A 55,021-nucleotide genomic window follows, 5' to 3' on the forward strand; every position below is an offset into this window, starting at 1 on the left:
CGAAGGGTCCTACCTCTCGCGGCTGAGCCTGGGCGGAAACGGCATTCGGACTTGGGTAAACGTCCAGGTGGGTCCAGCGGCCTCCGCCGCCCCGGCCGGGTCTCCGCCCCTGGCCCTCACCCAGGCGCTGCCGTCAACCTGATAATCACAGTGCACCAGGCTTAGGGTCCCGGACGGCAAAACCGTCCGGGACCCTTGTCCTTTCCGCTGCCGGTCCGCACGCTTAGGTGGCGGTGCCGCCGCCCAAAAGGGGTGCCATGGTGTTCCAGCGCGAAATCTCACAGCCGTCTGTCCGGCTGAATACGGCTTCGACACGGCGCCCGTGGAAAGTTCCGCTGACCACGGCCACCTGCGGCCCGCCATACTGCTGGGTGCAGAGCCTCGGCGGTGCCGGCGTGGGAAAGAAGATCCGTTCGCCGAACCTCTCCACCACAGCGAGGGCAGCGGCCGGGTCCGGCACCGTTGAGTCCGCAGACGGCGTTCCGTCAGTGGCTTTCAGCCGGAATTCGTATTCGACGGCGGCGGGGTCCTCCCGCAGCCTGATAATCAGATCGATCATTGAACGCCCGCCGATACGGCCGCCAGCGCCAGGGCAAGCCGCTCCCGCAGTACTGCCGCCTCCGCCGCAAAGGACCGCTGGTACTCAACGTAGGCGGCCTTGCCCTGCGGCGTCTCGATCGGGATGGCGGGGTATCCCCATTCGGCCAGGTCGTAGGGGGAGGCCTGCATGTCCATGGCGCGGATCCGCCAGGACAACTCGAAACAGTCCATCACCAGTTCGCTGGGAAGCACGGGCAGCAGCTTGTACGCCCACTTGTACAGGTCCATGTTGGCGTGCAGGCAGCCCGGCTGCTCCAGTTGCCGCTGGGTTTCGCGGGTGGGTGCAAACTCGTTCAGGGGAGTGGCATCAGGGGTATAGAAGCGGAACGCGTCAAAGTGCGTGCAGCGGATCCGGTTGTCCTCCACCACCTTGTCCGTGCCCGCCGGTCCAAGACGCAACTGGAGGTACTCGTGGCGCAGGTCGAACCTGTCCTGGTGGTACACCATGGCCCATTCGTGCAGGCCGAAACAGCCGAACTGTGCCGGCCGTGCCGCTGTGCCCCGCAGGATGATGCTGGCAAAAGCCACCGCGTCCCTTCGGTCGGCAAGGAAGGCGCTCCGGTCAACGGTGACCGCGGTGCTTCCCGCCGGCAGCCCCAGGGAGGCAAGCTCGCCGTCGTCGAGCATCCGGTAGTGTTTCCAGCCGCTGCGGACGGCCGCTTCCGCTCCCGGAAGGACAGCCCCTGCCCCGGGGTGCCAGCGGCGCAACTGGCCGGGTTTTTGAGTGTAATAGGTGAAGAGGAAGTCCTCGACCGGATGTTTCTGCCCGGCGGACCTGCGCGCCAGGTAGGGATCAGCGTAACGGCCGACGCGCTGCTGGTGGGCTTCTTCCCGCGCCCTCCACTCGTCCGCCGCCAGGAGGCTAAGCTGCTCCACCGGCGGCACCAAGAATATCCTTTGCGCCATCCCAGGCGCTGATTTCGCAGCCGTTGGTACGGGCGAACTCCGTGTCCACGGGCACCCCGTCCACCACTCCGGTGACCGTCGCTTTTTGCGGCCCGCCGTACTGTTCCGTGCAGGCCTGGGCGGTGCCGGGAGTTGCCGGATTCAACAGGGCGGCGTTTTCCTTCAAGGCTGCGCAGGCCGCCGCGGCGTCGGGGTGGCTGCTTTCGGCGGAAGGGACACCTGCCTCGCACACCAGCGTATGGCTTACCTCGGGCTCGCCTTCGGCAGGGATGACCGTGATGGCCAGTTCGGCATTGCCCTGGCCCGGGCCCGCAGCGGGCGGCAGTGAAGGGGCCGGAGCCGGCGCCGGAACCGAGGTTTCAGCGTCCGGTGAGGGTGAAGGTGCGGAAGTCCCGGAGGCCGTTGCCGATGGGGAGGAAGGCGTCGCCGAGGGCGACGGTGATCCGCCGTCCGGGGTAGGGGTGCAAGCCGGCATCAGAAGCGCGGCAATTGCCAGGGCTGCCAGGCGCAACCGCATTTTATGCATGGCCCGATGCCTCTTTCATCCTTCGATTCTAGCTGCTGTGCTGGGCCTGTTCCGGGCCGCGCCGGAGCCCCTGCGCCCCTGCCTGCCCCCGCGCCCCTAGGGACGGCCTTCGGCCGTGGCGGCGATGAGGCCCATCATGGACGCATGCAATTCGGCGACCTGCTCCCGCGTGAGCCCGAGCCGTTCCATCATGGTCCCGGGAACCTGCAGGGCCTGCTGCCGCAGGGCTGCTCCTTGTGGGGTCAGTTCGACGGCGAGCGCCCGCTCGTTCCCGTCTGCCCGGCCGCGGGTAATGAGGCCGGCCGCCTCGAGCCGGCGGAGCAGCGGTGAAATGGTGGCCGGTTCCTGCGCCAGGGCTTCGCTGATGTTCCGCACGGTCCGGGGGCTGGTTTCCCAAAGGGAGAGCATCACGAGGTACTGCGGGTGCGTCAGGTTGAGTTTCTCCAGCACGGGCTTGTATGCCCCGACAACGCTCCGTGCCGCGACCGTGAGGGCGAAGCACAGTTGATGCTCCAGGAGCAGGTCGTCGTCCTGTCCGGCGTCTGCCGTTGCCGCGGTCTTCAAGGCGTCCTCCAATTGTTAGTGCACTAATTATTAGCGTACACTCTTGGTAGGAAATATAGGAAAGGGGCCGGACATGGGCAAGGGCAACTCGGAGTATCAAGGCAACGCCTCACAGAGGTTCATGCGGGCCACCGGCAAGCTGCGGGCCATCTTCGGTCCAGCCAACCGGTCCTCCCTGGTTCACGACATGACCGAGGAGAACCGGCGGCTGCTCGCACAGCGGGAAGCCGAAAGCCAGCAGTGGGAGACCATCACGCGGCCGGACGGCAGCACCTACGTTGTTCCCAGGAACCCCGACGACAAGTCCCTGCGCTGACCGGGTGCCTGCGGATTGCCTGCACCCCGCCCGTCGGAGCCTTTTCCCGGGCTGCGGCGTAAAATAAGGGCACTGGCACCCGAAAATGCCAGAAAACTCTTTGCCCCGGCATACCGGGAAGGGGGTGGAAAACAATGCCACATGTACTCAGCGGGTTCATGAGCGCGACAGACAGGCTCCGCTTCTTCTTTGGGCCTGCCACCCGGCTGGACACCGATACGCCCGTAGTGCACAAGCATGACGAATTCGAGCAGGCCTCGGAGGAGGATCTCTCGCACTTCGTGGTGGAAACCGACTCGACCGGACACCACTACGCCGTACGCCGCGAAGACCTGGACCGGGAGGCCTGAGCCGCCCGTTGCAGGATCCACCAGCCCACAAAAAGCCGGGCCGCCTTCCGAAAGTCTGGAAGGCGGCCCGGCTTTTGCGTGGGCAACGGTTGGTTGCCGCTTAGCGGCCCGTGCCGCCGTAAACGGTTGCTTCGTTGTCGCTGTCCAGCTCAAACGCCTTGTGGATCACGCGGACTGCCTCGTCGAGGAGGTCAGCATGGGTGACCACGGAGATGCGGATCTCGGAGGTGGAGATCATGTTGATGTTGATGCCGGCGCCGGACAGGGCCTTGAAGAATGTCGCCGAAACACCGGGGTGGGAACGCATGCCGGCGCCGATCAGGGAAAGCTTGCCGATCTGCTCGTTGTATTCGATGCTCTCGAAACCGATCTGGTCCTGCGCTGCGTGCAGGGCGGTGAGGGCGTCGGCGCCCTCGACGATCGGCAGCGTGAACGAAATGTCCGTCCGTCCGGTGCCGTGCGTGGACACGTTCTGCACGATCATGTCGATGTTGGAGTGGGCGTCGGCGATGACCTGGAAGATTGCGGCTGCCTTGCCGGGGATGTCCGGAACGCCCACAACTGTGACCTTGGCTTCGGAACGGTCGTGTGCAACGCCGGAGATGATTGGCTGCTCCAAGGCAACTCCCTCTTGAGTGGTGATCTTGTCTTCGGCGCTGGGAATGACCCAGGTGCCTTCATGCTGGCTGAATGATGAACGGACGTGCAGCGGCACGCCGAACCTGCGGGCATACTCGACGCACCGGAGGTGCAGGATCTTGGCGCCGGAGGCTGCGAGTTCGAGCATTTCCTCGCTGGAGATGGTGTCAATCTTCTGTGCCGAGGGGACAACGCGCGGGTCTGCCGTGTAGATGCCGTCCACGTCGGTGTAGATCTCGCAGACGTCGGCTTCCAGTGCGGCGGCAAGCGCCACGGCGGTGGTATCTGAACCGCCGCGCCCCAGGGTGGTGATTTCGTTGGTGGCCCGGCTCATGCCCTGGAACCCGGCAACGATGGCGATGTTTCCCTTGTCGAGGGCGGTGCGGATCCGGTGCGGATCGACGTCGATAATGCGGGCCTTGCCGTGGATGCCGTCAGTGATCATTCCGGCCTGCGAACCGGTGAAGGACTGGGCGGAAGCGCCGAGCTTGTTGATGGCCATGGCCAGCAGCGCCATGGAGATGCGCTCGCCCGCGGACAGCAGCATGTCCATTTCACGGGCGGGGGCGGAATCGGTCACCTGCGCGGCGAGATCCAGGAGTTCGTCCGTGGTGTCACCCATGGCGGACACCACAACCACTACCTCGTTGCCGGCTTCCTGGGCGTCCACCACGCGCTTGGCAACGCGTTTAATGCCGTCGGCGTCCGCCACGGAGGATCCGCCGAACTTCTGCACGATGAGCTGTTTCGTCACCGCACGGCCGGTGGGCAGCACCTGGGGCTGCGTTGTGTTGTGCACTTCGGTAGTGGGCGTACTCATGCGCGTACCTTCACTGGATCAATTGGAGTTCTGGAGGTCAGGCAGCCTGACGCCAGGACGGCGCGACTTCCTCCGACAGTTTATCGCCGCCCGCAACGCGGCGTTGAATTGTGACCGAATCTCCGCCCGCAGGAGGAGGGCCGGGGAAGGACGGCGGGCGTACGCTCAAGTGATCGGATGCATAAAACTGTGGGGGGACAGGTGCGTGGAACATGGCAATGATGTCGGAAACATCGGAAGGACCGGACGGGCCGGCGCCCGACGGCGGTATTACGGCCAGGGCGGTCAGCCGCAGCTTCGGCGCGGTGCACGCCGTCGAGCATATGGACTTCCATGCCCCGGCCGGCAAAGTCACGGCCCTGATAGGGCCGAACGGCGCAGGCAAGACAACACTCCTGCTGATGCTGGCATCGCTGCTGGCACCGGATGAGGGAAGCATCAGCGTCGGCGGGCTTGACCCCAGCCGGAACCGGGCCGAGGTCCGCAGCAGGCTCGGCTGGATGCCTGACACCCTGGGCGTCTGGGAGTCACTGACCGCGCGCGAGATCCTCACCCAGATGGCCCGCTTCTACCGGCTTCCCGCGGCCGGCATAGGGCAAAGGGTTGCTGAGATGCTGCAACGCGTCCGGCTGGCCGACCTCGCCGACCAGCCCGCCCGCGTCCTCTCCCGGGGACAGCAGCAACGGCTCAGCCTGGCACGTGCATTGATCCATGATCCCTCCGTCCTGCTCCTTGACGAGCCGGCATCGGGGCTGGACCCGGGCTCGCGGGTGGAGCTTCGGATCATGCTGCGGCAGCTTGCGGCTGAGGGCAAAGCAGTGGTGGTGTCCTCCCACGTCCTGAGCGAACTTGATGAAATCGCTGACGGCGCCGTGTTTGTGAACAAGGGGCGTACCGTCCGGCAGCAGACCACCGAGGAGGCCGCCGCCGGTGGCCGGCGGTACGCCATTACGGCATCGGACACCTCCGCGCTTGCCGCCACACTCACGGAGCTTGGCCTGGTGTTCCGCGCTGAGGACGGGCGCCGCCCGGGCGTGAGCCTCACCCTTCCCAGCGAAGGGGACGCGGAGAGGCTCCTGCGCGATCTGGTGCTCGCCGGCGTCGGCATCACTTCCTTCGCTCCAGCGGCCGGAGCCCTGGAAGAGACGTACATGAACCTCGAGGGGGAGCGGCAATGAGCCAGCTGACAGGCAACCGGGAGGACACCTCCCGCTCAGGCGTGGCAGCGGCCTACCTGGCCGGCATCGGCCATGTGGTGGCGTTGGAACTGAAACAGCGGCTGCGGTCGCGCGGCTGGTACATCATGCTGGCCATCTGGTTCCTGCTGACGGGGCTGGTCACGTGGCTGACGTGGGCAAGCTGGAATGCCTCGCAGGCCGCCCAGCGGGCATTCGGCATGCCCCCGGAGTCCAGCGGCCCGGGCTCCATGATTTTCGAGGTGGTCCTGGCGTTCGTCCTGTTGTTCGCCCTGCTGGTGGCGCCTGCCTTGTCAGCCAATGCGGTGAACGGCGACCGGGCCGGCGGAACACTTGCCATCCTTCAGGTAACCCTGCTGGAACCCGGCCAGATCCTGTGGGGAAAGTTCTTTGCCGCCTGGCTCGCGGCGTTGGGCTTCCTCGTTGCCAGTACGCCGTTCCTGGTCATCGGCGTGGCGCTCGGCGGGCTGACCCCTGGCCACGTGCTGGTGTCACTGCTGATGCTTGCCGTGGAAGTGGGCGTCGTGTGCGCCCTGGGCGTCGGCATCTCGGCGCTCGCCGGCCGGCCGCTGTTTTCGATCGTGGTGACCTACCTTGCGGTGGCCGGCCTGGTTTTCGGAACATTGATCTCCTTCGGCCTCGGCACGGGGCTGACACAGGGAACGGTAATGGCCAACAACGCCCAGTACCGGGAATATGCGCCGCTGCAGTCGGGCCCTTTTGAACCGACGTACACCTGTTCCGGCCCGCTCCGCGAGCAGCCGGCACTCCACACCGAGCGCGTGGCGTGGACGCTGGGAATGAATCCCTTCGTGGTGGTGGCGGACGCGATTCCGTACCGGGACCGCACCAACCAGCAGGGTTTCCCGTCCGTGGGGGCGATTGAAGGCATCAGCCAGGCAGCGCGTCAGGCAATGGCAGGGCCGGAGGGTACCGTGCCGTGTGCGAACGGGATTGTGCAGCCGGCCTACCTGGGGCAAAAGACACCGCTGTGGCCCCTCGGCCTTGGCCTTCAGCTGGTGCTGGCAGGGCTTTTGATGTGGCTGGGCTGGCGTGCCCTCCGGACGCCTGCCCGCCGCCTTGCCCGGGGTACCCGCATCGCCTGAGCATGCAAGCTCTGGACAGGCCCGCGGCGTGGGACCACGATGGGACGTGATGGAGTTCGTGCGGCCGGCGTGCCTGCCGGTTTCAGCCGGGGCTGGGGCCTGACCAGGGAAAGGTGGGTCCCCCGTGGCCGACGACCCGCAGACATCTGTTGATTCGATGGCCGATCCCTATTTCGAGCCGATCGGGCCAGGCGCTTTTCCGCCGCTGCCGAACGACAAAGACATCGACAACGACGGCGACGACGGGCGGCCGGGCCGCGATGCCCGGCGTTTTGTGGCGGCTGGCTTTGTGGCGGCCGGGCGGGCGGCCGTGGCCGACGTGCTGGGAACCGTCCGGACACTTCGGTTCTGGGCAGTTGCCGTGGCTGGCCTCTGCGCCACATGGGCCGTTGTTGCCGCCCTGGTGCTCCTGCCGGGAACGGCCGGAGATTCCACGGAATGGGTGCCCACCCCGGTCGTTGCGTACGTGATGGCTTCTTCGCTGTTGCCGGCTACGGCCGCCTTGGTGGCAATGCACTGGGGTATGCGGTACTGGGCGCCGGCGGCCGCCGGCGGGGATCCGGAGCGCAGGATCTTTGCTGCCGTGCTCGCTGCAGCGTTGCGTGGCCTGGTCTTCGTGGTGCTCATCCTCACCACCCTGCTGCTGCAAGCGGCGGCCGCCGGTGAACCCGGGACTGCGGCGGCCATTTCGGCCGGCGTCGCAGTGGTTGAAGGCGCGCTCTTCGGAGGCATGGGGGTGGCTGTTGCCGCGCTGGGGTGGCGTGCTGGCCGGACGCGTGTTGCCGGCTGGGCTCTGGCATTGTTCCTGGTGGCAGGAAGTGTTGCAGCTGCTGCTTTCCTGGTGCCCGCCGTCCGGACAGAGGAACCGGTCACAGTTGCCCTGAACATCGAGCGGGCGCCGGATGGATCCACCGTCGCCTACGAGTGCTCAGCCGTTTCGGTGGGGGTAGCGGAGGTGTACCGGACGGAGCGGGTTATGTGGCTCCCCGCTGCCAGTCCCAGCGTTCTGTTTGTGATGTTGGCCGGAGACGCCGGCACCGGCGCGGGACTCATCAGGTCCCTGTCAGCGGCATTCCAGGAAGCGGCAGACGGAACCCAGGTGTTGTGCGTCAATGGTGAACCGCGGAGCAGGGATGCACAGCGCATGCCGATGGCCGCGGTAGGGCTTCTCCTGCAGGCAGCGGTGGCAGGTGCGCTGCTGGTAGGTGCACACGCGGCAGCGGACCGCCGTCGCCGGTCCGCCTAGCGGGCGCATGCTGCGCGGCTGGCAGAACTCCGCGGCAAGTACGCCCCTGCGCGCAGCCGGGTTACCTCCCGGTGCCCGCAGGGGCGGGCGGTCAGGTCAGTGCGTTCCGCCGGCCTTCGAAGGCGCGTCCCAGGGTGACTTCGTCCGCGTACTCCAGGTCTCCGCCTACGGGGAGGCCGGACGCGAGCCGGGTGACCGCGATGCCAATGGTCTTGAGCATGCGTGCCAGGTACGTTGCCGTCGCCTCGCCCTCAAGGTTGGGATCCGTGGCGATGATGACTTCCTGGATGGCACCGTCATTGAGCCGTGTCAACAATTCCCGGATCCGCAGCTGCTCGGGACCAATGCCAGCGATCGGATTGATGGCTCCACCCAAAACGTGGTACCGGCCGCGGAACGAGCGCGTGCGCTCTACGGCCAGGACATCCTTGGATTCCTCCACCACGCAGATGACCGCGGGGTCGCGGCGGGGGTCACGGCAGATGTTGCAGAGCTCCTGCTCGGTAACGTTGCCGCAGACCGTGCAGAATTTGACCCGGTCCTTGACCGTGGTGATTGCGTCCACCAGCCGTTTCATATCCTGCGGGTCTGCTTCAAGGATGTGGAACGCCAGCCGCTGTGCGGATTTGGGTCCCACGCCCGGAAGGCGTCCGAGCTCGTCTATCAGCTCCTGGACAGCACCTTCGTACACGATTTCCTCTTTAGCTTGGTGTGGACAGCGGGTAAAGCAAAGGCATCCGGAGCAACGCCGGCCGGTTCAATGACCGGCCTGTAACCGTCAGTATCTGGGCGGGAGGGGGCTTCCGTCGGCGGAGCGCTCCTCAATCAGCTTTCCGCCCAGAATACGCTCCACCGCCGCGCGCCCGAACACACCGGACTCCTCGATGGTCTCATCGTCAGCGCTGGGGATGTCCTGGACATAGCTGGCGGCAGCCGCAACCGCCCGGGCAGGTGCCTTGGCGCGGCCAGCCTCGGCTTCAGGACTGTTGGACAGCCGCTGGTAAAGGCTTTGCCGGGTTTCTCCGCTGCCGGCCCCAGGGGTTGCGACCGGAGAAGGCGCGCTTGCCCTGGAGGCCGCGGGGACTGGCGAACCGGCAGGGGTTGGCCGGGGCGGAGCGGCCGTGACGGGAGCGGCAGCGGGCGCAGCCGACGCCATGGCGTACTCCGGGGCCCGAACGCGCTCAGGTTCGGGCGCGGCCGGGACCGGGAAAGACGGCGCTGGGGAGGCCGAGCCTGGCGATGCAGAACCAAGGGACGCCTGTACTGGGGTTGCCTGCCCCGGGAAAGATTGTCCGGGTGCCACCGGCTGTGCCCGGTCCTCAAGGGAAGAGGCAGGGGCTGAGGCAAGGCCCCAGTCCGGTTCCGCGGGCACCCCGGGCGTGGTGACCGGGATGGACGGTGGCACCTGGGCCGTGGCGGGTTCGTAGCGGGGCGCTGCTTCCTGCCCGGCCCCCGTGCCGGAAGTGGCGGGGGAAGGCGTCCTGCCCACGTTGCTCTCGTTCCCGACAACCCACACCCCGGGTGCCTGTTCGACGGCCCGGGCCCAAGGATCGTGGGCAACATCGGCAGCGGCGGGACGGTGCGCCGCCGCAGCTCCGGGCGCGGCGGTTTGGTCCTGCCTGTCCTGGCTTCCGGAGCTGCGGGGAGCCGGTGCCGTCACAGCTGGAGCGGGGCGGCTTACCCCTCGGTTGGAAGACGGCTCCCAATCCAAAGGGGGTTCCTCATCCAGCGGTGGAGCGTCTTCGTCGCGGGGCGCGCCCCAGTCGTCGTCCGAGTATGAGTAGTCCCCCGCCAGTGGGGGGTAAGAATTGGTTCCGGCTGATGCGGGGGCCAGCGCCTGGGGCTGGGAGGGCACACCTGCGGCCGGACGCCCACTTGCTTCCCGGGACGGGCGGGCAGGGTTCGCGTCCTCGGGGTGGGCAGGCGCGGGGCCGGTGGCTGGTGCTGCCCCTCCAATGCCTGCCACCGCGCTGCTGCCGGATGCACCCCCTTGGCGGATGCCGTCAGGGCGGGGCCCTTCGCTGCGCCTTTCGAGGCTGGCAGTGTGCCCGGACCCGGAAGGTGTTGGCGCCGGTGTGGCCGCGCCTGCGGGGGAACTGGAAGTTCTCGGCGCCGGCACGGATGTGGCTGGCGCGGGCACCAAGCCCCAGGCGACGTCAGCTGACGTGGCCGGGGCTGTATGGCTGACTGGCGCTTTTGGGTTTGGCTCAGAGCTCGCTTGCACGCCGCCGCCGGCCACCGCGTTGATCTGGCAGTCGATGCCCACCGTCTTGTGGATCGCCTGGCGCAGGTTGTCCGAATGGTCGGCACGGCCGAAGGCCCCCGCCAGTCCGGACGTCGTGAACGAAAGGGTGAGAACCGCTCCGTCGAAGGCGCTCACCTGCGCGTTGGGTTCCACGAGGGCCCACGTGCTGCGCTTGATCTTGGACAGGGTCTGCAGGACATCCGGCCAGGCGCGGCGCAGGACTTCGACGTCGCCCATTGCTGCGGGGGCAGCCGCCGGGGCGGGGCTGGTGGCAGGGGCATTGCCGGGGCCGTTGGCTGGACCGCCGGCGACGGCAGCCGCGGCAGGGCGGGCGCCGACGGGACCGTTGGCGGCACGTTCCACTCCGGCGGCAGGTACCGGGGGAGCGACCGGCGCAGGAACGGAACGTTCGGGGGCCGGACGTGCAGGTGACGGGCCATCAGGTGACCGGCGGACAGCCGAGGTTTCGTCCACGGGCCAGTCATTGGTGCTCACCCCGGGAGCCGTCAGGGGTGTCCGGCCGGAAGCGTCCGACGATGCACTGCCGCCAGGGGCGGGAACGCCCCGGCCGGCTTCAGCGGCTGCTGGCTCCGGCGTCACAGGCTGGCGTGATTCCTCCCGTGGCGAGGCCGCAGGCACCCCTGCGGGTTCCGGATGAACCGGGCGCACTCCGGCAGGAGAAGCGGGCTCGGCCTGAGCAGCCTGAACATCGGGTGCCGTCACGTGCGGAGCGCCCGCGGGGGAGGCTCCAGTTCCGCGTGCCGCCTGGGGAGCGGGGGCAGCGGTAGCTGGAGCAGCAGCTCCGGCGCCGGCCGCACCCATGCCGGCGGGAGCACCGACGTCGTTCCCGGCGTAGTTGAGGCGCCGTTCCACCCGGTCAATCCTTGCGGCCATGCCGCGCTCGTTCTGCTCCGAGCTGGGCAGCAGGATGCGGGCGCACAGCAGCTCGAGGTGCAGCCGCGGGGATGTGGCACCGGTCATCTCGGTCAGCGCCGTGTTGGTGACATCAGCCGCCCGCGACAACTCGGCGGCGCCCAGATTATGGGCCTGGTTCTGAAGCCTTGCGATCTGGTCCGCGGGCATTCCCCGAAGGATGGTCTGGGCGCTTTCCGGCATCGCCTGGACGATGATCAGGTCGCGGAAGCGCTCCAGCAGGTCCTCGACAAAGCGGCGGGGATCATGGCCGGTTTGAATGACCCGGTCCACCGCCCGGAAAACGGTGGCGGCATCAGAAGCAGCCACCGCCTCAACGACGTCATCGAGGAGCGAAGCGTGGGTGTAGCCGAGCAGTGCGACGGCGAGCTCGTAGTCCAGGCCGTTGGGACCGGCGCCGGCCATGAGCTGGTCCAGCACGGAGAGCGAGTCGCGGACGGACCCTCCGCCGGCGCGGATGACCAGCGACAGCACGCCGGGAGCCACCGGGACGTTTTCCTGGTTGCAAAGCAGTTCCAGGTAGGCCATCAGGGGCTCGGGCGGCACCAGGCGGAAGGGGTAATGGTGGGTGCGGGAGCGGATGGTCCCGATGACCTTGTCCGGCTCGGTGGTGGCGAAGATGAACTTGATGTGTTCCGGGGGTTCTTCAACGATCTTCAGCAGGGCATTGAACCCGGCGGACGTCACCATGTGGGCTTCATCGATGATGAAGATCTTGTAGCGGTCCCGGACGGGGGCGTACGTGGCCCGTTCACGGAGATCACGGGCATCGTCCACGCCACCGTGGCTGGCGGCATCGATCTCGATGACGTCCAGCGATCCTGACCCGCCACGGGCAAGTTCGACGCAGCTTGGGCACGTGCCGCAAGGGGTGTCGGTAGGGCCTTCGGCGCAGTTCAGGCAGCGTGCCAGGATGCGGGCCGACGTGGTTTTACCGCAGCCCCTGGGACCGGAAAAGAGGTAGGCGTGGTTGACGCGGTTTTTCCGCAAAGCCGTCATCAGCGGCCCGGTGACGTGCTCCTGCCCGATGACGTCTGCGAACGAGTCGGGACGGTATCTGCGGTAGAGGGCGGTAGTAACTGTCACAGAGAAAACCCTACCAATCCGGGCTGACATCCTGCCGCCCTGTGGGGGAATAGTAAAGACCCCCCATGCACCCGCCAGAGCCCGCCTACCCTTGCTACCTTCCGGTCCTGGGGGAGTTCAACAGGATGACGCCACATGAGGGGCCGTCAAATACTTTACCCGAACATCCGGTCCGACTCGAATCGGCTGTCCGTCAGCGCCAGCCCTGCACCTGCCAGCTCATAAAAGCCGGCTCTTCATAAGGATGGGCGGCGCGCAAGGCGGCAACGACGGCGGCCAGAAGGGGCTCCTCGACCACGCACTCAATCCGGTCCTCCGCCACCTTTTCGCTCCTGCCCACCTGCCCAACGAACGGCTCGGCGCCATCCCGCGGAGTGAAGGAGCCGGTGCCGGGTGAGACGAAGGAACAGTGGGAGTAGTTGCCAATCCTGCCTGCCCCTGCGTCACCGATGGCCTTCAGGACCAGGTCCGTGTGGGTAGCAGGCGTGTAGGCCACCAGGGCGTGCAGCTCCGTCATGCTTTCTATCGTGCCCGAAGCTTTAGTGGATTCCCCTGATTTCCATTGCCAATCCCTTCGCCACGCACGATCATGGGTATGTACACCGATTGGGGCAATCTCCTGATTGTGAGCTGTGTGGCCTGGCTGAACGGGGCCGGACCCGGCAGCTCAACGGGGTACCAATGGAATGGGCGCGTTGGGGGCGTCCATTTCGGCGTTAAGCCGCAGGAAGGTCCGGCTGAAACCGGGCGCCGCGGATTCGAAAAGGGCGTGTAATCGGCCGATTGGGCGATGCGCGAAACATCAGGTACTCTAGTATCTGCTTTTGATTCAGAAGCAGCTGGAGAATTCGCCTAGCGGCCTATGGCGCACGCCTGGAACGCGTGTTGGGTTAACGCCCTCGGGGGTTCAAATCCCCCATTCTCCGCCGGTTAAGAACCCGGTCCCACATAGTGGGGCCGGGTTCTTGCATTTGCAGCCGCTGCCGGATCCTGGCTATGTCCACACCGTTCCTGGGGCAAGGGTTATCCCTCGTCTGCCACTGGAGCGCCCAGGCGCCGCAGCCGGGCCCGGGCGGCCAGTTCGCTGGGTCCCCGTGGGCCGAGGGCAAGGCGGACGACGCCGAGAACGGCTTTTGTGGCCAACTTCACCGGCAGCGGGAACGGGCCCAGCCGTGGAACATCCAGCCCGAGCATCTGCCGGTACCTTGGCTCAAGGCTGTACACGGCTCCCGCGAACAGGATCCGGTAGCCGGGGCGCAGCAAGGGATGCAGTGGCGCGTTGCGGATGAACTCCACGGTTTCTGCCACCCGCCCGTCCACGCGCAAGTCGCCGTTTTCATACCAGCGGTCCAGCTGGCGGCGCATCTCCGCCTCGGTGAGCGGCGGTTGGGGCACGCCCATCAGCCTGCCCGCCTGCGCCCACTCCCTGACGTAAGCGTCCGGTCCGCCGGGAATGGCGCCGCCCCAAATTTTGTGGGCCGTGAGAAAAGCGTCCGTAAAGGCAATGTGGATCCAGCTGGCAAGTTCGGGGTCATTGGCGCTGTAGCTGCGCACCGCTCCCTGATTGTCGCTGTAATTTCCTTGGACCGGCTCGTGCAGCCGGCGGACCATGCGTGAGGCCTCCTCAGCCGCCCCTTTCGAGCCGTACGTGACGGTGAAGATCCAGCGGATGGTGTTGGCCAGCCGGCCCAACGGGTCTTCGCGGAAATTCGAGTGTTCATGGACCCCGGCCAGGGCGCCTGGATGGAGTGACTGCATCAGCAGCGTCCGGATTCCCGCCACGATGGGGGACATTGAACCGTGGACGGCCCAGACCGCAGAGCCGGGCAGGTGGTAGCCAGGGTCATCCCCTTCTTCCAGCCGCAACGCCCAGTCCGGCGGCGCATCGGCCTTGCCCGTAAAGGTCTTCTTGAGTTCGTCCTGCCATTTCCGGAGGAAACTGCGCATAGCCCATTGTCGCCCATACCCCTGTCCCATGGGCCGGTGCGCAGGCAGTTGCGTCCCCCAAATATCCACAAGCTTTGGCCCAAGGGTTTTCCCATGGTTACGCCCATATGTTCAGATAGAACTTACCCGTCAAGACAGAGTGCGGGTGGCCAAATTTTTGGGGTCAAATTGGGCAAGCATTCAGGAATGGCCAAGAACAGGCGCGCCAGGCGTCGCGGTGTTGCCGCGGCGCGGGCGCTGGCAGTTACCGGCGCGCTGGCGGTATCCATCGGCGCACTGAATGTGTCCGGCGGTCCCCTGGAATCCCAGGTGCTCGAGCCGTCCAGCACCCAGGCCGGCGGTGTCTCGGGCAACGCGGTGGCCTCCGGCACCGGACCAAACTGGCCCTCCTATGATGTCGGGCTTTCATCTCCGTTCAACCCGAAGCCCGGGGGACTGGCTCCCGCCGTACTCACGGACTCCCACATTGCTGTGTCGTTCCCGCGGACGCTCGTCAGCAGTTCCCGTCCGGAATGGGCACTTACAGCGTCAGTCGGGCTCAACGGAATTGGCAGGCCGCCGGCGGGTTACCTGATGGCACCCCTGGAGCTGCTGAACGCCAGCTCGCCCTACGGTTTCCGTGTGAGCCCGCTGACGGGTGAACCGGGAGAATTCCACCTGGGCCAGGACTATGCCGCTCCCTGCGGAACGCGGGTTTACGCTGCTGACTCCGGCGTGGTCCGTGCCGCCGGGTGGCATCCCTGGGGCGGCGGCAACCGCGTGGAGATTGACCATGGCAACGGCCTGATCACCACGTACAACCACCTCGAGTCCGTCGCGGTCCGCAGCGGGGACACGGTGCACGTGGGACAGGTCATCGCCCGCGTGGGCAGCACCGGCTGGTCTACCGGGTGCCATCTGCACTTTGAGACCATCCTGGACGGCACGCACACCAGCCCCCTCAACTGGGGCCTGATTCCGCTCCGTGCCCTCGTGGGATCCGGACCTGCGCAAACGTCGTACGCGCCAGGTGCAGGCTCGCCGTCTGACACCCCAACCAGTTGGACCATCCCGGACAAGCACGGCGTTGTGCCGCTGCTGCGAGGTGTCGGGGCAAAGACGTCGGCGACGACGGCTCCCGCGTCGTCGCCGACGGCACCGCCAGCACCGCCTCCCTCGATTGCCGCACCGGCACCGGCGCCTTCGCCGTCACCTTCGCCCACCGGGCCGTCACCTACTCCGACCGGGCCGTCACCGTCGCCGACCCCGACTGAGCCGTCTCCGACCGGGCCGTCACCGTCGCCGACCCCGACTGAGCCGTCTCCGACCGGGCCGTCACCTACGCCGACTGGGCCGTCACCTACGCCGACTGGGCCGTCACCTACGCCGACTGGGCCGTCACCGACCCCGACTGAGCCGTCCCCGTCACCGACCGGGCCGTCACCTACGCCGACTGAGCCGACGCCTACGCCTACGCCGACAGAGCAGTCGCCAACACCTACCCCGACTCAATCGACGCCTACTCCTACGCCGACTGAGCCGACGCCGACACCTTCGACGACCCAGCCGACGCCGTCGCCCTCGCCGGAACCTACGGCCACACAGCCATCGGCCACGCCCGCTGCACCAGGGGAACCGGCGGTGCCGGAAACCTGCCCGGCGGCCGGGACAGTAGCCGATGCCGGGACGACGGGGGGCCAAGCCCCGGTGCCGGACGCCGAAGCCAGAAGAATTGCCCAGGAAACTCTCAGTCCGGAACAGTACCTTGAGTGGTTGGCAACGAATTACCCGTGTGGACAACTACCTGAGGACGCAACCATTGGCACAGCTGTACCGGGTCCCGCTGACCCTCAATGACGGAACCGAAACCGACTTCGGCAGATTCAGGGGCAAAGTGGTGATGGTGGTCAACGTGGCCTCCAACTGCGGCTTCACACCGCAGTACACCGGCTTGGAGACGCTCTACGGAAAATTCCGCGACCGCGGCTTCGAGATCCTGGGTGTGCCCTGCAACCAGTTCGCGGGGCAGGAGCCCGGAAGCGACAGCGAGATCGCTGAGTTCTGCCAGCGCAACTTCGGCGTAAGCTTCCCGCTGACGGTGAAGTCGGATGTGCGGGGCAAGGGCCAGCATCCGCTCTACGCCGAGCTCACCAAGTTCAAGAGCGGGCTGCTGCCGGGGCTGGTGAAATGGAACTTCGAAAAGTTCCTGGTCAGCCGCGACGGGCAGGTGGTGGACCGGTTCGCGCCCACTGTGGAGCCGGACTCGGCTGAGGTCATCGACGCCATCGAAAGGGCTCTCGGCTGAAAAACCGGCGCTTTCCCGAATCCGGCCCTCAAAAGCGCAGTTCTTTCATTTTTTTCCACATCGGCTACGGCGATTTGCCCAAAGTTTGCCAAATGTCTGATTGGATAAATATTACTGAAGGGTACCAGGGAAGCGCCGTTTCCCACCGACCACAGAGGTAGCAATGGAGCACATCGAGGCCGAGCATCCCCGGCCACGCCACTTCCTACTCCACCTGAGCGATCCCCACCTGTTGGGAGGTCCGGACCCCCTGTACGGCGTCGTTGACAGCGAAGCGCGCCTCATCCAGCTCTTCGAAGAAGTCAAAGCGTCCGGGGCGAAGCCGGAGGCCGTGATCTTCACCGGCGATCTCGCGGACAAGGGCCACCCCGAGGCCTATGTGAAACTGCGCGCCATCGTGGAACCCGCCTGTGAGGACCTGGGGGCGGAGGTGATCTGGGCGATGGGCAACCATGACAACCGGGCCAACTTCCGCGCGGGTTTGCTGGACCAGCCGGGCAATGATGCCCCAGTGGACAACAGCTACTTCATCAACGGGCTCCGGGTTATTACCCTGGACACCTCCGTGCCCGGCTACCACCACGGCGAGCTCAGCGACGCGCAGCTGGAGTGGTTGGGCCGGGAGCTGGACACACCTGCGCCGGACGGAACCATCCTGGCCCTTCACCATCCACCCGTCCCGTCCGTCCTGGACCTCTCGGTGCTGGTCGAACTGCGGGATCAGTCGTCCCTTGCGGGAGTGGTCCGGAATTCCGACGTCCGCACCATCCTGGCAGGCCACCTGCACTACTCCACCACGGCAACGTTTGCCGGGATTCCCGTCTCGGTGGCCTCGGCTACCTGCTACACGCAGGACCTGAACGTGCCGGTTGGAGGAACCCGCGGGCAGGACAGCGGACAGGCCTTCAACCTGGTGCACGTCTACGAGCACACGATCGTCCACTCGGTGGTCCCGCTGGGCAGTTCGACGACGGTGGGCGAGTACGTTGCCCCGGAGGAGACAGAGCGGCGCCTGGCCGCCGCCGGGATCCGGATCCCCGAGACAGCGAAGCAGCCAAGCAGCGCCCGGGTGGGTGCGTCCTCCGGCCGCTAGGAACGCCTAACGCTGAAGGCCTGTCCCCGCGGGGACAGGCCTTCAGCGTTAGGCGCACTGTGTGAGGCTCTGCCTTACGCCGCTCTACTTTTCCCAGGGAGCCTTGATGGGGAAGTACTTTTCCAGGAAGTCGGTGACCAGCGCGGCCCGCTCGTCCGCGCTCACTTCAGGAAAGCTGCCGTCGTTGAGGCAGAAGAAGTCCACGTTCCGCTTGGACAGGAGCTTCGGAAGATAGTTGAGCCCGGTCCGCATGGTGGTGTCCACGTAACGTACTTTCGCGGCGGTCTGCGTGACCGCGCGTCCGGTGAGCAGCGCGTAGTAGTGGTAGAACGAGTTGGTGACCGAAATGTTGTCCGCGGCACGGAAGCGGCTGGCAGCCGTTTTGCGGAACTCCTCCGGAAATTCCTGCTCCATTTTGCGCACCAGGCTCCGGCGCAGCGGTGCAGCGCAGTGCTCCAGGTGGCGTGTGGTGATCCGGCCGAACCGGTTCCACAGCAGCTTGCGGTTCACCCGGGCGGCGTTCTCGAACCCGCTGCGCTCGGCCGCGTTCTCCCCAAGGCCGATCCTGGTCTCCGCCTCAATGAATTTCGTGATCCCGCCCGGCGTGAAGAACAGGTCCGGGCTGACCGGGCGGCCGAAGAACATATCGTCGTTGGAGTACAGGAAGTGCTCCGAGAGGCCTTCAATGTGGTGCAGCTGGCACTCCACGGCCTGCGAGTTGTGCGTGGGCAGCACGGAGGGATCGGCAAAGAACTCCTCGCTGCGCACGATGGTCACCGAAGGATGGTCTGCCAGCCAGGCGGGGGCGGGGGAGTCCGTGGCGATGAAGATGCGGCGGATCCACGGCGCGAACATGTAGACGGACCTCAGCGCGTACTTCAGTTCGTTGATCTGCCGGAAGCGGGCTTCGTGGTCGTCGCCCTCACCCAGCACCACGTCCTTCTGCTGGGCGCGGCGGGCGGCGATGTACTCGGGGGAGCTTCCGTCTACCCAGGAGAAGACCAGGTCGATGTCGAAGCTGATGTCGCTTGCATGGTCGGCGAACATGTTCTCGATGGTCGGCCAGGTGTGGCCGTAGCGTTCCACCGTGCCGCGGACGGCGTCCTGCCGCAGCAGGGTCCTTCGGGTCAGGGAGTTCTCGATGGGAAGGATCAGTTCCTCCCCTTCGAAGGACCACAGTTCGATCTGCACACCGGCTGAGGCGCCGAATTCGAAGCCGCCCACGGGCTCCACCCGCGGCCGGTACAGGCGGAAGATCCGCGCCTGCCGGTTGGACGAGAGTTCGCCGTCCGCGACGAGTACCGAGGTTTTTTTCTTCGCGTCCACGGTCATGGAGTAGAAGGGCTCGTCCCGGCACGCCTCCACCAGGGCCGCCCGGAGCTTCTTGCGGTTCTTCCAGTCCAGGGCGATCACAGGGCGGTCATTGTTGCCCCGGACCAGGAGGTAGGCCAGGCCCGCATTCGCCAGCACGTTGCGCAGGAACAGCAGGTCCTCCACCATGGCCTGGTAGGGGGTCCTGTTGTCATTGATGACGGCATAGCGGCCCTTGTGCCGGATGACGTCCGGGCGGAGCCTGAAGCGCTGTACAGCAGCTGCTGACGTTACCTCTGAATGAAATTGTTCTTCTACGGACGCCTGGCCGCCGTAGTAAACCTCGTCCTGAACCGGTGCTTCTGTAATGGTTGTCTCCGTGCTGGTCAAAGTAAGCCTTCCTACCTGCATGATAGCCGCGCGTGGGAAACGGCATGTTTCGGCCGGTGCATCCGGCCCGGTGCCGGCAGGGCTTAGGCGCCCAGCGCCTCCCGCCAGCTGCGCAGGAAGGCGCCGCCGGCGTCGTCGTGGATGATCGTTGCCTCGAGTCCCAGATCCGCTGCAGTGAGGACATCATACGGCTTGTCCGGGACGCCGTCCGCAGGGCGGACATCCACATGCTTCACGGCATGGTCGTTGTGGTGCAGCCAGTCTGCCATGGCGTAGTCCGTGCGGGAGTCGCCCACCGTCCGCCAGGCCTCCGGCGTAATGCCCTGCGCCGCGAGGAGCTCCACCGCCCGGCTGGCTCCAAGGTCCTTGCCAAGCCGCACCGATTCAATGTCGGTGGAGATGATGGTGGGGTCCACGCGGTAGTCCACCTCGTCGTCGGAGTCCGGGGCATGGTGGTCCAGCCGGACCACCCCCAGCCCGTGGCGGCCCATCAGCTCCATGGCATCGGCGTCGAAAAGTTTTTGTTCGGCCAGGTAATCAGAACTCGGCACATCGATGTGCTGCTCCACCGACACCATGGCCCGTTTGGTTTCGTCAAAGAACATGTGTGAGGCGTAGTCCTCGGCCACCAGGCGGCGGATGTCGTCCCCGTACGCTGCGGGCACGGCCAGGTCCCGGTCCACATGGATGGGCCCCGGCCCGGCCGAGGTGTAGCTGAACCACACGGCACCCTTTTCACAGACCGCGTGGATGATGGTGCCGGTGGGGATGCCGGCTTCGATCATGGGCTCCATGACCTGTTCCCGGATGAAGGCATCGGAGCGGCCGGTGTTGAAGATCACCGGAATTCCTGCTGCCGCCAGGGCTACCAGGTCCGCGATGATTTCCGGTTTGACGTCCCGGGTCAGCGGGCTCGCCACCGGCCCGTCAACGTCGAGCAGGAGCGCCAGCGGCGGGCAGGACGGCAGGCGGACGCCGGGCAGGGAAATGGCGGGGGACTCGGATGCTGTCATGCCTCCATTCTGTCAGCAGGGCCAGAAACTCCCGGAGCGGACAGCCGAAAGCCGCCCCCGTGTGGCGGATGGTCACCGTTTGGCTACAACCTGCCGCCGGCAGGGCTGGGCACTTTCGCTGGGCCGGCGGGATGCCTAGGGTGGCATGGTGATATTCAAAGCTGTGGGCGAGGGCCGCCCTTACCCCGACCATGGTTACAGCACGCCCAAGGAGTGGGCTTCGCTGCCGCCGCGGCCGGTCCGGCTGGACGAACTGGTGACCACCAAACGCACCCTGGACCTGGAAGCGCTGCTGGCCGAGGACTCCACCTTTTTCGGCGACCTTTTCCCGCACGTGGTGCAGTACCAGGGAACCCTTTACCTGGAGGACGGCCTGCACCGCGCAGTCCGGACCGCCCTGCACCAGCGCACCGCGATCCACGCCCGGGTCCTGGTGCTCGATGGCTAGGAAACGGCCGAAGGACCCGAGCGTCCTGCACGGCCACCACGTTGTAAGCGGCCCCGAGCTGCGCGCCACTTTTCAAGAGGCCGCCCAGGACGCGGACGATGCCGCCCGGGTGCGCCGCCGGGTCCTGCACGGCGTGGTCCTGGTGCTCCTCATCGGCCTGATCGCCGCGGGCATCATCGCCGCCCTGGCCATCATCAACGGGAAACTGGCCATCCCCACCGCCGAATCTGCCCAGGAAACGGTGTCCACCTGCCCTGCGGGAACGTTCGACTACACCCCGCCTGAACAGATCAACCTCAATGTGTACAACTCCACCAGCCGGCCCGGGCTGGCCCGCTCGGTGGCGGACGAGTTTCTGGCCCGGAAATTCGTGGTGGGCGCCGTGTCCAATACAGAGGCCGGCTACCGGGGTGTGGCGGCGGTGATCTCCGGGGCTGCGGGACAGTCTGCGGCCTTCAGCGTCCAGCGGAACCTGCCCGGTTCCGACTACTTCCAGGACGGCAGGACGGACGGCAGCGTGGACGTGATCCTCTCCCAGGACTATGCCGCCCTCGCCCCGCCGGACCTGGTGGACCAGACCCCTGGCCAGCTCAGCTGCCCCCGGGAAAGCCGCCGCGTTGCCGACGACGACAAGCGTCCTGTCAACCCGTCCGCCGCGCCCACCCGCTAGAAATCGCTAGCCGGCCACGGCGGGAAGCGGGGCGAGGCGGACGGGGCGGCCGGCGTCGTCGAACCTGGCTCCGGCACCCAGCTGGATGAACCGCACCGTCCTGGCGACGCGCGCCTCCAGCTCCTCCGGCTCATCGCTGCCCCTGGCCGCGCTGGAGGACAGCGTCCCAAGGATCAGCTGCGCCTGCTGGCCGATGTCCGCTGCCGGCAGGTAGCCCTGCTCCATGCCGGCGCGCAGGATGCCCTGCAGCAGCACGCTCAGCTCGCCCACGTGGTCCGCGAGTTTGGCAAAGGACGACGGCGACAGCACGGCCCCCATGGCAGGGCCCGGCGGCAGGTGGCGGCGGCTGAGGTCCACCACCTGGGCCCGCACGTACAGGGCCAGCTGTTCCACCGGGTTGTCCAGGCGGTTGAGGGAGTCGCGCAGTTCCGTCAGGAACTTCTCAGTCTCCTCCAGGGCATACGCGATCAGCAGCTCTTCGATGTCCGCGTAGTAGTTGTACACCGCGGTACGGCCCACTCCGGCGTGCCGCGCCACGTCCGTCATGGTCAGGCCGGGCAGGCCGTGGGAGAAAAGGAGTTCGCCGAAGGCCGTCAGGATGCGGCGCTGGGTGTCCGCGCGCTGCTCGGCATTGCTGGCCGCTGAGATCCGGGGCATACAGACACTTTACCGCGATGTGTCAGTAAACGGCTGCTAGACGGAGCAGCCGTCCGGGCCGCAGGCGTCACCCTCGCCGGAGTTGACCAGCACCAGGGGGTTGGCGTCCTGCCAGGCCTGGTTCAGTGCCGCAGTGAACGTCTCCGTTGGCTGGGCGCCGGACAGGCCGAACTTCCGGTCGATGACAAAGAACGGGACGCCGCTGATACCCAGGGACCGGCCCTCCTCGAAATCGAAGCGGACGTCGTCGGCGTACTTGTCCGTAGTGAACAACTGGTCCACCTCCTCGGCATCGATGCCGAGGCCGCGGCCAAGCGACGCCAGGTACTCCCGGCTGCCGATGTCCTTGCCGTGCTCGAAGTGGTCGCTGAGCAGGCGCTCCTTGGCAGCATCCTGCTTGCCGTGTGCGGCCGCAAGGTGGATCAGGCGGTGTGCGGTGAAGCTGTTGGCCACCACCACCGAATCGAATCGGTAGTTCAGGCCCTCGCCCCTGGCCTGCTGTGCAACATGGTCGAACATCTGCGAAACCTGCTGCGGAGCCATCCCCTTGCGGGTGCTCAGGTACTCCAGCTCGGTGCCGTCGTAGTGCTCGGGAAGGGTTGGGTCCAGCTGGTAGCTGCGCCACACCACCTCAACCGCATCCTTGTGCGGGAAGGCGGACAGGGCGGCCTCAAAGCGGCGTTTGCCGATGTAGCACCACGGGCACGCGACGTCTGACCAGATCTCAATCTTCATGCTGGGAACAACCTCGCAAGCCCGGCAGCCATTCCGGCCACCACATGTTAGATACCCCACAGTAGGGCTTGTGGCGCGGTGGTTCGTGGGCAATAGTCAGAGTTAGGTTAAGCAGACGACATACGAAGCGGATATACCGCGGGCCGGAACAGGTCCGCGATTAAATATGCCCGGCCAGCTGGGGAGCCCGGCCTGTCACCACCTGGAGGCCAGGAATGCGGATAGGACTGGTTGCAGGACCATGGATACCTGTGCCCCCGTCAACGTACGGCGGAACTGAAAGGGTGGTGGACACCCTGGCCAGGGGCTTCGCCGCCGCGGGGCATGAGGTTTTACTGGCAGCGCCCTCGGACAGCAGCTGCCCTGTGCCCCTGGTGCCCGGCATGCAGCCCTCGGCCGGGGAAGAGATGGGGCTTACCATTTCGGAGTTCAGCCATGTGATCCGGGCGCACGAGGCGCTGCAGGACGTTGACATCATCCACGACCACACGCTTGCCGGACCGCTGTACCTGCACCGGCCGGAGGAAACTCCTTTGGTGACCACCATCCACGGTCCACTGAATTCGAACGCGGTGGACATCTACCGGGCCATCGCGCGGCGGTCCGCCATCATCGCCATTTCCCGTGACCAGGCGTCGCACGCTCCGGGGGTGCCTGTTACCAGGGTCATCCATCACGGCATGGACCTGAAGTCAGTGCCCGTGGGGACCGGCCGGGGCGGCTATCTGTGCTTTGTGGGCCGGGCCTGCCCGGACAAGGGATTGCTTGAAGCCATCATGATTGCCCGCCAGGCAGGCATGCCGCTGCGCATCGCGGTGAAGATGCGGGAGCCGGAGGAGATTCGCTATTTCCACGACGTCATTGAGCCCCTGTTGGGGCCAAACGAGGACTTCGTGGGGGAAGTAGATAATGTTGCCAAGTACCGGCTGATGGGTGAAGCGCTGGCCTTCCTGAACCCCATCCAGTGGTCCGAGCCGTTCGGGCTCGTCATGATCGAGGCGCTGGCCACGGGAACTCCCGTGGTGGGCACACTGATCGGTTCCGCGCCTGAAATCGTGGACCATGGCCGCACCGGCTACCTGGGCGATGTCGGGGAACTGGCGGACTTCGTCCAGGCCGCGGAGGCCCTGGACCGGGCGGCGTGCAGGGGAGCGGTAGAGGAGCGGTTCAGCGCCGGGCGCATGGTGTCCGACCACCTGCAGCTCTTCACCGAACTTATTGAAGGGAGTATGCCCACGGGGCTTCCGGATGCGGCGCGCGTGCACCAGAATCTTTAAGGGCCGCACATGTTGCCGGATGGCCGGCAGCATCCCGTCGTTTGAGAAGGGAGCCCTTCCGTGACCGCATGGAATGCCAATACCGAGGCTGGCGCATCCGAGTCAGGGTCCGTGACAGTGGTGGAAGGATCCTCGTTCTGCATCTCGGCCGGGAACGGGGACATCAGTTCCGAAGGCGGCACGAACGGGGCCTTTTTCCAGGACACCCGCATCATTTCCCACTGGGTCCTTCGGATCAACGGCTCCCTGCGTGAGCCGTTGGCGGCCCAGCGGTCGCGGCCCTTCGCGGCCACGTTCGTCGGGCGGGCCAAGTGGCCGGACGGGCGCTTCGACAGCCCGCTGGTGGTCCGCCAGACACGGCACATCGGTCCGGGGCTCCAGGATGACATCACCTTGGAAAATTATGCAGCGGAGCCGGTGGAGTGTGACATCGAACTGCTGGTGGACGCGGACCAGGCGGACCTCTTCGACGTCAAGGGCGGCCGCACCACCGGCCCGGCCGATACCACCCGCGAAGTGGTTGACGGCCGGCTGGTCATCCAGGCCGTCCGGCACGGGCAGCAGCGCGGCACCGCCGTCGGCGCACGCGAAGGGGTGGCCAGCCTGGACGGCCTGCGCTTCCACGTCACCATCCCGGCCCGTGGCAAGTGGACCACCAGCGTCATCGTGGTTCCGCTGGTGAACGGTAAGGCGCCGGCGGACCCCTTCACTGAAGGACGCCTTCCGCACCACCGCGAAGGCGTCCGCCGCCACCTGGACTGGGAAGAAGGCGTTCCCCGGATCAATGTGGCGGACACCGGGCTGCAGGACCTGCTGAACCGGAGCCAGATCGACCTGGGCTCGCTCCGGATTTTCGATGCACACCACCCCGAACGTGCTGCCGTGGCCGCCGGGGCGCCCTGGTTCATGGCGTTGTTTGGCCGCGATTCCCTCCTGGCGTCCTACATGAGCCTGATGGTGGACCCGAACCTCGCGGCCGGCACGCTGCAGACGCTGGCGGGGCTCCAGGGGAAGAAAGTGGATCCGGACTCGGAGGAAGAGCCGGGGCGCATCCCCCATGAGGTACGGCTCGGTGTCACCGCCGGGCTTTCGCTGGGCGGCACGGCCTATTACGGCACCGCCGACGCCACGCCGCTTTTTGTGGCCCTCCTGGGTGAGCTCAGCCGCTGGGGCCTGTCCCGGGATGTGGTCCAGCCGCTGATAGCGCATGCCGACCGGGCCTTGGAATGGATCCAGAAGTACGGCGACCGTGACGGCGACGGCTTCGTGGAATACCTTCGCCCCAACGACCACGGCCTGGTGAACCAGGGCTGGAAGGACTCCTGGGACGGCATCAACTTTGCGGACGGGACCATGGCCGAGGCACCGATTGCGCTGTGCGAGGTGCAGGGCTACGTGTACGGCGCCTACATCGGCAGGTCCTTGCTGGCACGGTGGAGCGGCGACGCGCACCTGGAGCAGCACTGGGCTGATCGTGCCGCAGAACTGAAGACCGCATTCAACGAGAAGTTCTGGCTGCCGGACAAAGGATATTTTGCCGTCGCCCTGGACAAGGACAAGCGTCCCGTGGACGCCCTGACGTCCAACATCGGCCATTGCCTGTGGACGGGCATCGTGGACGAGGACAAGGCGCCGTCAGTGGTGGAGCACCTCATGTCGCCGCAGATGTTCACCGGCTGGGGGATCCGCACGCTCGCGTCCGACATGGGCGCGTACAACCCCGTGAGCTACCACAACGGTTCGGTCTGGCCCCATGACACGGCGCTCGTGGCCACAGGCCTGATGCGCTACGGATTCGTGGACGAGGCCAGGCGCGTGGCCCTGGGGATCTTCGACGCGGCCGAGCATTTCGACAACCGGCTGCCCGAGCTCTTCTGCGGCTTTGACCGCGGCGAGTTCCCCGGCCCTGTGCCATATCCCACGGCCTGCTCCCCGCAGGCGTGGGCGGCGGCGGCCCCGGTGCAGCTGGCGCGGATCCTGCTTCGGTTCGATCCCGTCTTCACCCGCGGGGTGGTCCATCTTGCACCCATCCTGCCGGAGGCCGTCGGCACGTTCAGGGCGGAAAACGTCCTCCTGGATTCGGCCAGGGTGACCATCAACGCCTCCGGAACCGAAGGCAGCATCGAAGGGCTTCCGCCGGGCCTCAAGCTGGTGGCCGAACCACGCCCGCCGTTGGCCTACCCACCTGAAGGCGTCGTGGCAGGAGGAGTGGCCGGAAGGTGAGCCGGGGCGTCGCTCAGGCGCCGGCGCAGGCAGGTTCAGGGTACGGCGCGCTCCAGGACGAAGTCGTGCTCCACGGTGCTGCCCAGGGTGAAGGACTTGGAGCCCACCTTGCGGAATCCGGACTTTTCGTAGAAGCGGATGGCCCGGGCGTTCTGGCTGTTGACGCCCAGCCACGCTGCCGCCCCGCCTGCCGCCGCCGCGGCCTGCAAGCTGGCGTGCATGAGCTCGGCGGCAGCGCCGAGGCCGTGGTGTTCGGGGTGGACGTAGCATTTGCTGAGTTCCACGGACGGAACAATCGTGAGGGCAGCCGCAACGTCAGGGTCCGCAGCCGGACGGTTGACCAGCAGGCTGTACCCGTTCAGCCGTTTGCCGGAGTCGAGGACCAGGATGGTGATGTCCGGGTCCGCGAGGTAGCGCTCGAAGTGCTGTTCGCTGAGCGTGCTGGCCAGGTGCGCCGCAATGTCCTCGGGTGACGACGACGGCGGGCAGGCCAGCGGGAAGGTGACGGCCGCCAGCGCGGCCAGCGCCCCGGCGTCGTCCGCTGTTGCTGTGCGGATGGTGTGGTTCACGTGTTTCCCGGTGTCAGGCGGTGATGGTGCGGATGGGTGAGCCGGCGAGCCAGGCCGTCACGTCCTCGAATGCGCCGCCGTAGAACTGCCGGTAGCTCTCCTGGGTGACGTAACCAAGGTGCGGTGAGAGCACGGTGTTGGGGGCGGCGAGCAGGGGATGCGAGGCAGGCAGGGGCTCCTGGTCGAAGACGTCCAGGGCTGCACCGCGGATCCAGCCCTGGGTGAGTGCCCGGATCAGTGCGTCCTGGTTAACCAAAGGACCCCTGGCGGTGTTCACCAGGATGCCCTCGGGGCCCAGCAGCCGCAGCTCCTCCTCTCCCACGGTGTTCTCGGAGCGCTCAGAAAGCCGAAGATGGAGCGTGGCGACGTCCGATACCCGGAACAGTTCCTTCTTCGACACCAGCCGCGCCCCGGCGTCGGCGGCGGCTTCGGCCGTCAGGTTCTGGCTCCAGGCCACCACGTCCATGCCGAACGCCTGCCCGTAGCCGGCGATCCGGCGGCCGATTTTGCCCAGTCCCACGATGCCCAGTGTCTTGCCTGCCAGCTCGAATCCCACCGTGGACTGCCAGGTTCCGGCCCGCAGGGAGTTCTCCTCGGCCGGCAGGTGCCGGGCGGCTGCCAGCAGCAGGGCCCAGGTCAGCTCCGGGGCGGCGGCAGGGGAACCGGGAGTTCCGCAGACCGTCACGCCGTGCTCCGCCGCAGCGGCCACGTCAATGGAGGCATTGGCCATCCCCGTGGTCACCAGCAGCTGGAGGCCGGGAAGTTTTTCGAATACTTCCCGGGGAAACGCAGTGCGCTCCCGCATGGCAATGACAATACCGACGCCGGCAAGCGCCGAGACCAAGGCGTCCTGGGACGCGAAGGGCTCCCGGAACGTGGTGACGGTGACGCCCTCCGCTTCCAGCGCCGCCCAGTCCGCAAAGCCGTGGGCTACGTCCTGGTAATCGTCGAGGATGGCGAGGCGGTGCTGCATGGCGGTGTCCTTCGTCCCGGAGTTCCTGGCGTGAAGTTCATCGTAAGCCAGGGTGCCATCCGGGCGCCCCAACAACCGTCCGTCCCGGCGCGTGATAGCAATGGGAGTGATGAAACTGCTTACTCCCTCCGCCGCCGCATGAGCGGCCGGATTTCTGCCCGGATACCCAAGAGCTGGATCCTGCTTGCCTGCATCGGCCTGCTCGCGCTTAACTTGCGGGGACCGTTTGTGGCGGTCGCCCCGGTGGTTGGCCCGATGCAGGCGGAGCTGGCCTTTTCGCCGGTCATGCTTGGCCTGCTGACCAGCATCCCTGTCCTCTGCTTCTCCCTGGCCGCGCCGCTGGCTTCCCTGGCGGCCCGGAAGTTCGGTGCCGAGTTCGCGGTGACGCTGACCATCCTCGGCGTGTTGGTCGGCGTGCTGGTCCGTTCGGCGGGCGGGCCGGTCCTGGTGGTTGCCGGCACGGTGCTGATTGGCCTGGCCATCACGGTGGGCAATATCGCCGCGCCGCTCATCATCCGCCGTGACTTCGCCCCCCGCCGGCAGGGGACCGCGATGGGAATCTACACCGCCGCGCTGAACATCGGGTCATTCCTGACGTCCGTGGTGACCGCACCGCTGGCCGACTTGGCGGGGTGGAGGTTTGCGCTGGGCTCGGTGGCTGTCCTGGCCGTTGCGGCCATCATTGTCTGGACCCTGGCCGTTGGTCCGCGGAGCGCATTCCTGGCTTCCGCGGAGGACGGCGGGGACACGACGCTGCCGCCGGTGACCGGTACGGGCTGGACGACGGCCGGCCTGACGGCGGGCTTCGCCGGGCAGGCCTTCTCCTACTACGGGGTGACGGCGTGGCTGCCCAGTTACCTGCACGACGAACTGGGCATGTCCGTCACCGGGGCCGGTGCCGCTTCCTCCATCTTCCAGATCCTGGCTATCGTGGGCGGCCTGGGAGTGCCCTTTGCCGCCAAATTCATGAGTACGACGGCGGTGGCGGTCACCGTGGGAGCGTTGTGGACGGCCGTGCCGGCCGGGCTGCTGCTGGCGCCGCAGCTCTGGTGGCTGTGGTCGATCTGTGGCGGCATCGCCCAGGGCGGCGGCATCACGGTCATCTTCATCGCGATCATCCGCTTGGCCCGTGACCAGGCCTCGGCGGGCCGGATGTCTGCCACCGTGCAAGGCCTGGGCTACTGCTTTGCCGCCGTGGCACCGCCCCTGATGGGCTTCGTGCACGACGCATCCGGGTCCTGGACGCCGGCGCTGCTGCTCGTCCTGGTGTCCGTGCTGACCTTCTTCGTCAGCACCACCCTCGCCGTGCGGCGGGTGCCGAAGGGCCGCTGAGCCTCGTATCGCCGTCGTACTTCCTTAACCCCCACCCGCGAGATGGCAATTAACGGTGATGTTTACCCACAACACTGCCGTTAACTGCCATCTCGCGGGGAGGTGGTTCCGTCGCCGGGCCGGCCCTCCGGATTTCGGAGGTGCCTGTTGCGGAGGGCGTGCCGGCCCGGCGGACGGAAGCTGGTTACGCCGCGGCGAGTTCCTCGACGGTTGCCTTTTCGCGGGCCTCCGTCAGGTAGCGCGCGTAGGCGGGGAGGGTCAGGAAGGACGGGAAGTCGCGGGCGAGGGTGACTTCTTCGAAGATGTCGCGGGCGTCTTCGAAGCGGTCGCCGTCGAACCGTTCCAGCCGTGCGAACTCCTGGTCCAGGAGTTCTTCGATCCACTCGTGTGTGATGATCTCGCCGTGGTCCGTGATGGCCCGGGCGTAGATCCACTGCCAGAGCTGGGAGCGGGAGATTTCGGCGGTGGCGGCGTCTTCCATGAGGTTGTGGATGGCGACGGCGCCGTTGCCGCGGAGCCAGGATTCGATGTAGCGGATCCCCACTTCGATGTTGTTCCGGATGCCCTGTTCGGTGATGGTGCCGGTGGTGGCGGCCACGTTGATCAGGGCCCGGTCGTCCAGGGTGACGTCCTCGCGGGTGCGGTCCAGCTGGTTGGGCTTCCCGCCCAGGATGGAGTCAAACACCTCGCGGCAAACCGGCACCAGGTCCGGGTGGGCCACCCAGGAGCCGTCGAAGCCGTCGTTGGCCTCACGGGTCTTGTCGGCGCGGACCTTTTCGAAGGCGTTGGCGTTCGCTTCGGGGTCCTTGCGGTTAGGGACTGCTGCTGCCATGCCGCCGATGGCCATGGCGCCGCGCTTGTGGCAGGCCCGGACGAGCTGCTCGGTGTAGGCGCGCATGAAGGGCTGGGTCATGGTGACCTGGCCGCGGTCCGGGAGGACGAAGCGGGGGCCGCGGGTGCGGAAGTTCTTGATGAGGGAGAAGATGTAGTCCCACCGGCCGGCGTTCAGGCCGGCGGCGTGGTCGCGCAGTTCGTAGAGGATTTCCTCCATTTCGAAGGCTGCGGTGATGGTTTCGATCAGCACGGTGGCGCGGATGGTGCCCTGCGGAATACCGAGCATGTCCTGGGCGAGGATGAAGATGTCGTTCCAGAGCCGGGCTTCGAGGTGGTTCTCGATTTTGGGCAGGTAGAAGTACGGGCCCTTGCCTTGGGCGAGGAGGCGGCGGGCGTTGTGGAAGAAGAACAGGCCGAAGTCCACGATGCCGCCGGCGATGGGCTGGCCGTCGATGAGCATGTGCTTTTCGGGCAGGTGCCAGCCGCGGGGGCGGACCACGATGGTGGGCAGTTCGCCGGCGGGGCGGAGCTTGTATTCCTTGCCTTCTTCGGTGGTGAAGTCGATCCGGCGTTCCAGGGCGTCGGTGAGGTTCAGCTGGCCCTTGACCACGTTGCGCCAGGTGGGGGTGGAGGAGTCCTCCATGTCCGCGAGCCAGACCTTGGCGCCGGAGTTCAGGGCGTTGATGGTCATCTTCTTGTCCACCGGGCCGGTGATTTCCACGCGGCGGTCCTCCAGGCCGGGGGCCGGGGGAGCGACCCGCCAGGACGGGTCGTTGCGGATGTGTTCGGTCTCCCGCAGGAAGCGGGGGTCGGCGCCGGCGGCAATGTCAGCACGCCGGGTCCGGCGGGCCTGCAGCAGTTCCTGCCGCCGCTCAGCAGTAGCCCGGTGCAGTTTCGCAACGAACTCCAGGGCATCCGGAGTAAGAACCTCGTTCTGCCGGCACACGGGTTGAGCGGTCAAGGTGATGCCATTAATCGTGAAGCTATCGGTGAAGCTGTTCATCTCAGTCTCCTTAAAGACGAAAAGGGAAAGTTCGACGGCGGCTGGCGGCACGTTGGCGACTCAGGCACAAGGCCGAAGGAGCCGGTGTCGCGGCAGCCTGCGTAAAAGGGGCCCTGTGCCCGCCCCCGACCGAGTTCTACGAGGTCATGGGGCGGGCATGGGGAATAGCAGGCAGAGCGATGCCGGTCCGAAGGCGAGGGTGACCGCCGCCGTCGGGAGTTTTAGTGGAACTGGCCCTCTTCGGTCGATCCGACCAGGGCGAGGGTGGATGCGTTCGGGTTGAGCGCGGTGGAGATGGTGTCGAAGTAGCCGGTGCCGACTTCGCGCTGGTGCTTGGTCGCGGTGTAGCCGCGGGATTCGGAGGCGAATTCCTTTTCCTGGAGCTCGACGTAGGCGCTCATGCCTTCACGGGCGTAGCCGTGGGCGAGATCGAACATCGAGTAGTTCAGGGCGTGGAAGCCGGCCAGGGTGATGAACTGGAACGTGAAGCCCATGGCACCGAGCTCACGCTGGAACTTTGCGATGGTGGCGTCGTCCAGGTGCTTGCGCCAGTTGAACGACGGCGAGCAGTTGTAGGAGAGCATCTGGTCGGGGAACTCGGCCTTGACGGCTTCGGCGAACTTGCGGGCCAGTTCCAGGTCCGGGGTGCCGGTTTCCATCCAGATCAGGTCCGAGTAGGGGGCGTAGGCCTTGGCGCGGGCGATGCAGGGTTCGATGCCGTTGCGGACCTTGTAGAAGCCCTCGGCGGTGCGCTCGCCGGTGATGAATTCCTGGTCGCGTTCGTCCACGTCCGAGGTGATCAGGGTTGCTGCTTCGGCGTCGGTGCGTGCGATAACGACGGTGGGGGTGCCGGCGACGTCGGCTGCGAGACGGGCGGCGTTCAGGGTGCGGACGTGCTGCTGGGTGGGGATCAGGACCTTGCCGCCGAGGTGGCCGCACTTCTTTTCAGAGGCGAGCTGGTCCTCCCAGTGAACACCTGAGGCGCCAGCCTGGATCATGGATTTCATGAGTTCGTAGGCGTTCAGCGGGCCGCCGAAGCCGGCCTCGGCGTCGGCGACGATCGGAACCAGCCAGTCCTCGACGGTCTGGACACCCTCGGAGAATTCGATCTGGTCCGCCCGGAGCAGGGCGTTGTTGATGCGGCGGACAACCGTGGGAACCGAGTTGGCCGGGTAGAGGGACTGGTCCGGATAGGTGTGGCCCGAGTTGTTCGCGTCAGCGGCAACCTGCCAGCCGGAAAGATAGATGGCCCGAAGACCGGCCTTGACCTGCTGCACGGCCTGGTTGCCGGTCAGCGCGCCCAGGGCGTTGGTGTACTTGCCTTCCTTGTGCTCTTCGGTGAGCTGCTTCCACAGCTTCTCCGAGCCGCGGCGGGCCAGGGTGTGTTCTTCGGAGACGCGGCCGCGGAGGCGGACGACGTCGGAGGCTGAGTAGTCCCGGGTCACACCTTCCCAGCGGGGGTTGGCGGCCCACTCGAGCTCCAGGGCGGCGGCCTGCTGTTCGGGCGTCTGCTGGGTGGGCTCAAATGCTGCAGTCATCGTTGATCTCCTTGATTGAGCTCCGGATGGAGTAGGTGGGAACCGCGTCGTTGAGGTTCCCACCGGCTTTCCGGTGCGGTGTTTCTTTCCGTGGTCACTACTTTTCAGCACTTTCAACACCCTTTCTAGATAAAAATGCTGGAAAGAAATGCACTTCTTCACGTATTCTTCAGAAATGTCGCCTTCAAGCTGGAACAGGGAAGTTTCCCCGCCGCCGTCGTCCGGCTCCGCCGCGGAACTGGACGTCATCTCGCTGGGCCGCCGCGTGCGCCATCTCCGCAAGCAGGCCGGACTTACCCTAGATGACCTGAGTGCCGCCGTCGGGACTGCGCCCAGCCAGCTGAGCCTGATCGAAAACGGCAAGCGCGAACCCAAACTCACCCTCCTCCAGCACCTGGCCGGGGCACTCAATGTCAGCATCGACCAGCTGCTCGGAGCAGAGCCTCCCAGCCGCCGGGCCGCCCTGGAAATCGAGCTGGAGCGCTACCAGCGCGGACCGCTGTACGAGTCCTTGGACCTGCCCAAAATCCGCATCAGTTCGCGGCTTCCGCTGGATGTCCTGGAGGCCCAGGTGGGGCTCCTCCATGAGCTCGAACGCAAGATGAACGAGCAGGTGGCAACGCCGGAGGAAGCCCGCCGCGCGAACGGCGAACTGCGCGCCATGATGCGGGAGCGGGGGAACTATTTTCCGGAGTACGAATCCGAGGCGCAGAAGGTCCTCAAGGAGGTGGGGTACACCACCGGCCCGCTGAGCCAGCACGTCATCGCGGACATTGCCGCGCACCTCGGCTTCACCCTGCACCATGTGGGTGACCTGCCGCATTCCACCCGTTCCGTGACGGATTTGAAGAACCGCAGAATTTACCTGACGCAGAGCCAGCGGCAGGACCACGACCCCCGGTCTGTGCTGCTGCAGGCCCTGGGACACTACGTGCTGGGGCATGAAACGCCCCGCAGCTACGGCGATTTCCTGGCCCAACGCGTTGCCACGAACTATTTCGCCGCAGCACTTCTCCTGCCGGAGCAGGCCACCGTGGAATTTCTGCAAAAAGCCAAAGCGGCGAAGGAAATCGCCGTGGAGGACATCCGCGACGCGTTCGCCGTGTCCTACGAGACAGCCGCCCACCGCTTCACGAACCTGGCCACGAAGCACCTGGGTATCACGACGCATTTCCAGAAGACGCACCAGAGCGGCATCATCTACAAGGCCTACGAGAACGACGGCGTGAACTTTCCGCAGGACCACACCGGAGCCATCGAGGGCCAGCCGTCGTGCAAGGCCTGGACATCCCGGGCCGTGTTCGATGTGCCGGACAAATTCAGTGCCTACAGCCAGTACACGGATACGCCGTCCGGGACGTACTGGTGCACGGCCCGCACGGAACGGTCTGCAACCGGGGAGTTTTCGTTGAGTATCGGCGTGCCGTACCAGCACGTGAAGTGGTTCCGCGGGCGGGAGACGACAGCCCGTGCCACCTCCAACTGCCCGGATCCCACCTGCTGCAAGCGTCCGCCGGAAGCGCTCACTTCCGAATGGGCCGGGAACGCCTGGCCCTCCGCGCGTGCGCACTCGCACCTGCTGGCCGCCATGCCGCCGGGCGCCTTCCCCGGAGTGGACGAGACCGAGGTGTACAGCTTCCTGCAGGCCCACTCCGGAAACTGAGGGACGCTCTCTCACGTTTTGCGGCTTTTCCCGCAACGCTCTCTCAGTCTGTGAAGGAGGGTTTCGGCTCATCCCGCGACAGGTGAGAGGGTTCCCGATATCGCTGCAGGATGTGAGAGAGCGTGCCGGGTCAGCCGTGCAGTGCCCGGTATGCGTTCGCGGCCGCCGGATGGAGCGGGATGCCGGCCGTGTTGATCAGGGTCTCAGGGCTGAGGAACTGCACGCCAAGGCTCGATTGCGGGATCAGCTCGCCGGCGTGATGCACCAGCAGTTGGACGGTCCGCTCCACGGTGGCGGCATCCAGGTCCGTCCGGCACAACAGCAGGTTGGCAGCGCCCACCGTCCACACCGCCGGCACACCGGGATAACTGCCCTCCGGAATAAGCACCCTGTCGTACACCGCCCCATGCCGCTTGCGCAGCTCAGGCAGCAGCGCCGAGAGGTCCAGCAGTGCCAGCGGAACCTCCTGCTGCGCGGCGGCAACCGCGGCTGTGGGCACGCCGCCGGACCAGAACAGGGCATCCACCGTGCCCGCCTTCAGGGCGGCCAGGCCGTCGTTCAGTCCAAGGCTTACGACGGCGACCGTCCCGTCCGCATCGGTGCCACCGACCGTCCGGGTATCCAGGCCTGCTGCCGCAAGGATCCGCGGTGTGGTGAGGGACGTGCCGGATCCCGGCTGGCCGATGGCCACCCTGCGGCCGGCGAGCTGGCCGAGCCCGGTGATTCCGCTGTCCCTGCGTACCACGCAGTGAACATAGTTTTCATAAACCTTCCCGAGCGCCGCCACCTGCACCGGTGCCGCGCCGGGCTCCGGCGACTGTTCGCCCGCCGCGTCGGCCAGCGCGACGGCGAAGGTGGCCCTTCCCGCGCGCAGTTCCGCCAGGTTGTCCAGGCTTCCGCCCGTGGACACCGCCGTGGCCCGGCCCGCCACCCCGTGCCGCTCCAGCGCCGCGGCCAGCAGCGTGGAGAACTCCAGGTAAAAACCGCCAGGTTCGCCGCCCGCCACCGTCAGCAGGTCCGGCCGCTTGCTGGTGCAACCAGACAGGGCGAACGGCAGGAACGCGGCCAGGGCCGCGGAAAAACCGGCTTTCAGCAGTGTCCGCCTCGAAAGCGGACCCGCAAGCCCTTCAACCACGCACCTCACCTCCTCCGGATTCCGGATGGTGGCCAGTCGGGGGAGCAGGGAATTCCAGCCTGGCGGACAGGCCCTGCGGTGTTGCCGGAGCAAGCACCAGCCGGCCGCCGTTCGCCGCCGCCAACTCACCCACGATGGTGATGCCCAGCCCAGTCCCGCGGACCGAGGAATGCCGGGGTGAGCGCCAAAACCGTGTGGCTGCGTCGGCGCGCTCCTGCTCGGAAAGCCCGGGGCCGTCGTCGGTTATTTCCACTGTTGCCGTGCCCGCGCGAACCCGCACCGCAGCTGTCACCGTGGCGCCGGGGGCGTACTTGACCGCGTTGGTGAGGAGCTCGCCGGCCATCTGGGCAAGCTCCGCCGGATGGCAGGCAACCAGTGCCGGCGGGGAGGGAGGCGGCAGCAGGACAAGGCGGCACCCTGCACGCTCCGCAGCCGGAGCTGCCCGCTCCACCTCGCCCTGTAGAACGGGGTACGGATCCACCGGGTCGGCGGGCGGCCGGACGCCCGGACTGCTGAAGGCACGGGCGGAGTCCTCGGACGCCCGGTGCTCGGCAGCGGCAAGTTTCAGGACTCCGTCCAGAATCTCCTCCACCCGCTCCAGCTCCGCCACCGCGCTGGCGGCGGTGTCGTGCTCCCGGGCATTTTGCAGCTCAAGCTGGAGTACGTCCAGCCGCAGCCTGAGGGCACCGATGGGGTTCCGCAGCTGGTGCGAGGTATCCGCGATCAGCTGGCGCTGCGACTCGATGCTGGCGCTCACCGTGCGGGCCATCGCGGTGAAGGACCGGCTCAACTCGCGGAGTTCCGGCGGCCCGTCCTCCGGCAGGCGCCCCGCCCGTCCTGTCTTCGCCAGCTCGGTGACCGCCGAATTCAGGCGAAGGACAGGACGGAGCACCCACCCGGTCACCCGGGCCGCGGCCAGCAGGAGTACCGCGGCAAGGGCGACGGCGGCAACCGCCACCCCGAGCCAACGCCCGCGGAGCTTGTTGCGGGCAGTGTCGAGGTCCACGTCCAGGACGACGCCGCCCAGGACCTGGCTGGCGCTGCCAAAGGAACGGAAAATGAGTTCCGAGCCGGACCCGAAAGGCTCCAACGGGGCCAGGTCCGTGTCACTGACATTGAGCCCGGCGAGGGACAGGGCCTCCTGCACGTCGGTCCGCTCCTCACTCAGGCCCCCGGAGCGCAGGATGCCCTGCTGCAGCCGCACCACAATGCCTTCGCCGTAGAGGCTGGAATAGGTGTCCATTTCCCGCTGCAGCCGCACGGTGTCACCGTCGTTCGCAGCGTCGAAGGCTACCTGGGCCAGCCGGTTCAGGGACGCTGCCCGGTTGATCTGGACTTCCTGTGTCAGTTCGCGGGCGGCAGAGCCCAGGATGGTGCCGGAGACCAGGAAGACCACCAGCAGGCAGAGCACACTGAGGACCCCGAGGACGCGCAGCCTCACGCGGTATCCGCTTCCACCCGGTAGCCCACGCCCCGGACGTTGATGATGAACCCCGGCTTCTGCAGCTTGGCCCTGAGCCCGGTGAGATGGACGTCCAGCGAACGGGAGGAGGCGAGGAAGGCGTCACCCCACAGCGCGTCAAGGATTTGCTCCCGCGTCACCACGGAGCCGGCGTTCCGGGCGAGCAGGGCCAGCAGCTCGAATTCGGTGGCGGTCAGCGGAAGCACTTCGGCGCCCTTTGCCGCTGTGCGCCGGTCCAGGTCGATCTCGAGGTCGTCCAGGACAATGGTGCCCGGCGTCGCTGCGCTGCCGCGCCCCACCCGCCTGGTGACCGCTTCGATCCGGGCCAGCAGTTCCACCAGCTTGACCGGTTTGACCAGGTAGTCATCCGCGCCGGAACGGAGGCCAAGCACCACGCTGCGTTCGTCGTCGCGCGCGGTAAGGATGAGGATGGGGCAGTCCGTAACCTGGCGGAGTTTCCGCAGCACCTCCAGCCCGTCCATGTCCGGAAGCCCCAGGTCAAGGAGGATCACCTGGAAACGGCGGTGCGCCAGCAGGGCATCGGCGCCACGGGAAACCCTGGTTGCCTTCAGTCCCGCCGTCCCGACACCGGCCGCCAGGGCACCGGCCATGGCGTCGTCGTCCTCGACGATGAGCACTTCCATTGCCATGTTCCTGTCCTTCGCTGCGGGGCTGCGCCATCCCCCGTTTGTGGAGACTACCGCCTGGCGGACGTTTTTGCCCGGCCGGGCGGATGCCGGGCGGGACGGGCACGGGTTTTCGGACCGAAACCTAAGGAAGTGTTAGGAAAGCCGCTGCCACGTTGGTTGTGCCCTGCATCACCCATATTTTGGTGGGGGTCCTCCGCGCTTTCGGGAGACTGTTCACGCCAAGGAAGGTTCATTGATGAGCACCCAACAAGCAGCGCCTCTTAGCGAGGCAGCCCCGACGGAGGCAGCACAGACCCGCAGGGCCGTGGGAAATATCCTCAAAGGTTCCGCCGGCAACCTCGTAGAGTGGTACGACCTCTACGTCTATACCGTCTTCGCGGCCTACTTCCAGGCCCACTTCTTCAGCTCCACTGACGACCTGCAGGCTGGACTTGAGGCAATGGCCGTCTTCTCGACGTCGTTCCTCATGCGCCCCATCGGCGCCTGGTTCTTTGGCAGGTACGCGGACCGCAACGGCCGCAAGGCCGCCCTGACCCTCAGCGTGACGCTGATGTCCGCCGGCTCCTTTGCCATCGCGGTGCTGCCCACCCAGGACGTCATCGGCATCTGGGCCATGGTCCTGCTGGTGCTGGTCCGCCTGCTGCAGGGCTTCTCCGTGGGCGGCGAGTACGGCACCAGCGCCACCTACATGTCCGAAGCGGCAACGTCCAGGCGGCGCGGTTTCTTCTCCAGTTTCCAGTACGTGACCCTGGTGGGCGGGCAGATGCTGGCCCTGCTGGTCCTGGTGATCCTGCAGAACAGCATCGGCAATGATGCCCTCACCGAGTGGGGCTGGCGTATTCCGTTCGCGCTGGGCGGCGTCGCGGCCCTGGTGGTGCTCTGGCTGCGCCGCTCCATGGAGGAGACGGTCTCCGCGGACCAGATCCGCGCCGCACACGTTCCGGCTGCCGGCGAGGCGCAGCCCGGAACCCTCAAGCTGCTCTTCACCAGCCACTGGCGTCCGCTGCTGATCTGCATCGGCGTCACCCTGGGCGGAACCGTTGCCTTCTACACCTACACCAACTTCATCCTGAAGTTCATGAACGATACGTCCGGCATCGCCAAGACCGATACCTCCGTCATCAACTTCTGGGCATTGTTCATCTTCATGCTGCTGCAGCCCGTCTACGGCATCATCTCGGACAAGGTGGGCCGCAAGCCGTTGCTCCTCTGGTTCGGCATCACCGGCGTGCTGTTTACCTGGCCGCTGCTCTCCACGCTGTCCGGCACCAAGGATCCGTTTACGGCGTTCCTGCTCATGATGGGCGGCCTGCTGGTGGTGGGCGGCTACACCTCCATCAATGCGCTGGTGAAGGCCGAGCTCTTCCCGGCCTCGATCCGGGCTCTTGGGGTCGGGCTGGGCTATGCGATCGCCAACTCGCTGTTCGGCGGCACGGTTCCGCTGATCGGCGCGGCGCTGCAGAAGGCCGGCCAGGTGGACCTGTTCTTCACCTACGTCACCGTGGCCATCGCCGTTTCGCTGGTGGTCTACATCTTCGCGCTCAAGAACAAGAAGGCCACGCACCTGGACAAGGAACAGGGCGATGCCTGGGCTGCGGCCAAGACGGACGACGCCGACACGGTGGTGGGTGCCAGGCGCTGACTTAGCCCGACGGCGGCGCCCCCTGGCCGGCAAGGCCGGGCGGGCGCCGCTTTTCGCCGTCGTGCCGTCCCGTCGTCGTGCGGTCCCGGGGCCAGGGGCTCCGCATCCTGTTCGGCCCTGGCCGGGCGTGACCGAAACGACGGCAAACCGTGACCCGGCCGGCATCGCTACCTTCCGGTCCGGCTGCTTCACTGGACTCATGCAGCGGCTGGAAGTCCTGGGAAACTTTGCTCACGCAAAACACGCAAAGGTGCCGCGGCGGGCCGGCTTCGCGGCGCTCGGCGTTGTGGTTGCGCTCACCGCGTGTTCAGCATCCCCGCCCGGGCTTGAGACCGCCCCGGGCGTCGAGCGGGCCTCCGTGGACACTGCCGCCTACCCGCGGGAGCTTGCTTCCCTGCGCTCCTCGGCCTACGCGCTGGGGGAGGCCCTCCTGTCCGACGGCGGGGACTCCACCGCCGGGAACGTCGTCGCCTCACCCGGCAGCCTGCTCACCGCCCTGGTAATGCTCCGGGCCGGCGCAGCCGGTGAGACCGCCGCGGAACTGGACCGCGTCCTGGCCCTGCCGGTCAGCAACCGGGACGAAGCCGCCAATGCCATGCTGGCCGCCGTCGAACGCTACGAGGGTGATCCCGGTGCCGTTGATGAGGACAACCCGCCGCGGAAGCCCGTCATCCACTCGGCGAACGGACTCTTCCTGGACATCAACACCCCCACGGGAGCGGACTACCTGGACACCCTGGCCCGTCATTACGGCACGGGCGTCCACAAAGTGGATTTCCGCGACCGGGACACCACGGAACCCGCCATCGACGCCTGGGTGGACCGGAACACCGGTGGCCGCATCAAGAAGGCGCCTGCTGCTTTTGATCCGAAGAACACCTTCAGCATCCTCAACGCCATCTACTTCGCCGCCGCCTGGAACACCCCCTTCGACCCCTCCCGGACGCTTGACCGGCCCTTCACGACGGGAACCGGGGAAGTGGTCAACGTTCCCACCATGGGGCAGGCCGTTGACATGAAATACGCCGCGGGGGAGGGGTGGCAGGCGGTTGACCTTCCCTATGCGGAAGGGGCCGTGATGCGCCTTGTCCTGCCAGCGGACACTGCCGCCGGTCCCCCCGCCGGCAGTGCGGTGACGGCGGAACAGCTCTCCCGGCTGTCGGCCGCGCTGGATGCGGCGGCCGTCCAGCCCGTGCACATCACCCTGCCCCGCTGGGACCACAAAACCAGCTTCGACCTGCGGGAAGTCCTGGGAGCCATGGGCCTGCACAACACCCTCAACACCGCCGAAGACTTTGACGGGATCCAGTCCGGGATGAAGATCACGCAGGCCGCCCAGGCAGCCAACATCACGGTAGCCGAGAAGGGGACCGTGGCCGCTGCCGTCACCCAGATCAATGCGCAGGCCGTCAGCGGCACGCTTCAGCCGGACGTGTCGATCGTCTTTGACCGGCCCTTCCACTACCAGATCATCCACACAGAGACGGGGCTGCCGCTCTTTATGGGCAAGGTGGCGGACCCGCGCTCCTGATGCCGGCCGCTTGCTCTGCTGCGGGCGGCCGATGCGCCTAGCGGGCCCCGCCCTGCCACAGGGCATCGAAGGGCGCGCCTGACGCTACCCGGTTGCGGATCCCCGCGGTGACGAATTCTTTGGCCGTCCGGGCTGCTTCCAGCGGGGAGCCACCCTTGGCCAGCTCGGCAGTGACGGCGGCGGCCAGCGAGCAACCTGCTCCGGACACGGCCACCTCGCCCACCTTCGGGGCGCTCAGGACCTCCAGCGTCTGGCCGTCGTAGAAGACGTCGACGGCGTCCGGGCCTTCCAGCCGGACCCCGCCCTTCGCCAGGACTGCTGCGCCGCTGAGTTCGTGGATGCGGACGGCGGCTGCCTTGAGGGATTCGACGTCGGTGATCTCGAACCCGGACAGCGACTCCGCCTCGAAGTGGTTGGGCGTCACGAAGGTGGCCAGCGGCAGGATCTGCGCCTTGAGGGCCTGGTCCGTGTCGAGCGCGTGGCCGGGCTCCTGGCCTTTGCAGATCAGCACCGGGTCCAGGACCACGTTGGCAAACCGGTTGTCCCTCAGGGCACCGGCAACGGTGGCGATGGTGGCCGGGCTGCCCAGCATGCCGATCTTCACGGTGTCCAGCACCGACGGAGCGCCCGACGACGGACCATAGGCCGCCGTCGTCGCCTCCAGTTGGTGGGCAATCACCTGCTGGTCAACCGGCACGAAGCGGTGGTTCCAACTGTCGTTCGGGTTGAACGAGACGATGCAGGTCAGGTTGGCGATGCCGAAGACGCCGAGCTCCTGGAACGTCTTCAGGTCGGCCTGGGCGCCGGCGCCGCCGGTGGCTTCGGAGCCGGCGATGGTGAGGACCACGGCCGGGCTGGTGACGGTCTGCGTTGCATCAGCGGAAACGGAAGTCATGCCCCCATCCTGCCATCCGCCGTCGGGCAATTTCCTTGTGTGGCCGTACAGCCGCTGCCGGCGAGGGGTGTTCAGGGCCACAAGGGCCTAGTTCTGCCCGCGGTCCTGGTTGGTGTGCAGATCAATGCTGGGCTCGTCCTGGTTTGTGGAGTCCTGGGGCACCTTGCCCTGCTGGTTGCCGCCGTCCTGGCTGGCGCTGTCCTGGTCCGCGCCATCATGGGCGGTAGCGTCCCGGACTGTGCCATCCCGGGCTGTCCCATCCTGGTCGAGGCGCACCAGCCGCCAGATGGACAGCCGGCCGACGGCGAGGGCGCCGCCGCACGTGAGCGCGGCGGTGGCGGCGAAGGTCAGCACGTAGTCCGTCCGGGGCGCGGGGCCGGAGGCCAGCAGCGCGAAGACGATCCCCAGCACCACTCCCAGTCCTGCAAAGGCGGCAACGTGCAGCCACTGGTTCCGGACCGGCTGGAGCAGCATGGCCAGGGGTACGCCCAGGCAGAAGGCCAAGGCGATGGACGGCAGCACTCCCCAGATCACCGTCATCATGAGGGCTTGCCACCACGGGATCCAACTGCCGACCAGAAAGGCGAGCACCGTGGCGCAGCACACCAGGCTGACGAACGTCGCCAGCGCCAGCGCGCCCGTGCCTACGACGACGCGCCGCGGCCGGCTCACGCTGTTCCCTTGGCGATCTGTAGCAGTGCCCTGCCCAGCTCCGGCTGGCTGTAGACGAACCCCGAATCCAGCAGCTTCTGCGGCTGGACCCAGCGGCTCTTGAGCACCAGCTCCGTTTCCGTGCGGATCAGGACGGCGCCCGCGCGGAGCAGCCAGGCAGGGGTGGGAACGCCGAATCGTGCTCCATACGCGCGGCGCACCAGCTGCATCAGCTCCCGGTTGCTCACCACATCCGGCGAGGCCACGTTGACGGGGCCGGTGATGTCCGTCCGGGCGTGCAGGAAACGCGCGCACCGGTAGAGGTCCTCCACGTGCACCCAGCTGAACTTCTGCGTCCCATTGCCCATGTGCCCGCCCAGTCCCAGCCGCGCGAGGTTGGCGAACGGACGCAGGGCACCGCCTCCGGCACCCAGCACGATGGCAATGCGGAGCGGAATCTTCCGGGTCACCGGCGTGACGGCGGCCTCGAGCTCCGCCTCCCAGGCCCGGGCCACCTCCACCGAAAAGCCCGTCCCCAGTTCGCCGTCGGATTCCGTCTGCGGGCGGTCGCGGGCGTCGCGGTAGATGGTGCCGGTGCTGGCATTCAGCCAGGTCGAGGGCGGGCGCCGGCATTGGGCGATGGCACGGCCGAGTGCCGCGGTGGTGGAGATCCGGGAACCCAGGATCGCTGCCTTGTTCCGCGCGTTGTAGCGGCACGACACGGACCCTCCGGCGAGGTTGATGACCAGGTCGGCGCCGTTAATCACCTCGGTGATGGCGCCGTCGTCGTCCCAGGATGCGTGCGTTATTTTCCGGCCGGTGGTGCCGCCGTTAGCGCCCGGCCGCGCGGGAGTGCGCCGCCGCCCTCCGGTCCGCGCCCTTCCTACCGTTTTCACCGTCCAGCCGTCCTGCTCGAAGCGGGCGCGCAGGTACTTTCCGATGAAGCCCGAGGCGCCGGCGAGCACCACGGTCTTTGTCCTGGTCATGCTTTTCCCCCGATATTGTTTTGCTGGCTTGCGGCTATGCACGGATGCTCCGGCTGAGGCTGAGGATATCGTCCAGGAGCTTGCTGACGCCCGGGACGCGCGCCAGTGAGAGCACCCTGGCGATCAGCGGGACGCCGCCGTCCACCAGCTTCCTGGTGCGCTGCTGCCCCTCGGAGGTGTCGTAGACCCAGAACAGCGTGACGCCCATGTAGCCGAGCCACAGGAGTTCCGGAAGATCGGCGCGAAGCTTCTTGGGGACTGCCGGCCGCGCGCCTTCCACCGCCGACCGGAAGATCGACAGGGAGGCTTCGCGGGCTGCGGCGGAACCTGCCGCGAAGGGGTTCACTGGCGACGTGGGCCGGATGGCGGTGGTGAGGAAGTCGGCACCGAAGCGGTGGTACGGGGCCATGGAATCGAGGCCTGCATGAAGGGTGGCGCGGAGCCGGCTGCTGAGGTCGGTGGCGTTTTCCATGGCGGACAGCGCGCGTGCCGCATGCTCCTGCTGCACCTGCAGGTACAGCTCCTGGACCAGGTCGTCCTTTGAAGCGAAGTAGTAGTAGGCGTTGCCCACGGAGACGCCCGCCTCTGCCGCGATGGCGCGCATGGTGGTCTTGGCGAAACCAACCTCGCGGAACATCCGCAGCGCCACATCGGCCACCAACTGCCTGGTCTGCCCGCTTTTGGCCGTCATCCTTGCCCCCATTTTGAACGTGTCAAGAATATTATGACACGTTTTTGAACATGTTCAGTTTGAGCCCGGCCTTCACTGATAGTGCCTTCAGCGGCGCGGGTGGGAGAATAGGCCGACAGTGCTAATACAGCCGGCCTCCTCGCAGCAATCAGGGTGCCGAGCGAACCACTTTGAACGGACTCCCTCATGTCTTCTCCCTCCGGCCAGGACGCCCTGCCTGAAACAACTTCCTCCGGACCCGCGGCCAGGTTCGCATCCATCGGGTCCCCGTACTTCGGGATCATGCTGGCCTTCATGGCGGTGGTGCTGATCCTGTCCAACATCGGGGCGTCCAAGGGTGTTGCCATCGGGCCCATCGTCACCGACGGCGGCTTCTTCCTCTTCCCGCTGGCGTACATCCTGGGTGACGTCATCAGCGAGGTGTACGGCTTCAAGGTGGCGCGCAAGGCCATCCTCACCACCTTCGCGCTGTCCGTCTTCGCCTCGCTCTGCTACTGGGTGATCATTGCCCTGCCGGGATTCGACGACGAATTCGGAACGTCCAAGCAGGCAGCCCTTGAGGGCGCCCTGGGCCCGGTGCCGCAGATCGTGCTGGCCTCACTGCTGGCGTTCCTGGCGGGGCAAACCATCAACTCCTGGATCCTGGTCCGGATGAAGGCGCGTTCCGGCGAAAAGTCCCTGTGGGCCCGGCTGATGGGGTCCTCGGGCGCCGGCGAGTTCGTGGACACGCTGATCTTCTGCAGCATTGCGGCGTCCGTCATCGGGATCACTGATTTTGGAACGTTCGTGAACTACGTGGTGGTCGGGTTCGTGTACAAGACCTTGGTTGAATTCATCCTGGTCCCCGTGACGTCCCTGGTGATCGGCTGGATCAAGAAGCGGGAACCAAGCTACGGCACCGTGCCCGCCGCGGCCGCCTGACCGCTGTCCCGCCCGCAACTCCAGGATCCTCGCCCACGCCGAGGACGCCGGAACGGTGCGGTTTCGCCGGAACGTTTCAGCGTCCTGGATCCGTTCCGGCGATTTCGACGGCGGCGGGTGCCTCGGGCGCGGGCTGGCGCCTGAGCGCGTCCAGGACCCGGTTCTTGAACTCCTGCTCCCGGAAGAGGTCCCGCCATTCCACCCGGAGGAAGAACCAGCCGGCCTCGGTGAGCGCCTTTTCCCGGCGCCGCTCCTGGAACAGGACTTCGGAGGTTGGCTTGTAGTCGAAGTACTTGACCTTGCCGTCGAATTCAAGGGCAACCTTCTTGTCCCGCCAGGCGAAGTCCAGCCTGTGCCATCCCAACCGGGTTCGGACGTCAACCTGTGCGTCCGGCATGGGAAGCCTCAGCCGGGCCAGGAGTTCCCTGGTCAGTGTTTCTCCGGCCGATTCGGCTCGGGCGTCTGCGTTGGCCAACGCCATCCGCAGGTTCCGTACACCGCGGTGTCCCGAACGCCCCGCGGCCATGGCCTGCATCTGGCCCAGGTCAGCACCGAGCCGCAGTGCATGGTCCATGAGGATCAGCCCCTGGCGGTAATCAAGCGCCGTGACGCAGTCCACTACCGTCCGTTCAAGCGCTGTGACCCTCAGCCTGCCAATCGTTGTCACGTCCTGATCCGTGTAGGGCCGGGTGTGACCGCGTACGTCTTTCCCGAGGCGTTCGCCTGACGGCGATACCCGGAGCAGGATATGGATCAGGTCATTTACGTTCCAGAGGAAGAGGCCGTGAAGACGTGCAGCCGAGGTGTGGCTGTAGACATAGCCTCCCGTCGACGTCGTCAATGTCCCGTGGGCGTGCGCGTGGATCAGCTGCACGCTGCGGACAGTGGCCGGCTGTTTCTCCCACACCGCAGCGCGGATATAGCAGCCCCATCGCAGGCGGACCAGCTCACCATGCTTCATGAGCTGGCGGATGTCCCGCGCCTGCAGTCCCTTGGCGCGAAGTTGGTCCGTTCGCCACAGGTTTCCTGTCTCCGGAAGCCGGGAACTTTGTGCTTGAGGCTGTGTCATCCACCCACCTTCCGGCACGCCCCACAGCCCCGCCACGCTCCGCCGTCGTTATGTGCACAACGCCAGAACGCCGAAACGGTGCGGGGACGCCGGAACGTTCCGGCTTACCTGCACCGTTTCGGCGATTTCGACGGCGGCAAGCAGTGAAGGGGGGCGCGGGGTGAGCCCTAGCAGCGGCCAGGGTCAGGAGTAGTACTGCCCCAGGGTTTCGGCCTTGAAGTCGAAGAACGTGCCGGACTCGATGGCCAGCCGGGCGTCGTCCACCATCTTCACCACGAACCGCTCGTTGTGGATGGAGATCAGCGTGGCGGACAGCATCTCCTTGGCCTTGAACAGGTGGTGGATGTAGGCCCGGGAGTAGTGGGTGCACGCGTAGCAGTCGCAGCCCTCCTGCAGCGGCCCGAAGTCGCGCTTGTACTTGGCGCCGGACAGGTTGAAGCGCCCGGACGGCGTGTAGAACGCGGAGTTCCGGGCAACACGGGTGGGCGAGACGCAGTCGAACGTGTCGGCCCCGTTCTCGATGGCGGTGAAGATGTCGTCCGGTTCCGAGATGCCCAGCAGGTGGCGGGGCTTGTTTTCCGGCAGCTCCTCGTTGCACCAGCGGACAATCGTGCCGAGGTTTTCCTTTTCCAGCGCCCCGCCGATGCCGAACCCGTCAAAGGGCATGGCGCCCAGGTCCCGGCAGGCCTTGCGGCGGAGGTCTTCATACTGCGCGCCCTGGATCACGCCGAACAGGGCCTGGTACGGCTTCCCCACCCGCGAATCGGTCAGCCGGAAATGCTCCTCGATGCAGCGCAGCGCCCATACCCGTGTCCGCTCCAGCGATTCCTCCTGGTAGCCGCGGGAGTTCTGCAGGGTGGTCAGCTCATCAAAGGCGAACATAATGTCCGCGCCAATTTGGTGCTGGACCTGCATGGAGATCTCGGGGGAGAACCGGTGGCGGTCACCGTTGAGGTGCGATTTGAACCAGACACCGTCGTCGTCGATGTGGGCCAGCCGCTCCTTGCCCGGCGCCACGGCGTCATCCGGCCCGGATGCGTCCACCGATTTCATGTCGATGACCTTCTTGAACCCCGAGCCCAGGCTCATCACCTGGAATCCGCCGGAATCCGTGAACGTGGGGCCGGGCCAGTTCATGAAGGCCCCCAGTCCGCCGGCCTCATCCAGGATGTCCGCGCCCGGCTGCAGGTACAGGTGGTACGCGTTGGCCAGGAGTGCCTGCGCTCCCAGCTCAGCCATGGACTCCGGCAGCACCGACTTGACCGTCGCTTTCGTCCCGACGGCGATGAACGCCGGCGTCTGGATCTCACCGTGCGGCGTGGTGATGGTGCCGGTGCGGCCCAGGAACTCCCCGCCGTTCGCGTCCACCTGCGCAGCCGACGGCGGGCACGATTCCGCCAGGCGGGTGCCCACCCTAAAGGAGAATTCTGACTGGCGGGCGGGGAGTGCGGAAGCAGGCGACGGGGCGGAGGCAGGGTTGGCTGGCACCGTACCAGTGTGCCAGCAATCAGCACACCCCCGGCAATCAGTGGGGCGCCGGCAAACCGGCCAGGACCGTTAGCTCACCGGTTCCGACGAGGGGTAGTTCTCGGACCGCCAGGAGTCCCACGACGAACGGATGGCGTCGAGTTTGGCAGCGCCGAGGTCGTACGTGGAGGCGATGACCAGGGAGCCCTCACCCTCCTCGCGCACATCCTTGATGGCAGGGTGGTCGGCCACCACCAGGAGCCCCTCGCCGTGCTCCGCGTAGCCTTGGACTGTGAGCCCTACCTGATGGCTGGTCCGGTACCAGACCTTGCCGGAGATTTCCTCACCGGTGCCCAGCGTCAGCTGATAGGGCTCGCCGGGGGCCGGAACCGAGTCCAGTCCGAGCTTCTCGATCGCCGAGCCCTGCCCCTCGGTGAGGTGCAGGAAGAGGGTGTGGCGTTTGCCGTGCGGGTGGCGTTCCAGGGCGAAGCGGAGCTGCTGGAGGAAGGTCAGCCAGCCCTGGGTGATGTCCTCGTCCCAGGCGGCCCACTCCGAGTTGTGGTCCAGGGCCCCGCGTGTCACGCTCACGCGCGTTCCGTCCGTCACGGGCTGGAGTTCGAAGGTGTCCCCGCCGTGGACGGTGAGGCTGGTGTGGTCCGGAGCCTCCTCCACATCGCCGGAAAAGTAGATCTCCTTGATTTCGGCGTCCAGGTCCTCGGCCTGCCAGCCATGCCATTGGGAAACCTTGGACGGTTCACGCAGCATGGTCCAGACCTGCGGAGCATCGGCGTTGATCACTACGCTGAGATTGTTCGTCATAGCCCCGAATGTACAACTAAGGCCCGGCCCCGGGTAGGGGCTATTTGTTATGCGCGGACGGCCTCAAGCTCGTTGCTGATGCGGCGCTCCAATTCGCCCATGCCGATGGTTTCCGACCCGCCGTGCGCGCGCAGGAACAGCAGGGATTCCAGCCGCAACAACCGCCATTCGCGCTCCGCGTCGTGGTTGGAATTATCGATGGAGCGGAAGATTTCCTTGTCGTACAGGTTGGGCTCGTTGAGCGAGCGCTGCCGGACCTTGGCAGCCATCCGTGCCTTGAACGGATCCGTTTCCTGGTTCTCCGGGGTCCTGATCAGTTTCTCGTAAACGGCTGCCCGTTCGTTCTGCCCGTCCTGCCGGCAGATGTAGCTGGCCAGCGCCAGGGACGCCTCCACCGATGCCCAGCGCCCGGGGTTTCCGTCGTAGGGGAGGACGGTGAGGAGGTCGGCAACGGCCAGCGAGCTTTCGGCGTCCTTGAGCGTGATGAAGAGTTCGTGCGCGAGGTCACTGAGGTCCTTCAGGCAGCTTCCGGATTTGAAGTTGACGCCCTTGGCCAGCCGGTCGGTCAGCAGCAGCACTCCCATCGCGTCCGGATGCGCCTCCGCTGCGGCCTCCACCACGGATTCCGGGGTGCCGGCCGGCGCCGGGATCAGGGCCAGTTCCTCCTCGCTGGGACCGTTCGCGGCGGGCGGGACGGGAGGAAGGGGAGGTACGACGACGGCGGGCACCGCCGCGACGGGCGCCGGCTTTTCGCCGGGCTGCTCCTGCGGTGATTCGGCAGGCTGCCCAACCTCGGCCGGTTCCTCCGGGTGCCCTGGTTCAAGGGACTGCCCTGCGTCCTGGGAAGGGGAGGTTGCCAGCGCAAGGTGCGTGACGTCGTCGGACTGCTCCTCAACAACCGTTACCGAGGAGCCGACGGCGATGCGCAGCGTCCCGCCGCCCGTCAGGCTGGCGAGCACCAGTGCCGGCGCGCCGAAATCGTCCCGCTCAAGCTCCACCTGGTGGATCTCGGCCGTCCGTTCACCGTCCGGCAGGAGGATGAGGTTGCCGGTGGTCAGGGATCCAGCCTGCTGTTCACGGAGGTGCCGGGCGGCTGGTGTTTCGGTCATGGGAGTCCTTAAGTTCTCTTGCGGTCCGCCCTACAGTCTACAAAGGCGGGCACCTAATATCGGGGACCCCCAGGTTCCGGCGAGGGCGTCAGGAGCCCACGCCTGCAAAGGCCAGCGCCTGCCGGATCAGCCCGCCGCGGCCGCCGGAAAACTCCATCTGGACGCCGGGGCTGAGGACTTCCTCAGGGGTCATCCACGTCAGTTCCAGGGCGTCCTGGCGGGGCTCACACTCGCCCGTCACCGGGATGACATAGGCCAGGGACACGGCGTGTTGCCGCTCGTCGGTGAAGCCGGTCTGGGACGGCGCCGGGAAATATTCGGCCACCGTGAAGGGAACCGGGCTGATGGGCAGCTGCGGGAACGCCAGCGGTCCCAGGTCCTTTTCCATGTGCCGGAGCAGGGCGGCGCGAATTGTTTCGCGGTAGATGACGCGGCCGGACACCAGGGACCGGACCATGGTCCCGTCCTCGTCGGCCTGCAGCAGGGTGCCCACTTCGTTCACGTAACCCAACGGGTCCAGCCTGACCGGTACCGCCTCCACGTAAACCATGGGCAGCCGCCCGCGCGCCTCAAAGAGGTCTTCTTCGGAAAGCCAGCCGGGGTTCGGGTCAGGTGTGCGCACGTTCATGGTTAAGTTCTACCCCATGGGACGGTGCTGCGAGATCCAGACCGTTGCGGGCACGGAGGGCGCGCCGTCCCGGGCCGCGTCCGGGTTGGCGACGTGAAGGGTGCTTCCGAACGCCTCCTCGGTGAGGCTGACGTCGAACCCGGCGGAGGCGAGGCGGTCCCGCAAAGTTTCCAGGGCGCCGTCGTACTCAAAGCCCAGGCCGGACCGCGGCGGCCCCGACGCCGGCCGCACGATGAGGACTCCACCGTTCTTTGCGGTGAAGTCCGCTGTTTCATCGTTGTCCGGCACCGGGCGGGGCCGGGCACCGACGTGCCGCAGGGTGCGGGCAGCGGCGTCCGTGTCCGGTGTGAACCAGACCCCGACGACGGCCAGGGCCGGGTCCGCGTCCGGTGAGGGCACATCGGTGCCGGCCTGGTCCGCCAGGAAGCTGAACCCGTCAGGTGCGGTGATCCTGCAGGCGTCGCCGTGGTCAGCGGTGACCAGTTCGGCGGTGGCCGGCTCCGCGGGCGTGGCGTCGTCGTCCTGGGCAGCGAGGTTGGTGCGGCGGGCGAATTCCGCGAGGTCGCCCACTTCGACAGCGAACGCCGTGGTTCCGTCACTCGCGTCCCCTTCCGGGACGTCGTGCAGGGCAAGGCGGCCCCCGCCAGCGTCAAAGATACGGAACCCGCCGTCGCCCTCGGTGAGGACCAGGCCCAGGGCCGTGAGAAGCCGCTCCCAGGAATCGATGGCGGACGTGAAATGCAGGGGACGGACGCGGAGCATGGGCTGTCCTTCGTGTCGGCGGTGACGTTTACGGCCATAATGCCACGGGCGGCGCCGCAAGGGCACCGCTTGTTCCGCAGCACTTCAGGAGCAGAATAGGCGCATGGCCATTGAACTCGAGGAACTGCTGGTGCCGGACGCTGCCGCCTGGCGGAGCTGGCTGGAGGCGAACCACCAGAGCAGTCCCGGCGTGTGGCTGGTCCTGCACAAAAAAGGCGGGCAGGTCACGGAGCTGGACTACGCTGCCGCACTGGACGAGGCGCTGTGCTTCGGCTGGATCGACGGCCAGGCCAGGCGCCGGGATGACGGAAGCTCCTTCCAGCGGATGACGCCCCGGGGACGCCGCAGCGTGTGGTCGGCCAGGAACGTCACTTACGTGGCGCGGCTGGAGGAGGAAGGAAAGATGGCCGACGCGGGGCGAGCTGCCGTCGAGGCCGCCAAGGCTGACGGCCGCTGGGACGCCGCTTATGCCGGCCAGGCCACGGCGGAAATGCCGCCCGACCTGGCGGCCGCCATCGCCGCGGTACCGGCGGCCCAGGCGATGTTCGATGTCCTCACCAGGGCCAACCGCTTCGCCCTCATCGTCCGGACCAATTCGGCAAAGCAAGCTGCCACCCGGGAGCGCAGGATCGCCGGATTCGTGGAGATGCTGGCCCGCGGTGAGGCTCCTTATCCGCAGAAAAAGCGTCCGGGCGACGCCCTGTCACCACCGGGTTTGTGACCTCCCGCGCCGGACGCCAATTAGGTTCCGGGCCCCGGGCCGGTAAAATTGACGGTTCACTTGCGCTGGTGCCGTTCCCCGACCCGGGGGACGGCACTTGTGCGTTCAGCGACGGATTGAAACCATGCCCCGAACTTTCCTCGGAACCGTACTCCCCGCACTCAAACGCTTCGCCCCCAGCCGGCGCCCCCTCCTGTGGGCGGTGGCCGCGTCGGCTGTCCTGGTCCTGGCAGTCTCCCTGGTGCTCGGTGGAAATACCCGGCTGGGCGCAGCAGCTGCCGCCGAACGCGTGCTGGGAGAGGTAGCCGCTGCGCAGGCTGCAGCCAAGGACCGGAGCGGCGGCTACGCCTCCCTCTGGCTCAAAGGCAACGATTCCACCCTGGCTGAACGCGGCGGCGACGTCCCTGCGGAGGGAGCGGAAGACATCCGCAGCATCGAGTGCGGCACGGGCTGGCTCGCCGGTGTGCGGACGGACGGGAAAGTCTATCTTCGCAGCAGCATGGCCGGCACGGTGGAAGAAGACCCTGCAAAAGTGGAGCTTCCGGACTGCGTCAGCCCCGAAGCCCGGGACGCCCTGCTCACTGACTTGGGCGTTCGGCAGTCATGGCCCGCGCCGGACGCGGCACGCCTGGCTGCACCGGAAGAGGACCCCGGTTACCGCCCGGCCTACCACCTCACGCCGGAGCAGCGCTGGATGAATGATCCGCAGCGGCCGTTCTTCCTGGACGGGCTGTGGCACTACTACTACCTCTACAACGCCCACTACCCGGAGGGGAACGGCACCGAGTGGTTCCACGCCACCAGCCCGGACCTGGTGCACTGGAAAAACGAGGGCGTGGCCATCGAAAAGTTCCGCAACGGCCTGGGCGACATCGAAACCGGCTCCGCGGTGGTGGACACGGAAGGGACTGCCGGCTTCGGCAAGGGGGCCGTGATCGCCGTCCTCACCCAGCAGCACGACGGCGTCCAGCGCCAGTCCCTGTTCTACTCCACGGACAACGGGTACAGCTTCCGGAACTACGACCAGAACCCGGTGATGGACAACCCCGGCGCGGAGCACTGGCGCGACCCGCGGATCGTGCGGGACGAGGCCAACAACCAGTGGCTGATGCTGCTGGCCGAGGGCCACAAGATCGGTTTCTACACCTCCCCGGACCTCAAACAGTGGACCTACGTTTCCGCTTTCGAGCGGGACGGGCTGGGGATCCTGGAGTGCCCCGACTTCTTCCAGATGGACGTGGACGGCGATCCTGCCAAGCGCACCTGGGTGCTGGCTGCCAGCGCTAACGGCGCGGACGAGGGCCGCACCACCGGCCTGGCGTACTGGACCGGCGCCTGGGACGGCAAGGGCTTCACACCGGAGGGTGGCCACCAGTGGCTCGACGGCGGATCGGACTTTTACGCAGCCGTCACCTGGGACGACCCCCGCCTGACGGACAGCCAACGGAAGGCGTCCCGCCACGCCATCGGCTGGATGAACAACTGGGCCTACGCGCGGGAGCTCCCCACCGACGGTTGGTTTGGCGCGGCTTCCGTGGTGCGGGACCTCCGTCTGGAGTCCGACGGCGGCCGCCCGGCCTTGGTCTCCACGCCGACGCCCGCGCTGCAGTCACTGGAGGGCGAGCCGGTCCAGGTACCGGGCGCCACCTTGGGTGAAATCCCCCTGCCGGGGTTGCCGGAGAGTGGTGCGTTCAAGGCTGACATCGAGCTGGAAAAGCCGGCTTCAGCAGCAGGGGAGGCCCGGCTGCTGCTGCAGAGCGGAGGCAGGACGTACGCCACGGTGGGCTATGACTTTGGAACTGGCAAGGCCTTCGTGGTCCGGGACGGCGATGTTGTTGCAGCAGCACCGGACCGGGCGGCCGGCACGGGAGCCCGGACCGCCGCGGACGAGTACCGGCAGGCGCGTGCCGTGGAGGCGAAGTCCGGCGGCGCCACGGTGAATCTCACGGTCTACGTGGACCGGTCCTCCCTCGAAGTGTTCGTGGACGGCGGCCGCCAGACGCTGACCTCGCTGGTGTTTCCGCCGGAAGGCAAGAAGGAAGCCCTGCTGGCGGCGGAGGGCGGGCCGGTGTCACTCAAGGGTGCTGCCGTCACGCCTCTCGCCGCCATCCGCCAGTGAACGTCCCCCGGGGTTGCCGGAGCTGACGGCCGCCGCAGCCTCCAGCACCATCCATGCCTGCAGCTGGGTGGAAAGTTCGACGGCGGCTCCCCGGGGATACGTCTCCTCCGCCGGCCGTGCGGCATGCACCGAAAAGATGCTCCCGCCAGGGTAATTTCCCCCGGGCTCGGCGGCGCCCAGGCTGCGCTTTCCGCTCCAGAACGCCTCCGCGGTACCGGTCACCAGCCGCGCGGCAGTGGCGCGGGTCCGTTCCGGAAGCCGGATATCCGTAGCGGCGAGCGCCAGGTAGCGGCACAGGATCCCCGTGAACAGGCCGCCGTCGCCCGTTCCGTCACAGCGCAGCACCGTACCGCCGCCGGGAACGGTCAGTTGCCGGTTCACCGCCTCCACCACCTCGGCGACGCGGGCGAGGTTGGCCTCCCCGCCCAGCTCCAGGAGGGCTCCCAGGACCGGGCCCTGGTTGTAGGTGTAGACGGCCCGGTCCACCTGGACGTCACCGGCGGCGTTCAGCCGTGCGCCGTCCAGGTACAGGCCCTGGGCTGGATCGAACAGGGTCCTGTCCAGCCAGTCAACCAGCGCCTGGGCCTTCGCCTGCTGACCCGTCCGGGCGTAGAAGAGCGCAACCGGAGCGGTGGCGGGCGTGTTTTTGAAATCCCGCTTCTTGCTCCAAAACACACCGCCGCCCATATGGTCAGTGCTGGCTGCATCGAACTCGAGCTTCAGCCTTTCGCGGACGGCTGCGTAGCGGCGGCGTCCGGGTATCCCCGTCCCGTCGGCGAGGCGGTCCAGGCGGAGGGTGGCCAGGGCAAGCCACGCCATGTCGTCGTAGTAGTTGTTGACCACCGTGAATGCGTTGCGCAGCCAGATGCCCGTGAGCAGCCGGGACGCCAAACTGCCCGCGAGGGGGCTGCCGGGTCCACGCCGGCCGGCATCCACCAGGCAGTCAACGTAGTGGGCCTGCCACCAGTAGTGCCAGGGAAACTGCAGGCCTGCGAGTGAGCCCAGCCGCTGCAGGGCTGCCTGCCACGTCCCCGCAGGCTGCCCGGGGTTCCATGTCACGGCGGCCAGGTGCGTGCCCGGCAGGAACAGCAGTTTCCGGCCAAACAGCGCGGTAACGGAGTGTGCGGCATGGTCTGCCCGGCCCTGCCAGGCCGGATCAGTGGCGGAACTGGAGGTCATGGTTTCCACCATAACGGGCATCCCGCCGCCCGCCCGGAACGGCGGATGGTGCAGGCGGCGGGCATTTCAGTTAACATTCACTAACTGTTAC

General features: G+C 66.8%; 51 protein-coding genes, 1 tRNA gene, 1 other RNA gene and 1 pseudogene (1 of these 54 running past the window's edge). 22 read left to right on the forward strand and 32 right to left on the reverse strand.

The features are described from left to right. Positions 1–142, forward strand: partial view of a S8 family serine peptidase gene (locus AC5RWA_RS06530; RefSeq protein ID WP_494056980.1) — the 3' portion only. The gene continues 2,990 nt to the left of window position 1, outside the view; 142 of the gene's 3,132 nt are visible here — the last part of the coding sequence; its start codon lies beyond the left edge, outside the window; it ends in the stop codon at positions 140–142. Positions 143–223: 81 nt separating this feature from the next. Here the strand turns inward: AC5RWA_RS06530 and AC5RWA_RS06535 are convergent, their stop codons facing one another. From AC5RWA_RS06535 to AC5RWA_RS06550, 4 genes are all read right to left on the reverse strand, one after another. Beyond that, the gene (locus AC5RWA_RS06535; RefSeq protein ID WP_494056981.1) at positions 224–559 is read right to left on the reverse strand and encodes a subtilase-type protease inhibitor; all 336 of its coding nucleotides are present in this window, start codon (positions 557–559) and stop codon (positions 224–226) included. Then, positions 556–1,485 carry a 3-methyladenine DNA glycosylase gene (locus tag AC5RWA_RS06540; protein ID WP_494056982.1) on the reverse strand — a complete coding sequence of 310 codons (930 nt, stop codon included), beginning with the start codon at positions 1,483–1,485 and terminating at the stop codon, positions 556–558. Before AC5RWA_RS06540 ends, AC5RWA_RS06535 begins: the two co-directional genes overlap by 4 nt. Further along, positions 1,463–2,032 (reverse strand): SSI family serine proteinase inhibitor, encoded by a 570-nt coding sequence (locus tag AC5RWA_RS06545; RefSeq protein WP_494056983.1) that lies wholly within the window; start codon positions 2,030–2,032, stop codon positions 1,463–1,465. Before AC5RWA_RS06545 ends, AC5RWA_RS06540 begins: the two co-directional genes overlap by 23 nt. 96 nt (positions 2,033–2,128) lie before the next feature. Next, positions 2,129–2,596 (reverse strand): MarR family winged helix-turn-helix transcriptional regulator, encoded by a 468-nt coding sequence (locus AC5RWA_RS06550; protein ID WP_115526155.1) that lies wholly within the window; start codon positions 2,594–2,596, stop codon positions 2,129–2,131. A gap of 73 nt (positions 2,597–2,669) precedes the next feature. Here AC5RWA_RS06550 and AC5RWA_RS06555 point away from each other — a divergent pair, with 73 nt between their 5' ends. Together AC5RWA_RS06555 and AC5RWA_RS06560 are read left to right on the forward strand one after the other, a co-directional pair. Beyond that, positions 2,670–2,912, forward strand: a complete 243-nt coding sequence (locus AC5RWA_RS06555; RefSeq protein ID WP_079598181.1) for a hypothetical protein — start codon at positions 2,670–2,672, stop codon at positions 2,910–2,912. Positions 2,913–3,046: 134 nt separating this feature from the next. After that, entirely contained in the window at positions 3,047–3,262 is a 216-nt protein-coding gene (locus AC5RWA_RS06560; protein WP_079598148.1) for a hypothetical protein, read from the forward strand. 100 nt (positions 3,263–3,362) lie between these two features. On the opposite strand, the gene AC5RWA_RS06565 is transcribed toward AC5RWA_RS06560, so the two are convergent. Further along, entirely contained in the window at positions 3,363–4,721 is a 1,359-nt protein-coding gene (locus AC5RWA_RS06565) for an aspartate kinase (protein ID WP_079598147.1), read from the reverse strand. 221 nt (positions 4,722–4,942) lie between these two features. On the opposite strand from AC5RWA_RS06565, the gene AC5RWA_RS06570 reads away from it, so the two are divergent. From AC5RWA_RS06570 to AC5RWA_RS06580, 3 genes are all read left to right on the forward strand, one after another. Continuing rightward, positions 4,943–5,899, forward strand: coding sequence for an ABC transporter ATP-binding protein (locus tag AC5RWA_RS06570; RefSeq protein ID WP_115526224.1), 957 nt, complete (start codon positions 4,943–4,945; stop codon positions 5,897–5,899). Continuing rightward, positions 5,896–7,023, forward strand: a complete 1,128-nt coding sequence (locus AC5RWA_RS06575) for an ABC transporter permease (protein ID WP_494056984.1) — start codon at positions 5,896–5,898, stop codon at positions 7,021–7,023. Before AC5RWA_RS06570 ends, AC5RWA_RS06575 begins: the two co-directional genes overlap by 4 nt. Before the next feature lie 124 nt (positions 7,024–7,147). Continuing rightward, the gene (locus tag AC5RWA_RS06580; RefSeq protein ID WP_494056985.1) at positions 7,148–8,269 is read left to right on the forward strand and encodes a hypothetical protein; all 1,122 of its coding nucleotides are present in this window, start codon (positions 7,148–7,150) and stop codon (positions 8,267–8,269) included. 91 nt (positions 8,270–8,360) lie between these two features. On the opposite strand, the gene recR is transcribed toward AC5RWA_RS06580, so the two are convergent. From recR to AC5RWA_RS06600, 4 genes are all read right to left on the reverse strand, one after another. Then, complete coding sequence (gene recR, locus AC5RWA_RS06585) at positions 8,361–8,960, reverse strand: recombination mediator RecR (protein WP_079598146.1); 600 nt, start codon at positions 8,958–8,960, stop codon at positions 8,361–8,363. Positions 8,961–9,047: 87 nt separating this feature from the next. After that, positions 9,048–12,563, reverse strand: coding sequence for a DNA polymerase III subunit gamma and tau (locus AC5RWA_RS06590; RefSeq protein WP_494056986.1), 3,516 nt, complete (start codon positions 12,561–12,563; stop codon positions 9,048–9,050). 21 nt (positions 12,564–12,584) lie between these two features. Continuing rightward, positions 12,585–12,681, reverse strand: an RNA gene (gene ffs, locus AC5RWA_RS06595) — signal recognition particle sRNA small type. A 45-nt stretch (positions 12,682–12,726) separates the two neighbouring features. After that, entirely contained in the window at positions 12,727–13,050 is a 324-nt protein-coding gene (locus AC5RWA_RS06600; protein ID WP_115526158.1) for a YqfO family protein, read from the reverse strand. Between the two features lie 324 nt (positions 13,051–13,374). Between AC5RWA_RS06600 and AC5RWA_RS06605 the strand changes: the two genes are divergently transcribed. Further along, positions 13,375–13,459 (forward strand) — tRNA-Ser (locus AC5RWA_RS06605). Positions 13,460–13,556: 97 nt separating this feature from the next. On the opposite strand, the gene AC5RWA_RS06610 is transcribed toward AC5RWA_RS06605, so the two are convergent. Beyond that, positions 13,557–14,480 (reverse strand): oxygenase MpaB family protein, encoded by a 924-nt coding sequence (locus AC5RWA_RS06610; RefSeq protein WP_494056987.1) that lies wholly within the window; start codon positions 14,478–14,480, stop codon positions 13,557–13,559. A 573-nt stretch (positions 14,481–15,053) separates the two neighbouring features. On the opposite strand from AC5RWA_RS06610, the pseudogene AC5RWA_RS06615 reads away from it, so the two are divergent. From AC5RWA_RS06615 to AC5RWA_RS06630, 4 genes and pseudogenes are all read left to right on the forward strand, one after another. Continuing rightward, positions 15,054–15,407 (forward strand): annotated as a pseudogene (locus AC5RWA_RS06615) (M23 family metallopeptidase); the annotation flags it as partial. A gap of 113 nt (positions 15,408–15,520) precedes the next feature. After that, on the forward strand, positions 15,521–15,733 hold the full coding sequence (locus AC5RWA_RS06620) for a hypothetical protein (protein WP_494057082.1): 213 nt from the start codon (positions 15,521–15,523) through the stop codon (positions 15,731–15,733). A 545-nt stretch (positions 15,734–16,278) separates the two neighbouring features. Continuing rightward, complete coding sequence (locus AC5RWA_RS06625; RefSeq protein WP_104443525.1) at positions 16,279–16,764, forward strand: glutathione peroxidase; 486 nt, start codon at positions 16,279–16,281, stop codon at positions 16,762–16,764. Positions 16,765–16,927: 163 nt separating this feature from the next. Then, on the forward strand, positions 16,928–17,857 hold the full coding sequence (locus AC5RWA_RS06630) for a phosphodiesterase (protein WP_494056988.1): 930 nt from the start codon (positions 16,928–16,930) through the stop codon (positions 17,855–17,857). 84 nt (positions 17,858–17,941) lie between these two features. On the opposite strand, the gene AC5RWA_RS06635 is transcribed toward AC5RWA_RS06630, so the two are convergent. After that, on the reverse strand, positions 17,942–19,579 hold the full coding sequence (locus AC5RWA_RS06635; RefSeq protein WP_079598139.1) for a stealth family protein: 1,638 nt from the start codon (positions 19,577–19,579) through the stop codon (positions 17,942–17,944). 62 nt (positions 19,580–19,641) lie between these two features. Next, positions 19,642–20,571, reverse strand: coding sequence for a Cof-type HAD-IIB family hydrolase (locus AC5RWA_RS06640; protein ID WP_494056989.1), 930 nt, complete (start codon positions 20,569–20,571; stop codon positions 19,642–19,644). Positions 20,572–20,719: 148 nt separating this feature from the next. Here AC5RWA_RS06640 and AC5RWA_RS06645 point away from each other — a divergent pair, with 148 nt between their 5' ends. Both AC5RWA_RS06645 and AC5RWA_RS06650 read left to right on the forward strand, forming a co-directional pair. Then, positions 20,720–21,019 carry a type II toxin-antitoxin system VapB family antitoxin gene (locus AC5RWA_RS06645; protein WP_009358464.1) on the forward strand — a complete coding sequence of 100 codons (300 nt, stop codon included), beginning with the start codon at positions 20,720–20,722 and terminating at the stop codon, positions 21,017–21,019. Then, entirely contained in the window at positions 21,012–21,689 is a 678-nt protein-coding gene (locus AC5RWA_RS06650; protein WP_494056990.1) for a LytR C-terminal domain-containing protein, read from the forward strand. The genes AC5RWA_RS06645 and AC5RWA_RS06650 overlap by 8 nt, the downstream gene beginning before the upstream one ends. A 6-nt stretch (positions 21,690–21,695) precedes the next feature. Here the strand turns inward: AC5RWA_RS06650 and AC5RWA_RS06655 are convergent, their stop codons facing one another. Both AC5RWA_RS06655 and AC5RWA_RS06660 read right to left on the reverse strand, forming a co-directional pair. Further along, positions 21,696–22,346, reverse strand: coding sequence for a TetR/AcrR family transcriptional regulator (locus AC5RWA_RS06655; protein WP_079598135.1), 651 nt, complete (start codon positions 22,344–22,346; stop codon positions 21,696–21,698). Positions 22,347–22,382: 36 nt separating this feature from the next. Further along, a complete protein-coding gene (locus tag AC5RWA_RS06660) occupies positions 22,383–23,081 on the reverse strand; it encodes a DsbA family oxidoreductase (RefSeq protein WP_115526164.1) in 699 nt (232 codons plus the stop codon). A gap of 215 nt (positions 23,082–23,296) precedes the next feature. Between AC5RWA_RS06660 and AC5RWA_RS06665 the strand changes: the two genes are divergently transcribed. Both AC5RWA_RS06665 and AC5RWA_RS06670 read left to right on the forward strand, forming a co-directional pair. Next, positions 23,297–24,358, forward strand: a complete 1,062-nt coding sequence (locus AC5RWA_RS06665; RefSeq protein ID WP_494056991.1) for a glycosyltransferase family 4 protein — start codon at positions 23,297–23,299, stop codon at positions 24,356–24,358. Positions 24,359–24,418: 60 nt separating this feature from the next. Then, a complete protein-coding gene (locus tag AC5RWA_RS06670) occupies positions 24,419–26,581 on the forward strand; it encodes an amylo-alpha-1,6-glucosidase (RefSeq protein WP_494056992.1) in 2,163 nt (720 codons plus the stop codon). A 35-nt stretch (positions 26,582–26,616) separates the two neighbouring features. On the opposite strand, the gene AC5RWA_RS06675 is transcribed toward AC5RWA_RS06670, so the two are convergent. Both AC5RWA_RS06675 and AC5RWA_RS06680 read right to left on the reverse strand, forming a co-directional pair. Beyond that, complete coding sequence (locus AC5RWA_RS06675; protein ID WP_494056993.1) at positions 26,617–27,150, reverse strand: GNAT family N-acetyltransferase; 534 nt, start codon at positions 27,148–27,150, stop codon at positions 26,617–26,619. Between the two features lie 13 nt (positions 27,151–27,163). Beyond that, positions 27,164–28,123, reverse strand: coding sequence for a D-2-hydroxyacid dehydrogenase family protein (locus AC5RWA_RS06680; protein ID WP_115526226.1), 960 nt, complete (start codon positions 28,121–28,123; stop codon positions 27,164–27,166). A 138-nt stretch (positions 28,124–28,261) separates the two neighbouring features. Here AC5RWA_RS06680 and AC5RWA_RS06685 point away from each other — a divergent pair, with 138 nt between their 5' ends. Beyond that, a complete protein-coding gene (locus AC5RWA_RS06685) occupies positions 28,262–29,455 on the forward strand; it encodes an MFS transporter (RefSeq protein ID WP_494057079.1) in 1,194 nt (397 codons plus the stop codon). Between the two features lie 184 nt (positions 29,456–29,639). Here AC5RWA_RS06685 and aceB read toward each other — a convergent pair whose 3' ends face one another. Further along, positions 29,640–31,292, reverse strand: a complete 1,653-nt coding sequence (aceB, locus tag AC5RWA_RS06690; protein WP_494056994.1) for a malate synthase A — start codon at positions 31,290–31,292, stop codon at positions 29,640–29,642. A 221-nt stretch (positions 31,293–31,513) separates the two neighbouring features. Beyond that, positions 31,514–32,830, reverse strand: a complete 1,317-nt coding sequence (gene aceA, locus AC5RWA_RS06695; protein WP_115526170.1) for an isocitrate lyase — start codon at positions 32,828–32,830, stop codon at positions 31,514–31,516. A gap of 148 nt (positions 32,831–32,978) precedes the next feature. On the opposite strand from aceA, the gene AC5RWA_RS06700 reads away from it, so the two are divergent. Next, complete coding sequence (locus AC5RWA_RS06700) at positions 32,979–34,493, forward strand: helix-turn-helix domain-containing protein (RefSeq protein ID WP_494056995.1); 1,515 nt, start codon at positions 32,979–32,981, stop codon at positions 34,491–34,493. A gap of 130 nt (positions 34,494–34,623) precedes the next feature. Here the strand turns inward: AC5RWA_RS06700 and AC5RWA_RS06705 are convergent, their stop codons facing one another. Genes AC5RWA_RS06705 through AC5RWA_RS06715 form a run of 3 tightly spaced genes read right to left on the reverse strand, consistent with a single transcriptional unit; the run spans position 34,624 to position 37,734 of the window. Next, entirely contained in the window at positions 34,624–35,628 is a 1,005-nt protein-coding gene (locus AC5RWA_RS06705; protein ID WP_494056996.1) for a TAXI family TRAP transporter solute-binding subunit, read from the reverse strand. After that, on the reverse strand, positions 35,621–37,069 hold the full coding sequence (locus AC5RWA_RS06710; protein WP_494056997.1) for a sensor histidine kinase: 1,449 nt from the start codon (positions 37,067–37,069) through the stop codon (positions 35,621–35,623). Before AC5RWA_RS06710 ends, AC5RWA_RS06705 begins: the two co-directional genes overlap by 8 nt. Beyond that, a complete protein-coding gene (locus AC5RWA_RS06715; protein WP_275728605.1) occupies positions 37,066–37,734 on the reverse strand; it encodes a response regulator transcription factor in 669 nt (222 codons plus the stop codon). The genes AC5RWA_RS06710 and AC5RWA_RS06715 overlap by 4 nt, the downstream gene beginning before the upstream one ends. 241 nt (positions 37,735–37,975) lie before the next feature. Here AC5RWA_RS06715 and AC5RWA_RS06720 point away from each other — a divergent pair, with 241 nt between their 5' ends. Further along, on the forward strand, positions 37,976–39,382 hold the full coding sequence (locus tag AC5RWA_RS06720; protein WP_494056998.1) for an MFS transporter: 1,407 nt from the start codon (positions 37,976–37,978) through the stop codon (positions 39,380–39,382). Between the two features lie 127 nt (positions 39,383–39,509). Next, positions 39,510–40,913 (forward strand): serpin family protein, encoded by a 1,404-nt coding sequence (locus tag AC5RWA_RS06725; protein ID WP_494056999.1) that lies wholly within the window; start codon positions 39,510–39,512, stop codon positions 40,911–40,913. Positions 40,914–40,950: 37 nt separating this feature from the next. On the opposite strand, the gene AC5RWA_RS06730 is transcribed toward AC5RWA_RS06725, so the two are convergent. From AC5RWA_RS06730 to AC5RWA_RS06745, 4 genes are all read right to left on the reverse strand, one after another. Beyond that, positions 40,951–41,808, reverse strand: coding sequence for a hydroxymethylpyrimidine/phosphomethylpyrimidine kinase (locus AC5RWA_RS06730; protein WP_494057000.1), 858 nt, complete (start codon positions 41,806–41,808; stop codon positions 40,951–40,953). An 87-nt stretch (positions 41,809–41,895) separates the two neighbouring features. Then, positions 41,896–42,480 carry a hypothetical protein gene (locus AC5RWA_RS06735; protein WP_494057001.1) on the reverse strand — a complete coding sequence of 195 codons (585 nt, stop codon included), beginning with the start codon at positions 42,478–42,480 and terminating at the stop codon, positions 41,896–41,898. After that, a complete protein-coding gene (locus tag AC5RWA_RS06740) occupies positions 42,477–43,445 on the reverse strand; it encodes a TIGR01777 family oxidoreductase (RefSeq protein ID WP_494057002.1) in 969 nt (322 codons plus the stop codon). The genes AC5RWA_RS06735 and AC5RWA_RS06740 overlap by 4 nt, the downstream gene beginning before the upstream one ends. A 34-nt stretch (positions 43,446–43,479) precedes the next feature. Beyond that, positions 43,480–44,136 (reverse strand): TetR/AcrR family transcriptional regulator, encoded by a 657-nt coding sequence (locus AC5RWA_RS06745; RefSeq protein ID WP_494057003.1) that lies wholly within the window; start codon positions 44,134–44,136, stop codon positions 43,480–43,482. Positions 44,137–44,322: 186 nt separating this feature from the next. On the opposite strand from AC5RWA_RS06745, the gene AC5RWA_RS06750 reads away from it, so the two are divergent. Beyond that, entirely contained in the window at positions 44,323–45,057 is a 735-nt protein-coding gene (locus tag AC5RWA_RS06750) for a queuosine precursor transporter (protein ID WP_494057004.1), read from the forward strand. 76 nt (positions 45,058–45,133) lie between these two features. Here AC5RWA_RS06750 and AC5RWA_RS06755 read toward each other — a convergent pair whose 3' ends face one another. The 6 genes from AC5RWA_RS06755 to AC5RWA_RS06780 all read right to left on the reverse strand — a co-directional run bounded on the left by AC5RWA_RS06755 (position 45,134) and on the right by AC5RWA_RS06780 (position 50,911). Beyond that, positions 45,134–46,126 (reverse strand): type IV toxin-antitoxin system AbiEi family antitoxin domain-containing protein, encoded by a 993-nt coding sequence (locus AC5RWA_RS06755; RefSeq protein WP_494057005.1) that lies wholly within the window; start codon positions 46,124–46,126, stop codon positions 45,134–45,136. A 183-nt stretch (positions 46,127–46,309) separates the two neighbouring features. Then, a complete protein-coding gene (tgt, locus tag AC5RWA_RS06760) occupies positions 46,310–47,614 on the reverse strand; it encodes a tRNA guanosine(34) transglycosylase Tgt (protein WP_079598116.1) in 1,305 nt (434 codons plus the stop codon). 69 nt (positions 47,615–47,683) lie between these two features. Beyond that, the gene (locus AC5RWA_RS06765; RefSeq protein ID WP_494057006.1) at positions 47,684–48,412 is read right to left on the reverse strand and encodes an SRPBCC family protein; all 729 of its coding nucleotides are present in this window, start codon (positions 48,410–48,412) and stop codon (positions 47,684–47,686) included. A gap of 47 nt (positions 48,413–48,459) precedes the next feature. Then, entirely contained in the window at positions 48,460–49,521 is a 1,062-nt protein-coding gene (locus AC5RWA_RS06770) for a DUF6707 family protein (RefSeq protein ID WP_079598114.1), read from the reverse strand. Positions 49,522–49,609: 88 nt separating this feature from the next. Next, complete coding sequence (locus tag AC5RWA_RS06775; protein ID WP_079598113.1) at positions 49,610–50,149, reverse strand: NUDIX hydrolase family protein; 540 nt, start codon at positions 50,147–50,149, stop codon at positions 49,610–49,612. Positions 50,150–50,158: 9 nt separating this feature from the next. Further along, positions 50,159–50,911 (reverse strand): VOC family protein, encoded by a 753-nt coding sequence (locus AC5RWA_RS06780; protein WP_494057007.1) that lies wholly within the window; start codon positions 50,909–50,911, stop codon positions 50,159–50,161. A 103-nt stretch (positions 50,912–51,014) separates the two neighbouring features. Between AC5RWA_RS06780 and AC5RWA_RS06785 the strand changes: the two genes are divergently transcribed. Together AC5RWA_RS06785 and AC5RWA_RS06790 are read left to right on the forward strand one after the other, a co-directional pair. Next, positions 51,015–51,632, forward strand: coding sequence for a YdeI/OmpD-associated family protein (locus AC5RWA_RS06785; RefSeq protein ID WP_494057008.1), 618 nt, complete (start codon positions 51,015–51,017; stop codon positions 51,630–51,632). A 124-nt stretch (positions 51,633–51,756) separates the two neighbouring features. Beyond that, entirely contained in the window at positions 51,757–53,751 is a 1,995-nt protein-coding gene (locus AC5RWA_RS06790; RefSeq protein WP_494057009.1) for a glycoside hydrolase family 32 protein, read from the forward strand. Here AC5RWA_RS06790 and AC5RWA_RS06795 read toward each other — a convergent pair. Continuing rightward, positions 53,704–54,930, reverse strand: a complete 1,227-nt coding sequence (locus AC5RWA_RS06795) for a glycoside hydrolase family 76 protein (RefSeq protein WP_494057010.1) — start codon at positions 54,928–54,930, stop codon at positions 53,704–53,706. The genes AC5RWA_RS06790 and AC5RWA_RS06795 overlap by 48 nt on opposite strands. Positions 54,931–55,021: the final 91 nt, after the last annotated feature.

It is taken from the genome of Arthrobacter sp. 210 2 (assembly GCF_059093025.1).

What these genes read in the sequence shown, in the direction of transcription:
- AC5RWA_RS06730 (WP_494057000.1), bottom strand. Translation starts at nt 41,808, where the DNA reads ATGACTTCCGTTTCCGCTGATGCAACGCAGACCGTCACCAGCCCGGCC.
- AC5RWA_RS06635 (WP_079598139.1), bottom strand. Translation starts at nt 19,579, where the DNA reads ATGCAGGTAGGAAGGCTTACTTTGACCAGCACGGAGACAACCATTACA.
- AC5RWA_RS06790 (WP_494057009.1), top strand. Translation starts at nt 51,757, where the DNA reads ATGCCCCGAACTTTCCTCGGAACCGTACTCCCCGCACTCAAACGCTTC.
- AC5RWA_RS06755 (WP_494057005.1), bottom strand. Translation starts at nt 46,126, where the DNA reads ATGACACAGCCTCAAGCACAAAGTTCCCGGCTTCCGGAGACAGGAAAC.
- AC5RWA_RS06565 (WP_079598147.1), bottom strand. Translation starts at nt 4,721, where the DNA reads ATGAGTACGCCCACTACCGAAGTGCACAACACAACGCAGCCCCAGGTG.
- AC5RWA_RS06630 (WP_494056988.1), top strand. Translation starts at nt 16,928, where the DNA reads ATGGAGCACATCGAGGCCGAGCATCCCCGGCCACGCCACTTCCTACTC.
- AC5RWA_RS06745 (WP_494057003.1), bottom strand. Translation starts at nt 44,136, where the DNA reads ATGACGGCCAAAAGCGGGCAGACCAGGCAGTTGGTGGCCGATGTGGCG.
- AC5RWA_RS06590 (WP_494056986.1), bottom strand. Translation starts at nt 12,563, where the DNA reads ATGTCAGCCCGGATTGGTAGGGTTTTCTCTGTGACAGTTACTACCGCC.
- AC5RWA_RS06715 (WP_275728605.1), bottom strand. Translation starts at nt 37,734, where the DNA reads ATGGAAGTGCTCATCGTCGAGGACGACGACGCCATGGCCGGTGCCCTG.
- AC5RWA_RS06750 (WP_494057004.1), top strand. Translation starts at nt 44,323, where the DNA reads ATGTCTTCTCCCTCCGGCCAGGACGCCCTGCCTGAAACAACTTCCTCC.
- AC5RWA_RS06740 (WP_494057002.1), bottom strand. Translation starts at nt 43,445, where the DNA reads ATGACCAGGACAAAGACCGTGGTGCTCGCCGGCGCCTCGGGCTTCATC.
- AC5RWA_RS06685 (WP_494057079.1), top strand. Translation starts at nt 28,262, where the DNA reads ATGAGCGGCCGGATTTCTGCCCGGATACCCAAGAGCTGGATCCTGCTT.
- AC5RWA_RS06640 (WP_494056989.1), bottom strand. Translation starts at nt 20,571, where the DNA reads ATGACAGCATCCGAGTCCCCCGCCATTTCCCTGCCCGGCGTCCGCCTG.
- AC5RWA_RS06545 (WP_494056983.1), bottom strand. Translation starts at nt 2,032, where the DNA reads ATGCATAAAATGCGGTTGCGCCTGGCAGCCCTGGCAATTGCCGCGCTT.
- AC5RWA_RS06655 (WP_079598135.1), bottom strand. Translation starts at nt 22,346, where the DNA reads ATGCCCCGGATCTCAGCGGCCAGCAATGCCGAGCAGCGCGCGGACACC.
- AC5RWA_RS06720 (WP_494056998.1), top strand. Translation starts at nt 37,976, where the DNA reads ATGAGCACCCAACAAGCAGCGCCTCTTAGCGAGGCAGCCCCGACGGAG.
- AC5RWA_RS06575 (WP_494056984.1), top strand. Translation starts at nt 5,896, where the DNA reads ATGAGCCAGCTGACAGGCAACCGGGAGGACACCTCCCGCTCAGGCGTG.
- AC5RWA_RS06600 (WP_115526158.1), bottom strand. Translation starts at nt 13,050, where the DNA reads ATGACGGAGCTGCACGCCCTGGTGGCCTACACGCCTGCTACCCACACG.
- AC5RWA_RS06660 (WP_115526164.1), bottom strand. Translation starts at nt 23,081, where the DNA reads ATGAAGATTGAGATCTGGTCAGACGTCGCGTGCCCGTGGTGCTACATC.
- AC5RWA_RS06555 (WP_079598181.1), top strand. Translation starts at nt 2,670, where the DNA reads ATGGGCAAGGGCAACTCGGAGTATCAAGGCAACGCCTCACAGAGGTTC.
- AC5RWA_RS06775 (WP_079598113.1), bottom strand. Translation starts at nt 50,149, where the DNA reads ATGAACGTGCGCACACCTGACCCGAACCCCGGCTGGCTTTCCGAAGAA.
- aceA (WP_115526170.1), bottom strand. Translation starts at nt 32,830, where the DNA reads ATGACTGCAGCATTTGAGCCCACCCAGCAGACGCCCGAACAGCAGGCC.
- AC5RWA_RS06765 (WP_494057006.1), bottom strand. Translation starts at nt 48,412, where the DNA reads ATGACGAACAATCTCAGCGTAGTGATCAACGCCGATGCTCCGCAGGTC.
- AC5RWA_RS06665 (WP_494056991.1), top strand. Translation starts at nt 23,297, where the DNA reads ATGCGGATAGGACTGGTTGCAGGACCATGGATACCTGTGCCCCCGTCA.
- AC5RWA_RS06700 (WP_494056995.1), top strand. Translation starts at nt 32,979, where the DNA reads ATGCACTTCTTCACGTATTCTTCAGAAATGTCGCCTTCAAGCTGGAAC.
- AC5RWA_RS06780 (WP_494057007.1), bottom strand. Translation starts at nt 50,911, where the DNA reads ATGCTCCGCGTCCGTCCCCTGCATTTCACGTCCGCCATCGATTCCTGG.
- AC5RWA_RS06680 (WP_115526226.1), bottom strand. Translation starts at nt 28,123, where the DNA reads ATGCAGCACCGCCTCGCCATCCTCGACGATTACCAGGACGTAGCCCAC.
- AC5RWA_RS06795 (WP_494057010.1), bottom strand. Translation starts at nt 54,930, where the DNA reads ATGACCTCCAGTTCCGCCACTGATCCGGCCTGGCAGGGCCGGGCAGAC.
- AC5RWA_RS06650 (WP_494056990.1), top strand. Translation starts at nt 21,012, where the DNA reads ATGGCTAGGAAACGGCCGAAGGACCCGAGCGTCCTGCACGGCCACCAC.
- AC5RWA_RS06560 (WP_079598148.1), top strand. Translation starts at nt 3,047, where the DNA reads ATGCCACATGTACTCAGCGGGTTCATGAGCGCGACAGACAGGCTCCGC.
- AC5RWA_RS06610 (WP_494056987.1), bottom strand. Translation starts at nt 14,480, where the DNA reads ATGCGCAGTTTCCTCCGGAAATGGCAGGACGAACTCAAGAAGACCTTT.
- aceB (WP_494056994.1), bottom strand. Translation starts at nt 31,292, where the DNA reads ATGAACAGCTTCACCGATAGCTTCACGATTAATGGCATCACCTTGACC.
- AC5RWA_RS06570 (WP_115526224.1), top strand. Translation starts at nt 4,943, where the DNA reads ATGTCGGAAACATCGGAAGGACCGGACGGGCCGGCGCCCGACGGCGGT.
- AC5RWA_RS06535 (WP_494056981.1), bottom strand. Translation starts at nt 559, where the DNA reads ATGATCGATCTGATTATCAGGCTGCGGGAGGACCCCGCCGCCGTCGAA.
- AC5RWA_RS06785 (WP_494057008.1), top strand. Translation starts at nt 51,015, where the DNA reads ATGGCCATTGAACTCGAGGAACTGCTGGTGCCGGACGCTGCCGCCTGG.
- AC5RWA_RS06770 (WP_079598114.1), bottom strand. Translation starts at nt 49,521, where the DNA reads ATGACCGAAACACCAGCCGCCCGGCACCTCCGTGAACAGCAGGCTGGA.